The organism is Nocardiopsis nanhaiensis, assembly GCF_054778635.1.
In genome coordinates this window covers 1-54690 of record NZ_BAAGZJ010000053.1, presented here as the reverse complement: position 1 = coordinate 54690, position 54690 = coordinate 1, and the positions used below count along the sequence as shown (strand labels likewise).

The window sequence follows — 54690 nt, the reverse complement described above, 5'->3', positions numbered from 1 at the left end:
TAGCCGGGCCGTCTTCGCCCTGGAGGCCGAGGAAGGTGGGCAGGGGCACCATGATGTTGATCATCGCCACCGCAGCACGCTTGCGACCCGTGCGCCCCTTCCCCTGGCCGTCCCCGCCCCGGGCACCCTCAGCGCCCTCGCTGGAGTCGGTGGGGCCGGTGGGGTTGGTCGCGGACCGGACCAGGTTCATGAACGCGTCATACATCCGCTCCGAGGACGACACGTGCAGCCTCTCGGGGTCATACTCCGACTCGTGGGCCTTGAGCACACACCTAAGCTCCTCGGCGTGCTCACCCGGACCCCAGAGCTCGAACAGGTGAGTGCCATCAAAGGTGCGCACCACACGCGCACCACGGGCGTCGAAGGCGGCCTGGTACTGCTCCTCCACCACCGCCGGGTTGTACTGGGCCAGCAGCTCCCGGCCCAGCCGGGCGATGTCGGAGGTCGACATCGACGGCTCCCTGGCCTTGGAAGCCAGAATCCCGGCCTCCACCATCCGCCGGAAGAGGCCAGCATCCGGGTAGCGGCCAGTGTTGCGCACCCCCACCGCCTTATCAGCGGCCTTGCACACCGCCACCGCCTCACCAATCGACAACAACCCAGAGTCCAGGCCCTGGCGGGTGGCGGGCAACTCCTGAGCGAACAACCGCCGCGCCAGCTCGGCGCGCCCGTTGGCCTCAACAGGGGCCATACCCACCGAGTGGATCAGCCAGTTCTGCACCGACCTCTGCCCACCCGCCTCCAACAGAGTCCCGGCCGCCTCCAACTGCGCCAGCCGCAGCAGCATCGAAAGCTGGGCCCGATCGAAATCCTCGAACACCTGAGAAATCACATCCAGGACCTGGCCAGCTGCTCCGGTCGGGGGCACCTCCGCCATCTCCGAAGCGATCTTTCCCCGGGCAGCACCCATGGCGGCCACGGCGGGCGTATTGCCCGCCGCATTCCCGCACTGCCCGAAAGAAGAAGTCATACCACTAAGGATACCAAGAAAGACCCAAAAAGGACCTAACCCGGAGGTGATAACACCCTTACCAGGCCACCCCGACCCGCCTTTCCCATTCCCCGGAAAAAAGCCTTCCAGGAAAGTTGGCAAACCTCCCCTGGCCACATTCCTGGGCAAAGCGGGCATATGCGCACCCGAATGGGAATGATCTTGCTCCTGTCGCCATTCTCGACGGCCGAGGGTGGAGACAGGAGCAAGATCATCGGGGTTTTCGCCGCGCACAGTGACCAGCCGCGACACCCGCAAGCGGTGGGCTCCGGCGCAGTGGCCCACCCGGCCGAAGATCGCGCTGTTCGGCCCCCGCAGCCCACCATGACCGGCCGCGACACCCGACCCGTCGACGCTCCGGCGCAGGGTCAGGCATCGGCCGCCAGGCCGACAGAATCCGTCTTTCGGGCGGAGCCCGAATTCGCCACAGGCCTCGACCACGCGTCCCCCTTTCCCGATAGCCGCCAACCCGCCGTCGTAGCGGAGCGGGTCAAGGTGGAGCGCCGTTGACGCGCGAAGCGCCCGACGGCGACGACCTTGACGCGCGCAGCGGAGACGGCCACAATCGGGCGGCGGGAAAGGAGGGAACCCTACGCCAACAGAGAAAGCCCAGCCACAGAAATTGACCGGCTAGCCGAGAAGGGCCCAGCCAAGAAGACACCCCGCGCCCGACACCATTGTTTGAGGCTTAAGGGCCCTCGGCGTCGCCTCGGGACCGGCAGGAAGAGCACGCCTCCCGGTCCCGTCGTTCTCCCGGTCCCGTCGCGTCCGTGTTTCCGTCGCGTCCGTGTTTCAGTCGCGTCCGGGGGACGTGCTGAGGCGGGTGTCGATCCGCAGGACCTGCGGGTCGTGGTCACTCACCTGGTCGTGGAACTCGGAGTTGATCCGCACGACCTCGTAGTCGACCCGCCCGGCCAGGGCGCTGTTGACCAGGATGTGGTCGAGCGCCTGGGAGTTGCCGTCGAAGACGTAGTTGTAGCCCTCGGCCGGGTCCAGGAGGTCCACCATGGGGTTGGTGAGCGCACCGTCCCCGGTGAGGATGTCCAGGGTCGTGGAGAACTGGAAGTCGTTCAGGTCTCCCATGACCACGAGGTCGGCGTCGGGATCGGTCTCCAGGAGGTCGTCGGAGAACGCGCGGACCAGCTCGGCCTGCGCGTGGCGCTGGGTTTCGGTCACCCGCTCCGGCGGCTGGTTGACGCCGTGCAGGGCCTCGTCTCCGCCCTTGGCGTTGAAGTGGTTGGTGACCACGTACAGGTCGCGGTTGAGCGCCCGGAAGTGGCCGACCAGCGGCTTTCGGCTCTCGTCCCACGCCTCGTCCTCGGGCTGGATCCGCCCCGGGGAGACGGACAGCTCGGCGCCGCGCTCGCCTTCCGTGACCTCGACGGCGGTGGTGGCGTCGCCGCCCTCCACGTCCACGAACTGGGTGCGGTCGGGATTGAAGAGGAACGCGTTGCGGATGTTGCCGCCGGGGACGCCGCCGTCCTGGCCGTCCTCGGGGCTGATCTGGCGCCACTCGTAGTCGGGGCCGCCCGCGTCGGCGATGGCCTCGACGAGGCGGTCCAGGGTCACGTCGGCGTCGACCGCGCCGTCGTCGGTCTCGCTGCTGTTGTCCTGAATCTCCTCCAAGCCGACGATGTCGGGCGAGCCGAGGTAGGACACGAAGCCCTCGGCGAGGGCGTCGAAGTCGGCCTGGTCGTCCTCGCCTCCGAGGTTCTCGACGTTGTAGGTGGCGACGCCCACCTCGTGCCGCGCCGTCTCCTGGGCCGGAACGCGCTCCAGGTCCCCGGGCTCGTGCTCGCCGAGTGTGGTGGCCTGGACGACGTATCCGCCGAACTGGCTGTAGTAGACCGGGCCCTCGGTCACGCCGGCGACGGTGTCGCCGACGTTCGCCTCGGGGAAGGGGCGGACCTCGCGGTCCAGGAGCGACTCGATCTTCACCCGGCCGCTGTTGGGGTCGTCGTAGGCGTTGTAGTGGGTACCGCCGTTGGCCGTGGGGTTCTCGTCCGGACGGGTGGTCACCCACAGGGCCTCGAAACCGTCGGTGGGACCGACGACGGGGGCGTCCTCCACCCGGACGAGCATGTGCTCGTGGGCCGCCCAGAAGTCGAGGGCGTACTGCTCCGGCTGGAGATCCAGCTCGGTGATGTCGCCGCCGTGGTCGGGGGCGTAGGCCTCCGGAATGGTGTCTTCCTCCAGCACTACCGCCTCGGGCAGGTCGTTGCCGCTGCTGAGGGTGGTCCACTCGGCCTGGTCGAGCTGGGTGATGGTCTGCGTTCCCTCGTCGGGCCGGTATTCGCTGACCCGGCCGGCGGCCAGGATCTCGTCGCCCACCTCGACGTCGGGGGTGGTGGAACCGGTGAAGACGAAGAGCGCCTCGCTGGTACGAGGGTCGTCATCACCCTCGGAGTCCTGGAACCAGAACCCCTGAGCGCTCCCGAAGGCGTTGACAGCCGTGACCACGCCGGGCAGGCCGGTGACCTCCTCACCCACGTGCGGTGAGGTCCGGGCGGTCCCCTGGATGTCGTGGATCCGCAGTTCGCCGGGCTCGACCGAGCCCTGGCCGACACCGGGTTCCGCGGCCTGCTCACCGGCGCCGTCGGCGGGGGCGTGGTCCCCGGCCAGGGTGGGCACCGGCGCCACGAGGCTCGCGCTCAGTGCCGCCGCCGCGACCGCCGCGGCCGAGGCTGCCGAACGCCTGCGGGCCGGTCTTGGTTCCGCCGGAGTGGGGGATGTGGGTCTGGAGGGTGTAGGGGACACGCCTGCTCCGTCTTCTCCGGGTACGTCTGGGTATTCGTGCGGCCACATCATTGCGGCCGGGGGTGTCCGGTTGAAAGAGACGACGTGAAAAGTAGACGACCCGGTGCCCGATTGTTGTGATCGCACGACAAGTCAGCACCCGTCAATTGGTGTGATCCTCCAGGCCCGGGCGTCCTCTGCGCCCGCCCCAACGTCGGTTGCCGGGAAGTCTCGGACCGGGGAAGTGAGCTCGAAGACTCCGCGGGAAGGCCGTATGCCGTGGGCCCCTCCGCCGCAGGTACTGGCCCGGCAGAACATGGTGGGACGGTGCGGGGCGCGCAAGGGATTTCCCGCGCACCCCGCACCCTCACAGGCGGGGGTCGACCGGTTCGGTCTCCAGGGCCAGGACCGCGAAGACCGGTTCGTGGACGCGCCACAGCGGCTCGCCGGCCGCGTGGCGGGCCAGGGCGGCCAGTCCGAGCTTGTGCTCGCGCATGGCCAAGCCGGTCTTACGGCCGAGTTTGCGGTCCTTGAGCACCGCCATCCGCTCCGGGTCGGTGTAGTCCGCCCCGTAGATGATCCGCAGGTACTCCGGTCCGCGGACCTTCAGCCCCGGCTGGGCGAGGCCCTTGCGCCCCTTGGCCCGCGCCCCGAGGAGCGGCTTGACCACCATGCCCTCGCCGCCGTGGTCGACCATCTCCCGCCACCACGCGGCCGCGGAGGCGCAGGCGTCGGTGTCAGTGGTGTCCACGACCCGGTAGCGGGTGAGCTGCACCATGCCGCCCGCTTCGGCGAGCTGTTCGGCCACGCTCATGTGCCAGAGGTGGTCGGCCTCGCTGTACTCCTTGCCCTCAGAGGCCAGCAGCATGAACGGCGCGTAGCGGAGGCCGTTCGCACCCTCGGTGTCCCAGGAGTAGCGACGGTAGACCGCGCTGAACCGCTCCATCTGGTCGGTGCGGCGCGCCACGGTCTCAGACAGTGCCCCGACCTCGACGCCCCGCTCGGCCGCCGCGGCCAGCGCAGTGGCGGCGGCGGGCAGGGAGGCCCGTGCCGCGGCGCCCACGGAGGCGTACTGCTCACGGATGAGCGAGCGCGCCTTGGCCGACCAGGGGAGCATCTCGCCGTCCAGGGCCACCCAGTCCGTGCCCAGTTTGTCCCAGAGTCCGGCGTCGGTGACCGCCTGCCGGAGCTGGCCGACCACCGCTGCCTGGACCTCGGGGTCCTTGAAGAAGGGGCGCCCCGTGCGGGTGTAGACGGTGCCGAGCTCGCCGGGGACGAAGCGCCGTTCGGCCGCGGCCCCGTCACGGCAGAGCACGGCGACCGCTCGGGACCCCATGTGCTTCTCCTCGCAGATCACCTGGCCTATGCCGGAGGCCCGGAAGGACGCGAAGGCCTCGTCGGGGTGCTCCAGCAGTCCCGGGTCGGCGGCGGTCGGCGCGGGCGCCATGGTCGGCGGCAGGTACACCAGCCACCGCGGGTCCACGGAGAACCGGCTCATGACCTCGAGCGCGGCCATGGTGCTCTCGGAACCGGTGCGCACGGTGCCGTGGCCGGTGTCGACGAACAGTCCCGGGGAGAAGTCGCCCACGCCGACGTCGTTGACGTCGACGGCCTGGTGGTCGGACCGTTCGGCCCGCTCCGGCGGGTTCTCCACCAGCGGCCGGACCGGCTCGTACCACGTGTGCTCGGCTTCCACGTCCACGAGCTCCCGCTCGGGGTAGCGCAGCGCGGTGAGTCTGCCGCCGAATACGCAGCCGGTGTCCAGGCAGATGGTCCGGTTGAGCCATTCGGCCTTGTTGGTGGGCACGTGGCCGTAGACCACCATGGCCTTGCCCCGGTAGTCACGCGCCCAGGGGAGCCGGACGGGGAGCCCGAACTCGTCGGTCTCTCCGGTGGTCTCCCCGTACAGGGCGAAGGAGCGCACCCTCCCGGAGGCCCGGCCGTGGTATTCCTCCTTCAGTCCCGCGTGCGCGACGACGAGCTTGCCTCCGTCCAGCATCAGGTGGCTGACGAGGCCGTCGCAGAAGGCGAGCACCTCCTTGCGGAACTCCTCGGTCTCCTGGCCCAGCTGCTCCATGGTCTCGGCCAGGCCGTGGGTCAGGCGCGGCTTGGCCCCCTTCAGGACGCGGACGAGCTTGTTCTCGTGGTTGCCGGGCACGCAGAGGGCGTCGCCGTCGGCGACCATGCCCATGACCAGGCGCAGTACGCCGGGGCTGTCGGGCCCGCGGTCCACGAGGTCACCGACGAACACCGCCGTGCGCCCATCAGGGTGCCGTGCGCCGACCGGACGGCCCTGGTCGTCGCGCCGGAGGCCGTAGCCGAGTTCGCCGAGCAGGGACTCCAGCTCGGAACGGCAGCCGTGGACGTCGCCGACGATGTCGAAGGGGCCGGTGAGCTCGGTCCGGTCCGGCCAAGGGCGTTCCAGCCGGATGTCGGCCCGGTCGATCTCCTCCTGGCCGCGCAGGACGTGCACCTTGCGCACGCCTTCGCGGCCGAGGCGCTTGAGCCCGTCCTTGAGGTCGCGGCGCTGGCGGCGGATGACATGGTCGCCGAAGTTCCGGTCGGGGCGCGAACGGTTGCGCTCCCGGGCCACCGCCTCGGGAACGTCGAGCACGATCGCCGTGGTGAGGACGTTGTTGTCCTTGGCGATGCGGACCAGCTGTTCGCGGGATCTGCGCTGGACGTTGGTGGCGTCCACGACGGTGAGCAGTCCGCGCCGCAGCCGGATGTCCACGATGGTGCCCAGCAGGGCGAAGGCGTCCGAAGTGGCGCTCTGGTCGTTCTCGTCGTCGCTGACCATGCCTCGGCAGAAGTCGGAGCCGATCACCTGGGTCGGTGCGAAGTGCCGGGCGGCGAAGGTGGACTTGCCCGACCCCGACACCCCGACCAGCAGGACGAGCCCCATCCGGGGCACGCTGAGTACGCGGGGCTCACGGGCGGCCTCGATATTCGACTCGCTCACTTGGTGAACACTCCCATCTGGGTCGGTGCGCCGGTCTCGGGGTGCTCCGGGCCGACCGGCAGGTGGCGGACGCTGTAGCCGTGTTCGCCGGCCACCCGGTCGGCCCAGGCGGTGAACTCGGCCCGGGTCCACTCGAACCGGTGGTCGGCGTGTCGGAAGGCACCCGCCTCCAGCCCTTCGTAGTGGCGGTTGTACTCGATGTTGGGTGTGGTGACCACGACGACGCGGGGGGCCGCCTCACCGAAGACGACGTTCTCCATCGCGGGCAGCCGGGAGGGGTCGAGGTGCTCGACGACTTCCATGAGGACGGCCGCGTCGTGGCCGTGGAAACGCCGGTCCCGGTAGACGACGGAGCCGAGCAGCAGCTCGGAGCGGTCCCGGTGTGCCTTCGCCTCGCCGCCCCGGGTGTCGGCGAACAGGGGCCGGTGGCCTCTGCCCCCGCCCGGGTGACACCCCTTGCAGAGCTTGCGGTGCGCGGCCTCCAGGCTGCCCAGGTGTACGTCCACCCCGGTGATCCGGTCCAGCCCCCGGTCCTTGACCAGGCGTTCCAGGAGTTTGCCGTTGCCGCAGCCGAGGTCGATGACGCTGCCGACCCGCTCGGAGTTGAGCGCGGCCAGCACCGCGCCCGCGCGCTGCTCGGAGAGGCTGGGCTCGCGTTCCTCGACAGCCGGGTCGTGCGGCACCCCCGCCGTACCGTTACCGGTGTCCTCGCCGCTCCCCCGGTCCTCGGACTCGGCGAGCCGGGACAGGGCCGTGCGCACGTAGCGCTCGCGGCGGGCGAGGTAGCGGCGGGTGATCCAGCCGCGCTCCGGGTGCCCGGCCAGCCAGCCCGCGCCCCCGCCGTCCCCGTTCTCCACCCCGTCGACCGGGGCGCCGCCCGCGCGCAGGAGCTTGTCGATCTCCGTGGAGTCCACCCAGTAGTGCTTCTGGCCGCCCTCCAACGCGGGCAGCAGCACGTACAGGTGGCTGAGCGCCTCGGAGAGCCGCAGGGTGCCGGTGAGGGTGAGCGACAGGTAGTGCGAGTCGCCCCAGCCTGGCAGGCCGGGGTCGAGCGGGACCGGTTCGGCCCGGACCTCCCAGCCCAGCGGCTCGAAGAGGGCCCGGGCGCGCTCCGGGCCCGGGCGGCAGGGCACCGCGGGCAGGTGCAGGACCAGTGGGATGGGTGTGCGGGCGAGTTCGGGGCGGCTCTCGCACACACCCCGGACCGCGGTCCGCAGGACCCTGCCCAGCGCCACCGTGAACAGCGAAGAGGAGGCGTAGGGCCGGTCGTTGACGTACTGGGCCAGGGCGAAGTCGGGTGTGCTCACCGACGTGCGCGAGCGCAGCAGGGCCTGCGGGTCCACTTCCAGCAGGAGGGCCGCGGTGCAGCGTTCGTCGGTGGCCTCGGGGTAGAACACGTGGGCCGTGCCGAACGACTGCTCGAAGCTCTGTGCCTTGTCGGGATGCTTGTGCAGCAGGTATCCGAGGTCCGTCGCCGGCTTCGCTGTGGTGGTGATCGTCAGTAGCACCCGTGCATTGTGTCCGACCGGCTCACCGGTGGACCAGTGCTTTTCACCCCGGTAATGTTCCCCAGCCCGTTCTCAGGGGCGACCGGTTCCGGTCGGCCGCTCCCGTTGGCTGTACCTCAGAAGGGCAATAGGCACGAAGGCGGCCAGCCCGGGGACCAGCGGGCTGACAAGCATCAGCAGGGTCGGTGCTGAGGGCAGGCCGAGGAACGCGAGGACGAGCGCCAGCCAGGCCAGGAAGTACAGGGGCGCCCCGACCAGTGCGGTGGCCAGAGCCGACGGCAGCCCGAACCATCGGGCGAACAGGCCGAACAGGACAGGGATGAGCACCAACGGTAGGAGACCCGCCACGATGGCGTACCAGCCGAAGTCGTCCGGGCCGGTGAGGAGATCAGCGGTCGTCATGCCGACCACGTGACCCGTCACCGTCGCCGCGAGAGCCGCGCCGACGGCGCGCGGCAGGACCTGGAGGACGGCCTGGGGCGCTTGGTCGGGGGCGCGTTCGGCACGAAAGCGAGGGCTGTGGCTCACACCGTCCCCTTCGAGGACGAGACCCCGACCGCCAAAGCGATCGGCACGAAGGTGGCCAGGGAGACCAGCAGGTTGGGGAACAGCGGGCCGAGGGAGAACAGCACGTCACCGAACCTCGGCACGGCACCGAAGTTGGTCAGAGGGAGGAGGGCCGCGAAGATGGAGGAAAAGACCCCTAGCAGGAACGACACCACGACCAGGATGTAGAAGAGCACCCCGAGCCAGGTGGCGCCCCGCGCCGACGGCACCCTGAACAAGCGGGCGAACAGCCCGAACAGAATCGGGGTGAGCAGGAACGGTAGCAGGGAGAAGGCCGTCTCCTGGAGGAAACTGTCCGGGAAGGAGACGAGCATGAGGGTGGACAGCCATGAGAAGAACTGAGCGGCGCACACGGTGACGGCGGCGGCGCCGATGGCGCGCCGGATGATGTCGGAACGGTCCACGGAACCGTGAAGGGCTGGCACGGCGCTCGGCGAATCGGCCCGGACGCCGTGCTCCTCCGGCCGGGCGGCACGGACTCGCCGCCCCGTCCTCCCTCGGAGCAGCAGAGCGACCACCGGGTAGAAAAGAACGAAGGCCACGAGGCTGAACAGGGCTGGCATGAGGCCGTAGCCGTCCACCAGCACGCTGTACATGATGTCGGTGGGACTGGGCTGTGTCCCGACCTCGAACAGAGCCAGCAACGGCAGCACCAGGTAGAGGGGCGTTCCCCACGCGGCGGCGGCCGTCGGCGAGGGCACACCGAACCAGCGGCCGAACAGCCCGAACAGGACCGGGGTGAGCGCGAACGGCAGGAGAACCATCCCGACGGTGTACACGTACACGCTGTCCAGGACCGAGACGAGCCCGGTGGCGAACCAGCCCAGCATGTGCCCCGTCGCCGTCGCCGCGAGGGCCGCGCCGACGGCGCGGAAGACGGTCTGGGAACGGGTGGGGAGAGCTGCGGCAGGGCTCGGCGTAGCGCCCTGGCGCGGGGCCGTGTGGTACGGGGCTGCGGTGTTCGGACCGGGGCCGGGACGGGGAGACCCTGACGGCTGGAAGCCGTGCGCGGAGGGCTTGGGGGGCGGGTAGCTCATACACCAGATTCTGCTTGGCGCACTCCCCCGCCGCCATGAGTGTTACTACTCAGTCGCGGCCCGGCAGCGCTCAGCTGCCGTCGGTGACCCGGTCCCCTGCCCCGGGCGACTCCCGCGGGTCGACTCCCAGTTCGGCCATGGCCAGGGCCGCTTCGACGCGCGCAGACCCGAAGAAGGACCACGGGACATCGCACACGTAGCGCCCGACCAGCCCCAGGTGCCACCGGGCCAGGTCCTTCTCCCCGGACCGGTAGAAGGCCCAGCCGAGCAGGTGGTGCGCTTGGACGTCGCGCACGTGCGGCACGGCCGACGCGGCCCACCGCTGCGCGAGTTCGAAGAGCTCGCGGACCGCGTCACCGTGCAGGCGCCCCAAGCTAAGGGCCGCCATGTAGGGACTGTTGCCCTCCCGCACGAGCCTGCTCTGCTCTCCGCGCAGGTGCTCGGCGTGCGCCAGGGCGAGGACCGCGGGTAGCGGACTGCCCTCGGGCGCGGTGTCGGCCGCGGCCCCCGCAGCGGCGAACATCTCCTCGGCAGAACCTCCGCGGCTCGGGGCCAGCGAGCGCACCCGCGTCATGTGCGCGGGGAACAGGCGGGGTGCCCGCGCGGTCGCCTCGGACCAGGTGCGGTCGCGCTCCTCCCGGTCGCCGAGCCCCATCGCCACCGTCTGCAGGGCCGCCCAGGGAACGGCGTCCTCGGGGTTCAGCCGGGCTGCCTCCTCCAGCGGTACCCGGGTCTCGTGGAGGGCGGCCTCGAAGGCCTTCCGGTCGGCCTGTGCGCCCTCGGTTCCCCCGGACGGCAGGGATTTGGCGCGGGCGAGCAGGGCGTGGCCGAGCCACAGCAGTGTGTCGGCGCGGTCGGCCCCCTCCTCCACCAGGCCGGCGACGTCGTCGGGGCGTTCGGCGGCGGCACGGCCCAGGGCTTCCGCCAGGTAGGCGCGGACCTCCGGGTCCTCCCCGGCCTCGGCGAGCAGGTTCGCGCCAGCCCCGAGGTCGCCCTCGCGTACCGCCTCGCACCCGGCACGCGCCAGGGGGTCGGTCCCGAAGGAGGCCGAGAGCAGTTCCGCTTCCAGGTCGGTGCCGCGCAGCACGCGTCGCGGGTTCCATCCGAATCGCCACATGCCAGCGAGGTTAGGCCATCGGGGCGGGCCCCGGTTCCGGTACACGGCCGGCCCTCCGCGTCCACCGCCGAATGCGCAGGGCCCGCCGTCCCGCTGGGGAGTGCGGCGGGCCCTGAGCCCGGCGACCGGTGTCCGCTAGCCCTTGACCCGGTCCGGCTGCTCCTGGCCGATCGGGGCGACCAGGCCGCGGGCCTTGTCCCTGCGGTGGTTGACCACCTGGAGGGTGATGAAGACGAGGGCCGTGACGGTTCCGGTCAGGACGAACCACTGCGGATCGACCTGGACGGACAGCAGCGACTCGGTCCAGCCGCTCCATTCGGGGGCGATCAGGACCAGCGCGGCGGAGATCCCCAGGGCGATCCGTTCCCCGAGCATCGTGCGGCGCAGGAAGTAGCCCTCGATCGCCATCGCTCCGGCCGCGAGCGCGACACTACCCGTGACGATCGCCATGACCAGGTCCAGGACCGGCCCGTCCAACTCCATCAGCGCCGAATAGGCCATCAGGAGCGGGATGAGGTACAGGCCCTTGGCGAACTTCCACGCCGAGACACCGGAGCGCATCGGTTTGGAGTCGGCGATCCCGGACGCCGCGAAGGCCGCGAAGGCCACCGGCGGAGTCACGTTCGAGTCCTGGCTGAGCCAGTACACGATCATGTGCGCCACGATGAGTGCCAGTCCCAGCTGCTCCAGCGCCGGACCGGCCAGGATGACCAGGACCACGTAGGACGCTGTCACCGGTAGGCCGATGCCCATGATCAGGGAGGCCAGCGCGACCATCACCAGGGTCATGAACAGGTTGCCCGCGAAAGCGGTCACCAGGACGTCGGAGAAGACCAGCCCCAACCCGGTGAGGCCGACCATGCCGACGATGATGCCCGCGACGGCGCACGCGACGGACACCGGCAGGGTGCTGCGGGCCGCCATGACGAACACCTCGAGGAAGTCCCGGAGGCCGAGACGGCTGCTGGCGCGCAGCATGGCGACGACCAGCAGGGCGCCGCAGGCGGCCAGACCGGCCTGTGTGGGCGGCACGTAGTTCAGCAGCAGCGTGATGAGCAGGACCAGCGGGGCCAGGAAGTGCCAGCCCGCCCGCATCACGATGGCGAGGGTCGGGACGTCCTCCTTCCCCATCAGGCCGACGTTGTGCTTCCGGGCCAGGATGTCCACGAACAGCATCATGAGCGCGAAGTACATGAGCGCGGGGATGATCGCGACCTTGACGATGTCGGCGTAGGGGATGCCCAGGCGCTCAGCCATGAGGAACGCACCCGCACCCATGATGGGCGGCAGGATCTGCCCACCGGTGGAGGCGGCGGCCTCGACCCCGGCCGCGTCGTGCTTCTTGTAGCCGACCCTCTTCATCAGCGGGATGGTGAACGGTCCGGTGGTGGCCACGTTGGCGATGGCGCTGCCGGAGATGGAGCCCATGAGTGCGCTGCTGAGGACCGCGCCCTTCGCGGGGCCGCCGACCATGCGGCCGGTGAGGACGTAGGCCAGGCCGACGAAGAAGTTGCCACCGCCGGTCTTCGACAGCAGGGCGCCGAAGAGGATGAACACGAACACGAAGGTGACGACGACCCCGAGGGTGAGCCCGTAGATACCGTCGTTGCCCAGGTAGGTGTGGGTGGCGATGCGCTGGACGGTGGCGCCCGAGTGGCCGAACTGTCCGGGGATGAGCGGTCCGATCCAGGCGTAGAACAGGAAGGCCGTCACCAGGATGACCATGACCATGCCGACGGCCCGCCTGGTGGCCTCCAACAGGACGACGATCGCGACGATGCCCATGATCCAGTCGAGGTCGGTGTAGCCGCCCGCGCGTCGGGCCAGGTCGTCCTGGAACACGATCGGGTAGAAGCTGACCACCACGACAGCGGTCACCAAGGTCAGGTCCATGACCGCCGCGGGGATCGATTTCCCGGCCCGCCCCTTGACCGCGGGCATCACGAGGAACACCAGGACCATCACGAACATGAGGTGCATGAGTCGCTGCTGGCGGGCGTCGATACCGGCTCGGAGGGCGACGTACAGCTGGAAGGCGGTCAGGGCCACGCCAAGGGCGAGGACGACCCCGCCCATGATCAGGGCGGTACGGCCCTCGCCCCAGCGCTCCGCGGCGAGGCGCCGCCAGAACGGCTGGGCGTCCCCGCTGAGCCCGTCGACATCGGGTAGGGCGTCAGTGGCCATCGCGGGCCCGCGGACCGCGCCCTCGGTGTCGTGTTCGGTGCTCGGGGCGCCCTGGGCGGGTCCCTCTTGTTCCTCCGGCGGCGGGGACGAGTCGCCCCGCGCCTGTGGGCTCTCAGCCATGTTCTTCCTGTTCGGTCGGCGGGGCCGGACGGCGCGTGTGGCACGGGGACCGCTCGGCGGAGGGTGGTGCGGGCAGGGTCACTCGGCGCAGGGCTGCGGGGTGCGCTCCAACAGCAGGTGGAGAGTGGTGATCCGGACGGGTTCGACGACCACCCGGCGGGAGGCGAGGCACGGGGAGAGCCGTACCTCGGCGTCGGGTGTGCGTACGCGGTGGTCGACGGAGGGCGCACCCACGCGGAGCGCGACCTCCGGTCCGATGTCGCGGTTCATGTCCTCGATGACCCACCACTCACCGTCGGCACGGCCGGTCCCCTCGCCGGGGACGTGGCCCATGCCCGCGCCGAACTGGCGCAGCCGGGTGGAGTCGACGACCAGCCCGCCGTCGCGGACCTCGATGTTCTCCTCGATCGGCAGGTGGTCGATGGAGTGCACGTACGAGATGGTGAACTGTTCGTCCGAGGCGAGGGGCAGGTGGCCCAGGCGGTCGTCGTCCGCGGTCAGGCGCAGCGCCGGCCACAGAGGCAGCAGGGTCCCGACGGCCAAAGCGACGGCGAAAGCCCCGGCCCACCGGACCACGGCGATCCGCGGGCGCCTTTCCCCGGCGCCCGCGGTTGCACCCGCCGTGGTCGGGCCCATCAGTGTGCGCCCTACTCCTCGTCGGTCTCGGGCCGCAGGTCGTCCGGGATGTCGACGCCCTGCTCCTCGTAGTAGCGGACGGCGCCCGGGTGGACCGGGACCGGGCTGTGCTCGATGGTCTCCGGGACCAAGTGCTCCTCACCCGGGGCGTACACGCCGATGACCTCGTCGATGTTCTCGTACATGGCCTCGGTGATCTCGTAGGCCTGGTCCTCGTTGAAGTCGCCGGTGACGACCAGGGCGTTCCAGACGGCGATGGTCGAGACGTCCTCGTCGACACCGTCGTAGGTGCCGCCCTCGACGACGTGCTCGGTGTAGCCGCCGTAACCGCTGACCGCGGCGTCGATCTCGTCCTCGCACATCTCGATGAGGGCGATGTCCTCGGTGGCGCCGAGCTCGTTGATGCCGGAGTGGCCTTCACCGACGACCCAGGAACCGGCGTCGAGCTGGTTGTTGGACAGGGCGTTGGCGGTCTCCGCGTATCCGAGCTGCTGGAGCTCGACGTCGTCGGGGGTGATCTCCAGCGAGTCGAAGACCTGGACGGTGGTGGCCTCGTTGCCGCTGCCGATGTCGCCGACAGAGTAGCGGGTGCCCTCGACGTCGGAGAAGCACTCGAAGCCCTGGGATTCGGCGATCCCCTGCAGGGTGACTGCGTGGAAGACGTTGGGGTAGAGGACCGCGAGCGAGTAGGTGTCGATCTCGTCGCCCTCGAAGTCTCCGGTTCCGGTGGCGGCCTGGTCGGCGGCGTCGCCCTGGACGAGGGCCAGGTGGCTGTCGCCGGAGTCGAGCAGGCGGATGTTCTCCACCGAGGCGCCGGTGGCCTCGACCGAGGCATCCTGGCCATCGAGGTTGTCGCCGATGATGCCGCGCAGGGCACCGCCGATCGGGTAGTACACACCGGTGGTCCCGCCGGTGACGATGCTGAGGTTGGCCTCGACCTCACCGCCCCCGAGGCCGGTGTCGTCGGCCGCGTCATCGGCGGGTTGGGAGCACGCTGCCAGCATCACCATGCCGGCGGGGATGGCGGCCAGGGACAGCAGTGGGCGTCTCATGGTCGTTGTGTCCTCTCGGAACTCTTCGGGGTCAGGGGATGCGAGAAACAGGGGTGCGTGCTTCCGGGTCGTCCGCCCTCCGGACGCGAGTGTGGCGCGTACCACTGCCTTTACCTGAAATGTAACCGTCATCACGGTGAAACCTGTAGCCCCTTGGACGGGATTTGAGCCTCCCCTGAGGTTCCGGCCCTGTTGATAGTGTTCGACCATGGCGCGGTCTCCCACTCACCGCTGGTGGGCGATCACCCGAGCCCTGGTCGTCGGCCTCCTCGCCGCCTCACTGCTCTCCTGGTCGCACCCTCCACGCACGGACCCCCTCCGTCTCTCGATCGGCACGGGAGGTGCGGGCGGCGTCTACCACGTCTACGGAACGGGTCTGGCCCAGGTGGCCCGCGCGGACCGGGACACCCAGATCACCGCCCTGACCACCGCCGCCAGCGTAGAGAACAACAACCTGGTCGCCGCCGGGTCGCTGGACGCGGCCTTCACCCTCGCGGACGTCGCCGCCCTGGCCGTCGACGGCGAGAGTCCCTTCGCCGAGCCCCTCCCGATCTCGGCCATCGCGCGCCTCTACGACAACCACACCCACGTGGTGGTGCGCGCGGACTCCCCGTACGAGGAGATCTCGGATCTGGCTGGCGGCACGGTCTCGGTGGGGGCGGTCGATTCCGGTACCGAGATGATGGCCGAACGCCTTTTGGAGCTCGCCGATCTTCAGGACGTCTCGGAGGAAATGGGCGCCGGGGGCTCGGACGAGGGGGTGGCGCGACTGCGGCTGTCCATCGGCGCCTCGGTAACCGCCCTGGAGGAGAGGCGCATCGACGCGTTCTTCTGGTCCGGGGGTATCCCCACACAGGCAGTCGGCGACCTCGCCGAGCGGGTCCCGATCCGGCTGCTCGACCTCGCCGAACACGTCCCCGACCTGGTGGAGGAGCACGGGGAGTACTTCTCGGAGCTTCCAGTCCCGACGGGGACCTACGAGGACGTGCCGGCCGTGCGCACGATCGGTGTACCAAGCCTGCTGGTGGTCAACGACCGGATGCCCGCGGACACGGCGGAGGACTTCACGCGGCTCCTCTTCGAGTCGCAGGCCGACATGGCCGACGTCCACCCCGTCGCCCTGCACCTGCACCCGCGTTCGGCGATCGCGACCCTGCCGGTCCCCCTCCACCCGGGCGCAGCCGCCTACTACCAATCGGTCAAGTTCGCCCACGACGAGTCGACGACCGCCTAGGAGCCCGTGCCGCCGGCTGTGCCCGGCCGGACCGGACACAGCCGGGCCGGGCACAGCCGGCTGGCGCTCCGGTCAGTGCCGACCGGAGGCGGGGTGGGGATCCGGAACGGGCACCTGCGGCACGTCGCTACCGGGCTCTTCCTCGTGAGCGGTGGCCCCGACCCGGGCGCGCTCCAGCGCCGAGCCCTCGACGTCGATGTCGGGCAGGATCCGGTCCAGCCACTTGGGCAACCACCAGGCGGCGTCGCCCACCAAGTGCATCACCGCAGGGATGAGCAGCATGCGGACCACGAACGCGTCCAGGAGGACACCGAACGCGAGCCCGAAGCCGACCGAGCTGATCATCGTCATGTCGGAGAAGATGAACCCGCCGAACACCGAGATCATGATGATCGCGGCCGCGGTGACCACCGAACGGCCGGCCCGGAAGCCCTTGGCCACGGCGAGCCGGGCCGGGGCACCGTTCACGTAGGCCTCGCGCATGCCGGTTCCGATGAAGAGCATGTAGTCCATGGCCAGGCCGAAGAGGATGCCCACCATGATCGTGGGCAGGAAGCTCAGCACCGGCCCCGGGTTCCCCAACCCGAGGAGACCGCCGAACCAGCCCCACTGGTAGACGGCGACCACACCGCCCAGAGCGGCGAAGTAGGACAGGATGAACCCGAGCGTAGCCACCACCGGCACGAAGATCGACCGGAACACCAGCAGCAGGATCACCAGGGACAGGCCGACGACCACCGTCAGGTAGACCGGCAGGGCATCAGCGATCTTCTCGGAGATGTCGATATTGCCGCTGGCCATACCGGCGACGCCGAGCGGTGGCTCCCCCTGGATCGGCTCCATGTCACGCAGGGTGTGCACGAGTTCCTCGGTGGACTCGCTTGCGGGTCCGCCCTCCGGCTTGACCTGGAAGATGGCCAGGTCCTGGTCTTCGGAGACCCCGATGGGCGCCACCGCGTCGACTCCGTCGACGGCGTACACCGCGTCGGCCACCTCGTACTGGTACTGCTCGGCGTTGGCCTCGGCCTCCTCCTCGTCGGGGCCGCCGGGCAGGTCGGCGGTGACCAGGAGCGGGCCGTTCTGTCCGGTACCGAAGGAGTCCTCGATGGCGGCGTAGGCGCCGTACTGGGTGGATTCGACCGGTTGCGCGGAACCGTCCGGCAGGCCCTGGCGCAGGTCGAGGGCGGGCAGGGCGATAACACCGAGGACGATGACGGCGATGGCGGCCCTGCCGAGCGCCCGGACGTTGGTCATCGGCTTGGCCTCGACCCGGTGGGCGGGCGACTGACCGTTGGCGGAGGCCCCGTTCGATGAGGCACCGGACAGCCGTGCGCGTTCGCGCTTGGAGAGGATGCGCATGCCCACGAGCCCCAGCAGTGCCGGGATGAGGGTCACCGCGATGAGCACGGCGATGGCGATGGCGATCGCCCCGACGCTGCCCATGAGGCCGAGGAAACCGATCCCCGTCAGGTTCAGGCCGAGCAGGGCGATGAGCACGGTGGCACCCGCGAACACCACGGCGTTTCCGGCTGTCCCGTTGGCCAGGCCGGTGGACTCGGAGAGGTCGATCCCCTCCTTGAGCTGGCGGCGGTGGCGGTTGACGATGAACAGGGCGTAGTCGATACCCACGGCCAGACCGAGCATGAGGCCCAGGATCGGCGTGATGTCGGCGATCGCGAGGACACCGGACAGGGACATGGTGATCAGCGTGGCGATGCCCACCCCGATGAGGGCGGTGAGGATCGGCAGCCCCGCGCCGATGAGGGTGCCGAGCATGACCAGCAGGACGATGCCGGCGACGACCACGCCGATCACCTCGGCCTTGCTGACCAGGCTGGGCAGTTCCATGGCGATGTCGTCGGCGAAGTCGACCGTGGTGCCGGGCACCGGGTCGTCCTCGAAGACGGAGATGACGGCGTCGCGGGTCTCCTGGGGGATCTCCTCCTGGGCTTCAGTGAAGGACACCATCACCAGGGCCGTTGCCGAGTCCTCGGAGAGGGTGCCGATCCCGGAGGCCATCTCCATCATGGCCTCGCCCTGTTCGAGCTGTTCCTCCTCGGTTTCCAGGGTCTCCAGGCCATGGTCGATACCGGCCTGCTGGGCGTCGAGCTCCTCCTCGCGCTCCTCATCGAGCATCCCGGCGGCCTCTGCCTGCTCGCGGCCCTCGTCGAGCTCGTCCTGGCCGTCCTCGATCTCGGCCCGGGCCGCGTCCATCTCCGAGCGTCCGTCCTCGAGGACTTCGACCTCTTCGGCGCGCTCCTCCTCGGTGGCGAACGGGTCGACGGCGTCCTCGACCCCGTCGACCTCGGCGGCCCGTTCGACGAGTGCGCCGACGGCCTCCTGCTGTTCGTCGGAAAAGGCGGTGCCGTCCTCGCTCTGGAAGACGACGGTGCCCGTACCGCCGCCCATACCGTCGAACTCGGCGCCGAGGCGCTGGTTCACCTCGTCTGTGGGCGTACCGGGGATGGAGAAGCCGTCCTCCAGCTCTCCCGAGAAGAGGAAGAAGGCTCCGCCGGCCGCCGCCAGAAGGGCCAGCCAGATCGCGATGACGGTACGGGCGCGCCGTGCTGAGGCACGCCCGAGTCTGTAGAGAAGTTCAGCCATGGTTCTTCCGCAGGAGAGGTGAGGAGTGGGTGTGTGGGTGAGCGGAGGTGCTCAGGAGGAGCCGGAGTCGGCACCGCTGGCGGCGTCCGCGCCGGTTCCCGTGCCGGAGGGCAGGGCACCGAAGCCGTCTCGGTAGACGTCGATCATGCGGCCGAGCAGCGCATCCCAGACTCGGCGGGACTCGGCGGTGTCTGCCCCTCCGGTGGCCAGGGCCCAATGGCGGAACACGGCCAGGGCCCCGCCCACGAGCGCGGCACACATCAGCTCGACCTCGAGGGGATCGGCCGAGGGGTGGTGGCGCAGGGTGGTGGCGGCGATCCGGGTACCCAGATCGCTGACGGCGCGCTCGAAGAGCACGGCCTGGTGCGGGCTGAGCGTCCGGTCGCCGGCGTCGAGGATCCGGGCCGGCCCGCAGTCCTCGGTCTGGAAGATGCGGGTGAGCTCGAGGACCGGGGTGACCAGGTCGGTGGTGCGCAGGGCAGCGGCGACCCGCTCGAACATCGAGGTGTCGCCGCCGGTCGCTGCGAGGTTGGCGTCGACCTGGTCGAGGACGACGCCGAGCATCCCGCGGAACACCTCGAGGGTGATGTCGTCCACCGTCTTGAAGTGGTTGAAGACGGTGCGCCGGGAGACGTCGGCCCGCGCGGCGAGCTGGTCGACGGTGAAGTCGGTGCCGCCGATCTCGGTCATCAGCGCCGAGGCGGCATCGATGATGGCACGCCGGTGCCGGGCCTTGAGTGCCTCGCGCCGATCCTTCGCGGGTGGGTGCCGCTGGTCTGCCATGGACTCAGACTAGGGACCGTGGTGCACTCAGTGCAACGACGCACCGAGTGCACCTGGTCATACTGAGACCCGGAGCCGGATCCGGGCGTCGGTACCGCTCGGTTCCGCATGCTGCAAGGACAGGCTCGCCCCTTGGAGTTCCAGCAGGGTGACCACGATGGACAGCCCGAGGCCGGAGCCGTCACCGCCGCCGTCCCGCCAGAAGGGCCGGGTGGCCTGCTTCAGCTGGGCCCCCGAGAGCCCGGGGCCGTCGTCCACCACGTGCACGTCCACGTGGCCGGCACCGTCCTCTCCCAGGACCGGCTCACCCACCCGGACGACGACCCGGACGCCCTCCCCGCCGAACTTGAGCGCGTTGTCCACGAGGGCGTCCACGGCCTGGTCGAGGGTGCCCTCCACACAGCGCACCGGCGCCGTCTCGGCCCCTTCGCACTCCAGCACCGCGCGGGCGCGTTCGGCGATGGGCCCCCATGCCGCCACCCGCTCCTCCGCGATCTCTCTGGCGTCCTCCAGCACGGTCGAGTGCTCCGAATCCTCGGTCCGGGCCAAGGTGAGCAGGCTGTCGCAGATCCGGGTGAGCCGGTCCACCTCGTCCAGGGCCAAGCGGTGTTCCTGCTCCCCCTCAGGGCCCAGGTGCCGGGAGAGGCTGCCCACCCGCAGCCGAAGCGCGGCCAGGGGGTTGCGTACCTGGTGCCCCGCGTAGGCCACGAAGGTGCGCTGGCTCTCCATCATGGACGTGATCGTGTCGGCCATCTGGTTGAAGGACTCCCCCAGCCGACGCAGCTCCTCCGGACCGGCTGCAGTACGCACCCTGGTGTCCAGGCTCCCGCCGCTCACCGCGCGGGTGGCCTCGTCGAGGTCGTCGATGGGCCGCAGGATCCACCGGGTGAGCGGACGGGCCGCGGCGATACCCACCACCATCAGGGCGGTCACCACCAGCCAGGCCACACCCCACTGGACGAGGGTGGCCCGTCGCAGCGCCTCGGTGGGTGAGGCGGTGACGGCCGCACCGACCACCTCGCCCGAGCGGCCGATCGGTTCGGCGACGATGAGCGGGCCCTCCTCCCAGGGCCAGACCACGGTGTCCGCGCCCATCCGGTTGCCCGCCAGGGCCGTGCGCACCGGCCCCGGGACCGTTTCGTCGCCGTCCGGCCAGCCGGAGGGGTCCAGGTCGGCGAGTGTCAGTCCCGGGCGGGACGAGGCGACCACCTCGCCCTCGCGGTCCACGATGACGGCCGCGATCCCGTACACCTCGTCGTAGGCGGCGAGTTCACCGGAGAGGGTGCCTTCGGTGCCGGTCAGCACGCTGGGTTCGGCCAGCCCGGCGAAGCGGGCGGTGTCGTTGATCCGGTCGAGGAGCATGTCGGAGGTGCCCCGCGCCGCAATGCTCGAACACAGGGGGAGAGCGAGCGCCAGGCAGGCGACGACGAGGAGGGTGACATAGACCGTCACCACGCGTCTGTGCATCGCCGGACCCCCTCAGCCGCCGACGGCTCCGCGCCCCGGAGGCCGCGTGTACTCACGGCCGGGAGACCGGGGCGGAAGTGTACTCCGTGACCACCAGCCGGTAGCCGACTCCCCTCACGGTCTGGATGAGCCCCGGCGCGCCCAGCTTGGACCGCAGGGTACCGATGTGCACCTCCAGCGTGCGCAGGGTCCCGGGCCAGGCGGTCTGCCAGACGCGGAGCAGGAGGTGCTCCCGGGAGACCACGGCGCCCGCCTCACGGACCAGGGCCACGAGCAGGTCGAACTCCTTGCGGGTGAGCTCGACGGGCTGGCCGGAGCACAGAACGGAGCGGGTGGTGAGGTCGACGCGCAGCGGACCGGCCTCCAGAACGGTGTCGACCCGCTTGCGGGTGCGCCGCAGGACCGCCTCCATCCGGGCGCACAGCTCCTCGATGGCCAGGGGTTTCACGACGTAGTCGTCGGCGCCGGAGCGCAGGCCGAGGATCCTCTCCCGCTGTTGCCCCCGGGCGGTGACCATGATGACCGCGGTGTCCCCGAAGTCCTGGCGCTCCCGCAGCTGGCGGCACAGTTCTATGCCGTCCATGTCGGGGAGCCCGAGGTCGAGCAGGACCACGTCCGCGGGGGACGCGGCCAGCGCGCCCCCCGCGGTCCGTGCCTGTTCCACCTCGTAGCCGTGTGCCTCGAGCGCACCGGCGAGGGCGTCGGCGAGCCGGACGTCGTCCTCGACGAGCAGCACCTTGATCATGACCGCGGGTCCTTCGGAGGGGTGTTCGTGCCAGGGTGGTTGATAAGCACCCTAACCGGACAGTGTGCCCCGGGACACAATCGCCGGTTCAGGGCTCCGCCACCCTTCGGCGGCCGTGTCAGGGATGGCTGCCCGGTGTCCCGATGTGCAGGTCGGGAACGATCTCCGGCGCCCCGTGCTGGACGGCGTCGGCCTCCTGGTCGGTGTCCTGCTCCTGCGCGATCCGCTCGGCCTCGATGCCCTTGCGGTAATACTCCACCTCGCGCTCGACCTGCTCCCTCTTCCAGCCCAGCGGTTCGGCCATGAGGTCGGCTGCCTCCTCCGCGGCGGCGATCCCGCGGTCCCAGGTCTCGAAGGAGATGCGGGTACGGCGGGACAGGACGTCCTCCAGGTGGCGGGCGCCTTCGGCCTCCACCGCGTAGACGACCTCCGCCCGCAGGTAGTCCTCGGCCCCGGCCAGTGAGCGGCCGAGGTCTGGCCGCTGCTTGATGAGGTCGAGTACGCCGTGCACGGCCGAACCGAACCGGCGCAACAGGTGCGAGACTCGGGAGACGTGCAGGCCTGAGTCGCGGGCGAGCCGGTGCCGCTGGTTGAACAGCGCCGCGTAGCCGTCCGCGCCCACCAAGGGCAGCCTGTCGGTGACCGAGGACGGGATCGCCCCGCCCAGGCCGTGCGCCACCGCGTCCACCGCGTCCTTGGCCATCACCCGGTAGGTCGTGTACTTGCCGCCCGCGATGAGGACGAGGCCGGGCACCGGATGCGCGACCGTGTGCTCGCGGGAGAGCTTCGAGGTCTCCTCGGACTCACCGGACAGCAGGGGCCGCAGGCCCGCGTACACGCCCTCCACATCGTCCCGGCCCAGCGGTGTGCGCAGCACTTGGTTGACGTGGTCCAGGACGTAGTCGATGTCGGCGCGGCTCGCCGCCGGGTTCTCCTTGTCCAGGTCCCAAGGGGTGTCGGTGGTGCCGATGATCCAGTGGCGGCCCCATGGGATGACGAAGAGGACGCTCTTCTCCGTCTGCAGGATCATCCCGGACGAGGCCTGGATCCGGTCCCGCGGCACCACGAGGTGCACACCCTTGGAGGCGCTCACGTGGATCTGCCCGCGGCCTCCGACCATCTCCTGGATGTCGTCGGTCCACACCCCCGCGGCGTTCACCACCTGGCGGGCGCGGATCCGTTTCCGCTCCCCGGTCTCCAAGTCCGCCGCGGTCGCACCGACCACGTGCTCGCCCTCGCGCAGGAACTCGACCGCCTGCACCCTGGAGGCGATCCGCGCCCCGAGCCCGGCGGCCGTACGCAGCACCGTGGTGACGAACCGGGCGTCGTCGACCTGGCAGTCCCAGTACTGGACGGCTCCGGCCAGGGCGCTGCGCTTGAGCGCCGGGAAGACCCGCAGGGCACCGGACCTGGACAGGTGCCGGTGCGAGGGCAGCCCCCGATTGTTGCGCGAAGTCAGCGCGAGGGTGTCGTAGAGGGTGACGCCCGCGCCGATGTAGAAGCGTTCCCAGTGGTGCGCGAAGGGAAAGAGAAAGGGCACCGGACGGACGAGGTGCGGCGCGATCGTCGTGAGCAGGAGCCCGCGCTCGTGAAGTGCCTCGCGGACGAGTTCGATGTCGAACTGCTCCAGGTAGCGCAGCCCGCCGTGGATCAGTTTGCTGGATCTGCTCGAGGTGCCCGAGGCGAAGTCACGCGCCTCGATCAGCCCCGTCGAGAGCCCGCGTGAGACCGCGTCCAGGGCGATACCCGCCCCCACGATCCCGCCCCCGACCACGAGGACATCGAGTTCCTCGTCCGCCATGGACTCAAGCGCCTCGGTGCGCCCTTGCGGCCCCAACCAGGTGGTCGCCATCGTTGGTCCTCCCTTTCGCTAGGTGTCCCACCAAGGCGCCTACCCGATCGGTGGGGCCTCAGGCTAACCGGCCCCCACCGTAGGTGGATCCTGCCACACGCGAGACCCCCGATTTACCTCCGCGGCAAGGCCAGAGCGAGGAAGGCGACGGCGATCGCGGCCGCTCCGCCCGCCCAAGAGGTACCGGAAACAGAGCCGCCGGCCGCCAGCAGTGCCACCAACCCAACGGCCGCACCCACCTGCTGGGACGTGGACACCATCGCCGATCCCACGCCCTGCTCCGACTCGTCCACGTCGGATCCCGCCGCCGCGAAGATCGCCGGATAGAGCGTGCCCGCGCTGAGCCCGAGCAGGACCACCGCGGGCAGCACGGCCCAGTAGGAGCCCGCGGCGACGGCCAGGGCGAAGACCACCGAGGTGAGGCCTAGCGCGAGCGTCCCGACCAAGAGCGTCCAGCGTGCGCCCCAGCGGTTCAGCAGCAGCGGGAGCAGGAGCGCCGACCCGAGCATGGCCACCGCGCCCTGCGGCAGGAATCCCAGTCCGGCCGCCATCGGGCTGAGTCCGAGGCCGTCCTGGACATGCGTGGTGTAGACGAAGTGCAGTGCGTTGACGACCCCCATCACGACGAAGACCAGCACGACACTCACGATCAGGTTCCGCGTGGTGAGCAGCCGCAACGGCAACAGGGGATCGGCCGCACGGCGTTCAACCAGGAAGAGCAGCCCCAGGACCACGAAGCCCAGAGCGACCGTGCCCGTACTCCACCAGGAGAGCCAGCCCAGCTCCTGGATCCGGGAGATCCCGAGGACGACCAGCAGTGAACCACCGGTGACCAGGGTCGCCCCCGGCAGATCGAAACCGGCCACAGAAGGAGTGCGGGCATCAGCGGGCAGCACCTGAGGCGCCACGAGGACGATCACCGTAGTCAGTGGCACGAGGAGCCAGAACACCGAGGTCCACCCGAAAACGCTGGTCAGTAGACCACCCAGCGCTCCCCCGGCCAGGGCACCGAAGGCCCCGGCGGTCCCCCACACCGCCATGGCCCGGTTGCGTTCGGGCCCTTGTCGAAAACCGGTGTTGACCAAGGCGAGGGTCGCCGGGAAGAGGAAGGCCGCGCCGAGCCCTTGAACGGCGCGAGCGGCGATGAGCACCCAGGGCTGCACCGCGAGGGCCCCGAACACCGAGGCGGCGCCCATGAGCACGGCTCCGAGGAGCAGCATACGGCGGGCACCGATCCGATCGACGGCACGTCCGCCGAGGAGCAGGAAGCCGCCGAGCCCGAGCGAGAAGGCGGAGACGACCCACTGAAGCGAGACGGGAGCGATACCGAGCTCCCGACCGATCTCCGGTAACGCGATATAGACGACGTTGAAATCTACCGACACGGTGAAGTGAGCCGCGGCAAGGACCCCGAGCGCAAGAGCGGGACGGCGCAGGCGGCGCGGCCGTTGCGCGGCTTCCTCGGCGGCGGAGGGTGTCGTGGGATCCATGAGTGCTTCCCGATCATTTAATCCAGCACTGAATAATTCAGCACGAGACTAAGCCAAGATACTTCAGCACACAACATTCCAGCGTGGTAACATTTGGCCATGGCCGGATGCGACACCGAACCCGACGAGATCGCCACGTGGGATACGGCGACGCTCGCCTTCCGCCTCCTCGACGAACGCGTGGAGCGCGACCTCCAGGGCACGGTCGATCTACCGCTGACCTACTACGAACTCCTCGTCCTGCTCTCCCAGGCAGAGGAGCACACCCTGCGGATGAGCGACCTCGCCGCACAAACCCACACCAAGCCCAGCCGGATCACCCACGCGGTCCGCAAACTCACCGAGGCCGGTCTGGTGGAACGCGTCCACTGCGAACACGACCGGCGGAGCTGGTTCGCGCACCTCACCGACCGGGGCCGCGAACTCCTCGACGAAGCGGGCCCGGTCCACGTGAAGAGCATGCGCACGAACCTGCTCGACGTCCTCACCCCGGAGCAGCGTGAACAGCTTCACGACATCAGTCGGACGCTCATCAAGCACCTGCAACACCCCTGAGCCCCAGGATCGCCGAACTGGCGCGCAACGCCAGCTCCGGCGGGTCTCAGAGGAATAGACCCTCCGAGGGCCCACTGGGAGTGCGGGTTGGTCGTAGAGCGCGGGCGGTCGGGTCACCGAGAAGAACACCGTGCCGGTCCTCGCCTCTGATCCAGCTCGCCCGGGGACCACAGGGGGAGCACGCCGTATAGCCCGACCTCTTCTCCGGGCGTAGTGCCGCTCGGTGTGGGCGGGGGACCTCCCGCACCCGCGTGGAAAGGGCACACCCCAAGAGCAGGAGAACCCTCCCTCACCCCGCAGCCCTCCGCTTGGCCCCGGCCATAAGGCACCCAGTGGGAACCACCTGCGAAACCTCCTACGAAGCATCCGCATAAGCGTGCGCGTAGGCCAGGACGTCGTTGACGTAGCTGCCCGAGCGGTTGTACGACAGAACCGCCGTCTCCCAGTCCGTCGTAGAACTCAGGTCACGGTCCCTGGCACACATGTATCGGGCTGCGGACAGGGCGGCGTCGTCGATGTTGTGCGGGTCCGGGACACCGCCGTCGAGTGACTCTCCCCAGGTGGACCAGGTTCCCGGGATGAACTGCATCGGGCCGATCGCCCGGTCCCACTCCGTGTCGCCGTCCAGTTCGCCGCCGTCGGTGTCCGGGACGGCCTGAGTGTTGTTGGTGCCGTCGAGCGGGATGCCGATGATGTCCACGGTCGTGTTCCCGTCCGGTCCCAGCTCACCGCCCGCGTAGGTGCCGTGTTGGGACTCCACGTACCCGATACCCGCGAGCGTCGGCCACGACAGCTGGCACGCGGGCTGGTCCGCGTCCAACACGAGCTGGGCGCTCGCGTAGCCCTCCAGGGCCCGGCGGGGCACCCCGCTGCTCTCCGAGACCTCGTCGAGCCACTCCTCACCCGGGCGGAGCGTCCCGTCATCGGGGCGGGACTGTTCATCGGCGCCGTCCCCGGCACCGTCGTCCCCCGCGCCGTCTTCCGCGGCAGCCTCCGCGGGCTCGCCGCCCTCCTCAGCGGTCACGCCGCTCTGCGCGGGCGGGCCGGTGAGCTGGTCGTGCGGAGGGGTCTCGATGGCCCCGTCGGTGGGGTCCGCCGAGGACGCGCTCGGCGGCTGCCATTCGTTGAGCGCGGTGGACACCTTGCCCGCCAGAACCACGACCCCCGCCGTCACCAGCAGGCACACGGCCAAGGTCAGGCTGACCGCGATCGCCGGTCCTCGCCGACGGCGTCGGCGGGTACCGGGCACGCTGTCACCCATGCGGTCCTCCAAGCAGAAGTCACTGTCGCGTCATGGGACACCAAAGCACGCACCATAGTTGCACACCGTTGCCAGCCGACCGCACAGCCCGCTGGGAAACCGCCGCCACCGCCGCCAAGGCGAAAGGCGCCCCGGCCGCCACCAAGACGAAGGGCACCCCGGCCGTCCAGGGTGCCCTCTGCGCTGTCGTCAGCGCCGATTGTGGTCCGCTCCCCTACCGGTGGGGGTTCACCACGACCTCGACGCGCTGGAACTCCTTCAGGTCCGTGTAACCCGAGGTGGCCATGGTCCGGCGCAGAGCACCCATGAGGTTCATGGAGCCGTCGCTGGTGGAGGCCGGGCCGTGCAGGATCGACTTGAGGTCGCCGATGGTGCCGACCCCGACGCGCTCGCCGCGAGGCAGCTCGTTGTGGTGGGCCTCGCTGCCCCAGTGGTAGCCGCCGCCGGGCGCCTCGGTGGCGCGGGCCAGCGGGGAGCCGACCATGACACCGTCCGCACCGCAGGCCAGGGCCTTGGCGATGTCACCGCTGCCGGTCATGCCGCCGTCGGCGATGAGGTGTACGTAGCGGCCGCCGGACTCGTCGAGGTAGTCGCGGCGGGCCGCGGCGACGTCACCGATGGCGCTGGCCATCGGGACGGCCACACCCAGCACGGAGCGGGTGGTGTGGCCGGAGCCGCCGCCGAACCCGACCAGCACGCCGGCGGCACCCGTACGCATCAGGTGCAGGGCCGCGGAGTAGGTGGCGCAGCCGCCGACCACAACGGGGACGTCGAGGTCGTAGATGAACTGCTTGAGGTTGAGCGGCTCGGCCCGGCCGGAGACGTGCTCGGCGGAGACCGTGGTGCCGCGGATGACGAAGATGTCGACCCCGGCGTCCACGACGGCCTTGTGGTACTGGGCGGTGCGCTGCGGTGACAGACGGGCGGCCGTGACCAGGCCCGCGTCGCGGATCTCCTCGATGCGGCGGCCGATCAGCTCTTCCTGGATCGGCGCCGCGTAGATCTCCTGGAGCCGCTGGGTCGCCGCGACGTCGTCGAGTTCGCGAATCTCCTGGAGCAGCGGCTCCGGGTCCTCGTAGCGGGTCCACAGCCCTTCGAGGTCCAAGACGCCGAGGCCGCCCTGCTCACCGACCGCGACGACGGTCTTGGGCGAGGCGACACTGTCCATGGGGCTGACGACCAGGGGCGTCTCGAACCGGTAGGCGTCGATCTGCCAGGCGATCGACACCTCCTCCGGGTCGCGAGTCCGTCGCGCGGGCACGATCCCGATCTCGTCGAGTTCGTAGGCACGACGCCCGTTCTTGCCCAGCCCGATCTCCACCTGAGCCAACTCTTCGCTTCCCCTCTGACGTGCGGCACCGGTCGGTCGACCGGCGCATGACCGCGGAGGCGAGTCTATCTGCCCGCGGTCCGCTGCTTAGCGCGCCCAGCGCCCTTCCTAGCTGGCGATGGCTAGCGGGCGTTGTAGTTGGGCGCCTCGACGGTCATCTTGATGTCGTGGGGGTGGCTCTCACGCAGGCCCGCGCTGGTGATGCGCATCAGCTGCCCGCGCTCGGTGAGCTCGGGGATGGTACGTGTTCCCGCGTACCACATGGACTGGTGCAGACCGCCGATGAGCTGGTGGGCGACGGCGGAGAGCGGTCCGCGGAACGGCACCTGGCCTTCGATGCCCTCGGGGACGAGCTTGTCCTCGGAGGAGACCTCGGCCTGGGCGTATCGGTCCTTGGAGAAGGAGCGGCCGCGCATGGCTCCCAGGGATCCCATGCCGCGGTAGGCCTTGAACTGCTTGCCGTTGATGAAGATCAGCTCGCCGGGGCTCTCCTCGACACCGGCGAGGAGGCTGCCGAGCATGACGGTGCTGGCACCGGCGACGATGGCTTTGGCGATCTCACCGGAGTACTGCAGGCCGCCGTCGGCGATCAGGGGCACGTCGGCGGGGCCGCAGGCCTTGCCCGCCTCGAGGATGGCGGTGAGCTGCGGGGCGCCCACACCGGCGACGACGCGGGTGGTGCAGATGGAACCCGGGCCCACACCGACCTTGATCGCGTCGGCCCCGGCGTCGATGAGCAGTTGGGCGCCAGCGCGGGTGGCGACGTTGCCCGCGACGATGTCGGCACGGGAGTTGGCCTTGAGTTTGGCGATCATGTCGGCGAGGCCGGACGAGTGGCCGTGCGCGGTGTCGACGACGATGAAGTCCACGCCGGCGTCGAGGAGGTTCTTGGCGCGCTCCTCCGCCTCGGGGCCGACACCGACCGCGCCGCCGACCACGAGGCGGCCGTCGGCGTCCTTCGTGGCGTTGGGGAACTGCTCGCTCTTGATGAAGTCCTTGACGGTGATCAGGCCGCGCAGCCGGTTCTGGGCGTCGACCAGGGGCAGCTTCTCGACCTTGTGCTTGCGCAGCAGCTCGAAGGCCTGGGCACGGCTGACGCCGACGGGGGCGGTGACCAGGTTCTCGGTGGTCATGACGTCGCGCACCAGGCGGGAGCGGTCGTCCTCGAAGCGCATGTCGCGGTTGGTGACGATGCCGAGGAGCGTTCCCTTGGTGTCGGTGACCGGGACGCCGGAGATGCGGTAGTGGGCGCACAGCCGCTCAACCTCGGCGAGGTCGTCATCGGGCTGACAGGTGACCGGGTCGGTGACCATGCCCGCCTCGGAGCGCTTCACGAGGTCGATCTGACCGGCCTGGTCCTCGACGGAGAGGTTCCGGTGCAGGACGCCGGCCCCGCCCTGGCGGGCCATCGCCACGGCCATGCGGGCCTCGGTGACGGTGTCCATCGCGGCGGAGAGCAGCGGGATGCTGAGCGTGATGTTGCGGGAGAGTTTGGTGGCGGTGTCCACATCGCCGGGCTGGAGGTCGGAGTAGCCGGGTACCAGCAGGACGTCGTCGTAGGTCAATCCCGGCGGGAGCAGTTTGTCCCCGTAGTCGCTGTTGTCCTGGCTCATGACACAACCTCCGCTGTTCCCGGCAACACCTGCGCGGATCGCCCCCGCGTGTCGTCTCATCCTAGGTCGTCACCCCGCTGGGCCTAGGTGGAATGCGGTGTTCGCCCCGTCACCCCGGTCACGAAGTGATGAAGGCCACGCCGGGCCGGCCCGCGCAGTGCGGGGCACCGCACCGGCGAGCGGTCACCGAGGGGAGGCGCCACGGTAGTAACGGCAGTAGCCGCGGACCCGTGGGCGGGAGGCGCAGGCGCGCCGGCCCGGGTAGGGCGAGCGGCCGTGCTTATGGGAGGACGCGGTTCGCCAGGGCCACCTTCCGAAGCCGAGCAATAGCTCGGTGCTGGGCAACCCGTACCGCGCCTGCCGACATGCCAAGGAGATGTCCCGTCTCGTCTGCTGTAAGTCCTGTGATCACTCGCATGACCAGCAACCTGCGCTGCTGGTCGGGCAACTCGTCGAGGAGGTCTCTGGCCCGCTGCGCCTCGATCACGCGGACCGTGGCCTCCTCCGGCCCCGGCCCGTCGTCCGGCTGCTCGGGAACGGTGTCGGTGGGCACCGTCTCCACCCTGCCCGCGACGCGCAGGGTGTCAGCGACCTTGTGCGCGGCGATCCCGTACACGAAGGAGGCGAAGGGCCGACCTCGGTCCTGGTAGCGGGGGATCGCCGAGAGCAGGGCTATGCACACCTCCTGCGCGACGTCGTCGGAGTAGTGCGCCAGCCCGGCCACCCGCGCCAAGCGGGTACGGCAGTAGCGAACCACCATGGGTCGGACCTCGCGCAGCAGCGAGTCCATGGCCCCGTCGTCCCCCTGGACGGCGAGTGACCCCAGATGGTTCAACCCCGTGTCGCGCGCCGCGGTATCCGCCTCGTGGTGTTGCCCGGGCGTATGAGTCCGCTGCGCGGTAACGCCCCCCCGGGCGCCTGTATCCGTCACGTAACGAATGATGCCCGCACTCAGGGACCCAACCACTCCAATCACCAACTACGGAATGGTTACATTTTGGGAAAATAGCCTGAAAACGGCACACAGGAACGGGTGTCGAACGCCACTCGCGTGGTAGTGCGCCGGGGGTGGGACGCCACCGCGTTCCACCCCCGGCCCGGGTTCGCACCCGGTACTGCGTCGCTACCAGCAGGCTCCGCTACCAACGGGACCCGCTCGTGCGCGCGGCCCTTCTCGGCCGGCCCTGCCCGTTAGTGGGCGTGGCCGTCGCCCTCGTCCTCCTCGGGCTTGTCCGCGACCAGCACCTCGGTGGTCAGCAGCATGCCCGCGATGGACGCGGCGTTCTGGACGGCCGAGCGGGTGACCTTGACCGGGTCGATGATGCCCTCGGCGGCCAGATCGCCGTAAACGCCGGTGTTGGCGTTGTAGCCGTGGCCGACCGGCAGCTCGGAGACGCGGTGCGTGACAACGTAGCCCTCAGCGCCAGCGTTCTCCGCGATCCACCGGGCCGGCTCGACCAGGGCGCGGCGGACGATCGCCGCACCGGTGGCCTCGTCGCCGGTCAGGCCCAGGTCGTCCAGGGCGGTTGAAGCGTGCACCAGGGAGGCGCCGCCGCCGGAGACGATGCCCTCCTCGATGGCCGCGCGAGTCGCCGAGATGGCGTCCTCGAGGCGGTGCTTCTTCTCCTTGAGCTCGACCTCGGTGGCCGCGCCGACGCTCAGGACCGAGACGCCGCCCGCGAGCTTGGCCAGGCGCTCCTGGAGCTTCTCGCGGTCCCAGTCGGAGTCGCTAGCCTCGATCTCGTTGCGGATCTGGCGGACCCGGTCGTCCACCTCGGACTGCTCGCCACCGCCGTCGACGATGGTCGTGGTGTCCTTGGTGATGGTGATGCGGCGGGCGCTGCCCAGCACGTCCAGGTCGGCGTTCTCCAGGGACAGGCCGACCTCCTCGGAGATGACCTGGCCGCCGGTCAGCACGGCGATGTCCTGGAGCATGGCCTTGCGGCGCTCACCGAAGCCGGGCGCCTTGACGGCGGCGACGTTGATGGTGCCGCGCATCTTGTTGAGCACGAGGGCGCCCAGGGCGTCCCCCTCGACGTCTTCGGCGATGATCAGCAGCGGCTTCTTGCTCTGCAGGACCTGCTCGAGCAGCGGCAGCAGCTCGTTCAGGTTGCCGATCTTGCCCTGGCTGATGAGGATCAGGCTGTCGTCGAGGACGGCTTCCTGGCGGTCGGCGTCGGTGACGAAGTACGGGGACACGTAGCCCTTGTCGAACTGCATGCCCTCGGTGAAGTCGAGGTCCAGACCGAAGGTCGGGGACTCCTCCACCGTGATGACGCCGTCCTTGCCGACCTTGTCGAAGGCCTCGGCGATCAGGTCGCCGATCTGGGCGTCCTGCGCGGAGTTGGTCGCCACGTAGGCGATGTCCTCGCGCTCCTTGATCGGCACGGCACGGCTGAGCAGGGTGTCCGACACCTGGGTCGCGGCCGCGTCGATGCCCTTCTTCATGGCCATCGGGGACGCGCCCGCGGCCACGCTGCGGATGCCCTCGCGAACCAGCGCCTGCGCCAGCACGGTGGCGGTGGTGGTGCCGTCACCGGCGGCGTCGTTGGTCTTGGTGGCGACCTCCTTGACCAGCTGGGCGCCCAGGTCTTCGTAGGGCAGGTCCAGCTCGATCTCACGGGCGACGGTCACACCGTCGTTCGTGATGGTGGGGGCGCCGAACTTCTTGTCGATGACGACGTTGCGGCCGCGCGGGCCGAGCGTCACCTTGACGGCGTCTGCGAGGCGGTCGACGCCCCGCTCGAGGGCGCGGCGGGCGTTGTCCTCGAACTCCAGGATCTTCGGCATGTGTGAGTGCTTCCTCTAACCGTTCGGGTCAAAAACGAACATCCCGCCCGCCCGGCTTCGAGGGCCGACCGGTGCGGGATGTCGATGGCTTTTCGCCTGTGGCTCTGGGCCGAGAACTACTTCTCGACGACCGCGAGGATGTCGCGGGCGGAGAGCACCAGGTACTCCTGGCCGTCGTACTTGACCTCGGTGCCGCCGTACTTGCTGTAGAGGACGACATCGCCGATGTTCACGTCGAGGGCGACGCGCTTGCCGCTGTCGTCGAGGCGACCGGGACCCACGGCCAGGACCTCACCCTCCTGGGGCTTCTCCTTGGCGGTGTCCGGGATGACCAGGCCGGACGCGGTGGTCTGCTCGGCCTCCAGGGTCTTGACCACGACGCGGTCCTCGAGCGGCTTCAGCACGGTCTTGGTGGCGGTCGACACTGTGTGACCTCCCCCTTCAAAGTCTCGGAGTACTGACGTCAGCCCGTGCGAAGGCACGGACCGACTGCGTAAAAGGGGCGACCGCGGCGGCCTGTCGTCGCGGGTGCCAGACCGGCCTCGTCGCATTTAGCACTCTACCCCTGAGAGTGCCAGAATGGAAATGTGGAGGGAGCCCTGGCCACGGGGGGCGGCTCCACCACACAGTCGTGCCCACAGCAGGAGGATCCATGCGCGTGCCCGCCTTCTCGGCACTGCTCACCGAAACGGGGCGGGAGGTCCTGGCGGGGGTGGATCCGACGGCCGCCACCAAGGACGCTCTGGCCACCGCCTCACGCCTGCGCGAGGACCCGCGCGTGGCCGCCCTCGACCCGGAGATCCCGGCGTCGGAACTGGTCAACGCGGTCATGACCCAGATCATCCTGCGCGAACGAGGACGGGCCAAATTCGGGGAGAACGCCGAGCGAATGTTCTTCACCCCGAACGGCCTGGAACAGTCCACGCGCCGCTCAGTGGCCGAGTATCGCGCGCAGCGAACAGCCCGGCTCCTACCCGCCGGGGTCCGCAGCGGGACACCGGCGGGCGACCTGTGCTGCGGGGTCGGGGCCGACCTGCTGGCTCTGGCCGGACAGGGCGTGGCGGTGGAGGGCGTGGACGCCGATCCGCTGACCGTCGCGGTGGCCCGCGCCAATATCGAAGCACTCGGGCTGGCGGAACGGGCCCGGGTCCGCGAGGGCGAGGTCGACGCTGATACGGGGGGCGACTACCCCCTGGTGTTCTGCGACCCGGCCCGGCGGGGCGGTCGCGGCCGGGTGTTCGACCCCTCCGCCTACTCTCCCCCGTGGGATGTGGCCACGCGGCTGGCCGAAAGCGCGGAGGCGGCCTGTCTGAAGGCGGCCCCCGGCATCCCGCACGAGGCGCTCTCCCCCGCGGCTTCGACCGAGTGGATCTCGGTGGACGGCGAGCTGAAGGAGACCGCGCTGTGGTTCGGCGCCCTGGCCGAGGGACCGGGCCCGCGCCGACGGGCGACCGTGCTGCACGAGCGCGCGGGCCTGCTCGCGCGCGAAGGTTCGGTGGCACACCTGGACGCCGACCCCGACCTGGGCCCCGCTCCGGTTGCCGACGCACGGCGCTACCTCTACGACCCGGACCCCGCCGTCGTGCGGTCCCACCTGGTGGCGGAGGCGGCTGCCCGGGTCGACGGCGCACTGCTGGACGAGCGCATCGCCTATTTCACCTCGGACCAGGCGGTGCGCTCACCCCTGTGGCGCGCACTGGAGGTCCTGGAGTTCGCGCCCTTCTCCCTCAAGCGCCTGCGCGCCTCCGTACGCTCCCATCGGGCCGGAACAGTAACAATCAAGAAACGCGGCTCGGCGGTGGATACCGAGAAACTCCGCCGGGACCTACGGGCGTCCGGACCGGAATCGGTGACGATCGTTCTCACCCGCATAGGAGAAAAGCCCTTCTACCTGCTATGCCGCGAGCTGGAGGCCTCAGCGGCCTCCTGATCCGGCCCGGTGGCGTCGACGCGAGGCCCTCGATCGCATTCACGCACACGGCGCGCAGACCATATCGTTACCTCCCACACCCACATCTTTGGCCATCCCCTGGGGATGGCAGGGGTGATGTCGTTAAACTGGCGCCGCTGAATTCTTTCCCTTCTCATGGGTTCCCCGGAAGGCCGTGTTTGTTGGATCCGCCGCGCGGTTCAGCCAACGTACGCACCGCGCCCGCCGTGCATACGCACAGTCACGCTTTGATCACAGTGGGACACAAGTGGCGCGGGCCGACGCCCAGCCGGGGACCATCGGGAACCCGCCCTCCCTGCGGAATCCCCGTGCAATGATCCGGGCACGGACGGGAGCGCCAGAACCATAAGGAGCACTCGGTGGAACAGACCAATCACAACTTCCTCACCGGGGGAGGTCAGGCCGGTGTCTCCGACCGGATGCGTGACCTGCTCTCCCAGGCGGCCCAGGAGCACGTCTCCGAACAGAAGTCCCAGGGTGCGGTCAGCGAGGAGATGCGCCAACGGCTCGAAGGTATGGAGTGGCTGCTCCGGGAACTGCGCGAACGGGAACTCGCCTCCCTCGCCGAGTCGATCACCGCGGTCGACGGCCGGATCGACGACTTCCTCGCCCGGCCGCCGCAGTGGGCGGAGACCCTCGCCGAGCACATAGAGGTCGTCGGTCAGCAGATCAAGCCCCTGTCAGAGATGCCGTCGCTGAGGGCGGACACGCACCGCATCGCCGGGCACCTGGACACCGCTCTCACCCGTCTCCAGCGCATGGCCGAGACCGGCAACCGCACCGCCGAACAGGTCGCCGACCTGGGCGAGCGCGTCAACGCGCTGGGCGAGACCTTCGGCACCCGCCTGGACGCCCTGGACACGGCCCTGGAGACTCTGAGCAGCCGGACAGAGGCGATCGAGGCTTCGCTGACCTCGCTGGACACCACGCTCGGCGAGCGCCACGAGGAGCTCGGCAGCACGATCCGCACGGGCCTGTCCGAAAGCAAGGACGAGCTCGCCGAGGCGATCGGGCAGAGCCGTGAAACCCTGTCCGCCGCCGTCAAGGAGAGCAGGGAGGCACTCGACTCCGCGAGCACCGCGCTCGGTGAGAACGTCACCTCCTCCCTCACCGCGTCCCTCGAAGAGCGCACGTCCGAGCTGCGCGGCTTCGTCGAGGAGCGCACGGCGGAGCAGTACGAGGCCCTGCTGGCCAAGCTCCAGGAGAACACCGGCGAGCTGGGCGAGCGCACCACTGCCCTGACCGAGCAACTGAGCACGCTCGCCACCTCCTCCGGTGAGCGGCACGAGACCCTGGCCCAGGAGCTGCGCGACCTCGCCGCCACCGCCAAGGAGCGCCACGAGACCCTGACCGGCAAGGTCACCGAGAGCGTCGACCAGCTCAACACCCAGGCCGAGGAGAACCACGCGGAGGCCGCGGCCGCCGTCGCCGACGTCACCGGTTCGCTCGCCAAGCTGCGCGAGAACCACGACAAGTCCCTGAACGAGCTCCGATCGCACCTGCGCCAGCGCCTCGCCGAGCTGGACGAGCAGTTCGAGCTGGGCCGCACCGAGGCCCGCGAGCACGCCGAAGCCACGGCCGAGGAGCTGCGTGCCTCGGTGGCCGAGCGCATCGACGCCCTCACCGCCCGGAACGCCGAGGACGCGGAGAAGGTCGCGACCGACCTCACCGAACTGCGCAGCTTCGTGGGTGCGGAGCACTCCAAGCTGGCCGACTCCGTCGAGGAGCGGCACCAGTCACTGACCGAGGCGCTCACCGAGCAGGCCGAGTCCCACCGGACCGCGCTCGACGAGCGGCTGGAGCGGCACCGCGAGGGCCTCAACAGCAAGGTGGACAACCACCTCTCGCAGATCACCGGCAAGGTCGACCACGAGCTCGGCCGCCTCACCGACCGGTTCGACACCTTCGAAGGGCACTTCGAAGGCAGCTTCGAGGGCATCGAAGGAAAGATCGACGGGGTCGACGGCCGGATCGACGGCCTCAACGGCCGCTTGGACGGGCTCGACGGCCGGGTCAACGGGGTCGAGGGCCAGTTCGAGGGTGTCAGCGGACACTTCGAGGGTGTCGACGGCCGCATGGAGGCCATCGACGACCGCTTGGAGGCGCTCAACCAGCGCCTCAACCAGCTGCCCCAGTCCCTGGAGGTCAGCGAGCTGCACCGCCGCCTCACCGAGCTGACCGAGCGCCCGTTGTTGGACCACTCCGGCAAGCTCGACGAGATCGACGCGCACGTCACCTCCGCGGTCGAGCCGGTCATCCGCGAGCTCAAGCAGCACCCGGACCGCCAGGAGTTCGAGGAGACCGTCACCGAGGCGGTCGAGAACTCGCACGACGACATCACCAAGCGGTTCTCCTCCTTGGAGGAGACGGTGCTCGCCCTGGCCGAGGCGCTCCTGCGCCCGGGCCGGGACGGAAAGAAGAAGCGCCGCCGCGACGACGATGACGACGATGACGAGTAGGCAGCCGAGCAACCCCGAGGGCCCCGGTCCCCTCGGGGTAGGGGGCCCGGGGGTCAGTCCAGGTCGTTGAGGAAGGCAGCCATGTCTGCGGCGATCCGGTCGGGCTGCTCCCCGTTGACGGCGTGGGAGGCGCCCGGGTAGAGCACGGCTGTGCCGTCGGGCAGGACCCTTTCGGCGGTCTCGAAGGCCTCCCGGCCGTCGTGCATGACGGAGTCCTCCGCGATGATCGCCAGCACGGGCATGTCGAGCCCGGCCAGCTGCTCCTCGGTGATCCTGGTGGGCTGCGGCAGGCGCAGGGTGTAGTGCCGCATGCCCGTCTCGATCATCTCGGCGACCGGGACGTCCTCCACCGGGGCGCCGCCCGCCGTCCAGGAGTTGAACCCGTCGCGCCAGGAGCGCGGCAGCCACGACAGCGACGCCGGGATGGCACGCACCATCGTGCCCACGGGCATGTCCGCGAAGACGTACACGGGGTCGATGACGGTCACCGTGCTGATCAGGTCCGGCTGCCGGATCGCGAGGTTCACGGCGGTCCAGCCGCCGATGGAGAGCCCGACCAGGTGGAAACCGTCCCCGGGGAGGCCCCGCAGGGTCTGGTGCAGCCACAGCGCCTGGTCCCCGTCGTCCTCGATCGGCCGATCCTGCACGCTCATGCCCGGCTCGCCGAGCAGGTCGACCGTGTAGACGTCGCCGGTCGCCAGCATCGCCGGCAGGTTGTCCGCCCACACAGGGCTGGCCGACGCGCGGCCGGGCAGGAGCACCAACGGGATGTCCCGGTCGGCTGACCCGGCGAACCGGTAGACCCGCACGACACCGAAGTCGGTGCGCACGTCGAGCGTCTCGTCGGGTTCGGGCAGACCGGCGAAGGCCTCGACGTACGCCTGCTCGAACTCGTCGCGGCCGGAACCGCTCGTCCAGGTCCCCACCTGTGCGGCCCGGGGCAGGACCACAGCCACCAGCGCCACGGCGAGGGCACCGGCCCCCAGGGACATCAGCACACGGCGGCGCCGACCAGGTCGATGGACTGGTAATCCGGCACCCATACCCGACTCCTAACCGATCGGTTAATAATTCAACCGTACGGTAGAATCCCGACCATGGCAAAAGTGCGATCCGGTGCCCGGGACCGGGGCCGAAGAGAACTCACCCTGACCGAGAAGGCACGCAGGGAACAGCTCATCGAGGTCACCGTCGAACAGATCGCCGCACACGGCTACGGCGGGACCTCCCTCTCCCGCATCGCCGACGGCGCGGGCATCACCAAGGCAGCGGTGCTCTACCACTTCCCCTCCAAGTCGGCCGTCGTCCGCGCGGCCTACGAGCACGTCCTGGAGTCACTGGTCGGGCGCGTGGGCACAGCCGTCGAGGAGGCCGGACCCGAGCGGGCTCCGGCCGCCTACATCCGCGCGATGATCGGCTACCTGCGGGACAACCCCGGACACACCCGCGTGATCGTCGAGGCGAGGACACACGATGAGGGAGGACACGAGCCCAGCGAGCGCTGGGGGCCCCTAGCGGGGCTCCTCGCGTCGGCGCGCGGCGACCGGTCCGGCGACGCCGTGCCGGACCCGCGCACTCTCGCAATCATCGTTGGCGGCGCCATCGACGCGATCGTGGCCGAGCAGCTCGCCGACCCCGACTACGACACCGCGGCCGCCGCCGAGCAGCTCGTCGACATGCTCTCCACCGCGCTGCTCCCCTAGGGCCCCTGCGGATAGGTGTCCGCCGGGGCCGACTCCGCTCAGCTGGTTGAGGCCCGGGTCAGGGAGTGAAGACGACCTTGCCGAACAGCTCCCCGTCGGCCATCGCCCGGAAGCCGTCGCGCGCGTCCTTCAACGGCAGCACCCGGTCGATCTCCGGGCGCACGCCGGTGCGCACGCACATCTCCGCCAGGGCCGCCAGCTCCTCTCTGGTGCCCATGGTGGAGCCCAACACCCGGAGCTGGAGGAAGAACACCCTGGAGAGCTCGGCGGAGGGGGCGTCCCCGCTGGTCGCGCCGCAGGTGATGATGGCGCCGCCCGGCCTGAGCGCACGGAGCGAGTGCTTCCAGGTGGCCTGGCCGACCGAGTCGAAGACCGCGTCCACCTTCTCCGGCAGGCGCTCGCCGGACGGCACCGCCGCGTATGCGCCCAGTTCCAGGGCCCTGTCCCGCTTCTCCTCGCTCCGGCTGGTGACGTACACCCGGTGCCCGACCTGGCTGGCCAGCTTGACCAGCGCCACCGAGACCCCTCCCCCTGCGCCCTGCACGAGCACAGTGGAGCCGGGCCGCAGGTCGGACTTGCCGAACAGCATGCTGTAGGCGGTCAGCCACGCGGTCGGCAGGCACGCGGCCTCCTCGAAGGAGAGTTCGGGGGGTTTCGGCACCAGGTTCTCCCTGGGAACCAGCACCTTCTCCGCGAGGGTTCCGTCGTAGACCTCGGAGAGAAGCGAGTACCGGGGGGTCTTGCCGGGCTTGGCGGGCTCGGTGACCACCCCGTGCACGATGACCTCGTTGCCGTCCTCGTCGACACCGGCGGCGTCCCCGCCCAGGATCATCGGCAGCCGGTCCTCGCCCAGCGCGACCCCGCGCAGGCTCCAGATGTCGTGGTGGTTGAGCGAGGCGGCCCTGACCCGGACCGTCGTCCACCCCTCACGGGGTTCGGGGTCCGGGCGCTCGCCCGCCTCCAGACCGGAGAGCGGTTCGTCGAACGAGATGTGTGCTGCGGTGATGGCGAACATACCCGTACCCAACCATGCCGCCCGAGCCGGGTTCTAGTCCCGGTCAAATGTCGAAGAACATGGTGAACCGGCTGAAGAATCCGAGCACGAGGAAGGCCAGCAAGCAGATGAGCGCGGTTTCCAGGTCCCCTTGGGTGAGGGCGTAGATGCCCACGACCACCGCGGCCAGCGTGAGGATGCTCAGCACACAGCCCACACCCATCAGCAGTTCCTCACCGAAGACCAACAGGGCGATGACCCCGCCTACCCCGAGCAATCCCAGAACGATGAACACGACACCCTCCCTTCCGTCCGCGCACGCCGCCCCGTCACCGGCGACCGCGCGGACCTCAATGGTGCGGAGAAGCGCTCCCGGCCGCTATCGGCAACCTTTCAGGGTGCGCACCACCGGTCCCCCACGCACCGAGAAGCCCCGCCGGTCCGGTACGGATCGGCGGGGCCCAAGGGAAACGGTTCGACTACACGGCCAGCGGGGAGCCCACCGGGAGGGAGGTGTCTGTGGCCAGTTCCAGGGACGACGGCGGCATCCCGGCGGAGAGCACCTCGGCGCCGAGGGCGGCGATCATCGCGCCGTTGTCCGTGCACAGGCGGGGACGGGGGACGCGGAGTTCGATCCCGGCCTCCTGGCAGCGCTGTTCGGCCAGGGCGCGCAGCGCGGAGTTGGCCGCCACCCCGCCGCTGATCACCAGGGTGCTCACCCCGTGTTCGACGCAGGCGTCGACCGCCTTGCGGGTGAGCACGTCCACCACCGACTCCTGGAAGGCGGCGGCGATGTCGGCGACCACGAGCGGGTAACCCTTGCGGTCGGAGTCCTCCACGTGGCGGGCGACCGCGGTCTTGAGCCCGGAGAAGGAGAAGTCGTAGGTCCCGTCGCCCCACTTTCCGCGCGGGAAACGGATCGCCTTCGGATTGCCCCGCTGGGCGTGCTTGTCGATGGGCGGCCCTCCCGGATAGGGCAGCTCCAGCAGCCGGGCGACCTTGTCGTAGGCCTCACCTGCCGCGTCGTCGACCGTGTCACCGAGCGACACCACGTCGGTGGCGAGGTCGTTCACCAGCAGCAGGGAGGTGTGGCCGCCAGACACGAGGAGGGCGATCGAGGGCTTGGGGAGGGGCCCGTGCTCCAGCTGGTCGACGGCGACGTGTCCAACCAGGTGATTGACCCCGTACAGCGGCTTTCCGAGCGCCATGGCGTAGGCCTTGGCGGCGGAGACCCCCACGAGGAGCGCACCGGCCAGACCGGGACCCGCGGTGACGGCGACGGCGTCGACGTCGGACAGCTTCACCCCCGCGTTGTCCAAGGCCCGGTGCACGGTGGGCGTCATCGCTTCTAGGTGGGCGCGGCTGGCCACCTCGGGCACGACACCACCGAAGCGCACGTGCTGGTCGACGCTGGAGGCCACCGAGTCGCCGAGCAGCTCACAGCCGCGGACCAGGGCCACACCGGTTTCGTCGCAGGACGTCTCGATCCCCAGGATCAACGGCTCACTCATGGCTCCCCTTCTCCGCGACGCGCCGCATGACGATCGCGTCCGCCCCCTTGTAGTAGCCCCGGCGCACACCGATCGCCTCGAAACCGAAGCGCTTGTACAGGTCCTGGGCGCGCGGGTTGTCCGAGCGCACCTCGAGGAACATGTGGGCGACACCGCGCGCCTCGGCCTGGTTCAGGAGTTCGGTGAGCAGGGCACGGCCGACCCCCTGCCCCCAGACGCTCTCGGTGACGGCCATGGTCTGCACATCGCCCTCGGGCGGGACGAACCGCAGCCCGGCGTAGCCGACGACGGCACCGTCGGACTCGGCCACCACGTAGTGGCGGCTGGCGGTCTCGCCGAACTCGTCGCGGAGCATGCCCTCGCTCCAGGCGTCCTCCGGGAACAGGGCGCGTTCCAGGACCATGACGGCCGGCACGTCTTCGGTCGTCATCGGGCGCAGCCGCACCCGCGCGTTTACTTCACCCACTGTCGGACCTTCTTCGGAGCGCCGGGCGCGATCGCGTCGGGACGGCGCAGGTAGAGGGGGTTGGGTTCGGGCAGGCTCTCCCCGCTGTGCAACCGGAGGAGAGCCAGTTCGGCCATGGCGGCCGCGTCCGGGAGCAGCGGCTCCTGAGCCTCCTGGCCGAGCGCCTCGGCGTGCATCCGGGCGCCTTCCCCGACCAGCGGCAGGCCCTCGGTGTCGATCTCAGCGGGCCGGTCGACGCGCACCTCGCCCACGCGGGTGAGGTGGTCGTCATAGCGCGCCCAGAACACCTCCTTGCGGCGGGCGTCGGTCAGGCCCAGGAACGGATCCGTCCGCTTGGTCGCGAAGGCCAGCGCGTCCAGGGTCGCGACCCCGTGGCAGGGGACGCCCAGGGCGTCGGCCAGGGCGTGGCCGGTGGCCAGGCCGACCCGCAAGCCCGTGTAGGGACCCGGTCCGGTGCCGACCGCGACGTGGTCGAGGTCGCTCAGGACCAGCCCCGACTCGTCCAGGAGGCCCTGGATGGCGGGTGTGAGGAGTTCGCCGTGGCGGCGCGCGTCCACCGAACTCGCACTGGCGCGCAGCGTGAAGGCACCGTCGGGGTCGGTCTCGCCGATGGCGGCGGTCACCGCGGGGGTGGCGGTGTCGAAGGCCAAGAGCAGCACGGGTGTCCGCCTATCCGTTGCCGGCTGCGCTGCCGGGCAGGTCTGTGTCGGCCCACCGGGCGCCGACCGGGCGCAGATGGACGATGCGTGTGTCGTCGGGATGGCGCTCGATCCGGATCTCCAGCCGGTCGTCGGCCAGTCCTTCGGCCACGTCCTCTCCCCACTCGACGACGGTGACGGAATCGGGGAGGGTCATGTCCAGGTCGATGTCGTCGATCTCGTCGGGTCCGCCGAGCCGATAGGCGTCGACGTGCACGAGGGCGGGTCCGCCGACCAGTGAGGGGTGGATCCGGGAGATGACGAAGGTGGGCGAGGTGACCGGCCCTCGAACGCTCAGGCCCTGTCCCAGGCCTTGGGTGAAGGTGGTCTTACCCGCGCCCAACGGCCCGGAGAGGATGATCAGGTCTCCGGGGCGGGAGAGGGCGGCGAGGTCACGGCCGAGAACGCGCATGTCCTCGTCCGTCGCGGCCGTGACCGCTCGGACGGCGGGCGCGCCTGTGGCGGTGGCTGTGGTGTCTGTCATCGTTCTCGTCAGTGTCGGTGGTGGTCGGGCGGCGACCGAGCGCGCCTATAGGTCCCTCTTCACCCAGGTTAGGCGGGTTGGAGGCGGTTCGTGACCGTTATCGGGAAGAGCGTTGGCCCCCGCTGACGTACTCGCGGGGCACCCGGACACCGACCCGCGTGACGATCTCGTACGGGATGGTGTCCAGGGCCTCGGCCCAGTCCTCGGCGGTCGGGACGGCCGGATACTCGTTCGGATCGCCGAACAGTACCGCGTACTCGCCTGCCTCCACCGGGTCGTCTCCCACATCGACAACAAACTGGTCCATACAGACTGTTCCCGCGATGGCGCGAGGACGGCCGCCGAGGAGGACGGGGCCCTTGTTGGTGGCGGCCCGGGGAACGCCGTCTGCGTAGCCCAGCGGCACGAGGGCCAGCGTGGTCGCGTTCTCGGTGAAGTAGCGGTGACCGTAGGAGACACCGCTGCCCTCGGGCACCCGCTTAGTGAGGGCGACCTTGGACTCGAGGGTCATCGCGGGCCGCAATCCGGGCACGTCGTAATCGGGAATCGGGCAGAGTCCGTAACTAGCAATTCCACCGCGGACCAGATCGAAACGCGCCTCCGGAAGGGTCAGCAGCGCGGCCGAGTTGGCGATGTGGCGGACCTCGGGGGCCAGCCCCGCCTTGTCCGCGACCTCCAGCGCCTCGTGGAACACCTCGAGTTGCGCCCGGATGGACGGGTGCCCGGGTTCGTCGGCACAGGCGAAGTGCGACCACACCCCGCTCACCTTCAGAACGCCTTCCTCCTCCGCCCGCGCGGCGGCACCGACCACCGGCTCCCAGTCCGCCTGGTCGACACCGCCCCGGTGCAGACCGGTGTCGGCCTTCAGCTGTACTCGGGCGACCCGGCCCAGGCGGCGGGCCTCCGCGATCACCTCGTCCAAGACGGCGCGGCCGCTCACTCCGAGGTCGATGCCGGCCTCGATCGCCTCGCCCACCGGTTCGCCGGGCGGGATGATCCACGACAGCACCGGAACGGTGATCCCGGCCCGGCGCAGCTCCAGCCCCTCCTTGATGAACGCCGTGCCCAACCAAGTCGCGCCGCCCGCGATCAGCGCGTGCGCGGCGGGCAGCATCCCATGGCCGTATCCGTCGGCCTTGACCACACCCATGAGTGGTGTTCCCCCGGCCAGCTCACGGAGCAGCCGAGCGTTGGAGGTGATCGCGTCGAGATCGACGCGGGCGTGCGCGAAAGGAGCCATACCCACAGTGTTCCACGCGTGGGTTACCGCTGCGGAGCTGCGGGTATGTGGGCTACGACCGAGTTCGAGCCCTATTTGGGGATATCGGTATGAACGAAACCGGAAGTGAACGAGCCGTCAATGTGACCCGGCTCTGGTCAGGTGGCCTGGCCACCGCGATCGTCGCCGCGCTGGTCATCTTCGCGGGCACCCTGGTCGTCCGAGGGGTTTTCGGAATCCCCGTACTGGCACCGGAGGAAGCGGGTCACCTCGGTGACGCCGGAACGGTCGGATACGCGCTTCTGGCAGGTGTGATCGCCCTTTTGGCGACCGCCCTGCTGCACATGCTGTTGATGTCCGCACCCCGAGCGCTCTCGTTCTTCGGCTGGATCGTAGGGCTGGCCACGGCCATCGCGGCCGTCACGCCCTTCACCCAGGGCGCCGAGCCCGCCAGCCAGGTCGCCACCGGTCTGATCAACCTGGTGTGCGGTATCGCGATCGCCTCGCTGCTGCGCGGGGTCGGCCGGAGCTCGATCGTCAGCAGTGTTCCGGAGACACCGGATGCGCGTCCGGGCCGCGCACTGCGGCACGAGGGTGTTCTTCCCGACGTGAACCAGCGGGAGTACGACCCCGCGCGCTACCGCGCGATGGAGGAGGATGCCGAGTACGACGCCGCCCGCGCCCGCGCGAAGGCACAGAAGGCAGAGGAGGACCGTGCCCGTTACGGCACTCGCGAGGACTGATCGAACAGCCCAAAGCACCACAGGGGGCGGGGACCCGGAAGGGACCCGCCCCCTTCGCGTGCCCGCCGCGGCTGACCGGCCGGTCAGCCGCCCATCACGAGGGTCTCGACGTGCTCCGCGCTCAGGCAGTGCTCGATGACCATGACGGCGGCACCGATCACGCCCGCGCCCTCCCCCGCCTTGGACGAGACGATGCTCAGGTGCTCGGTGGCCAAGGGCAGGGACCGCTGGTAGATGATCTCCCTGACCCCGGCGAGCAGGTGGTCCCCGGCCTGGGCGAGTGCGCCCCCGATGACGATCACCGAGGGGTTGAACATGTTGACCGAGGCGGCCAGGACCTCACCGACGTCGCGTCCGGCTTGGCGTAGCGCGCGCAGGGCAGGGACGGATCCGCTGCGGGACAGCTCGACCACGTCGCGGGCGCCCGAGGCCGGGACGCCCTCCTCGGTGAGCGCCTCCGCGAGCGCGTGTCCGCTGGCCACGGCCTCGAGGCAGCCCGTGTTGCCGCAACGGCAGGGCTTGTCCGCGCCGCTGGGGACGTGGATGTGCCCCATGTCCCCGGCCGCGCCCTGAGCACCTCGGTAGACGTTGCCTTCGCTGACGATCCCGCAGCCGATACCGGTGGCGACCTTGACGAACAGCAGATGGCTCGCGGTGGGCCAGGCGACATGGTGCTCACCGATCGCCATGATGTTGACGTCGTTGTCCACCAGCACGGGCCGGGCGATGCTCTCGTTCACGTAGCCGGCGACGTCGAAGTGGTCCCAGCCCGGCATGATCGGCGGGTTGACCGCGCGCCCCGTCGAGTGCTGGACCGGGCCGGGCAGGCCCACACCGAAACCGAGAAGCTGGTCGGTGGTGCGTCCCGCCCCCTCCAGTAGGGCCCGGCCGTGCTGTACCACCCAGTCGAGGACGGTCTCGGGGCCCAGCGCGATGTCGATGTCCGCGCGGTCCTCGGCGAGCACGGTCCCCGACATGTCGGTGAGGGCCAGCCGCGCGTGCGTGGCACCGAGGTCGGCGGCGAGGACGACCCGTGCGCTGGGCTGGAAGGAGAAGGTCGTCGGCGGTCGGCCACCGGTCGATACGGCCTCACCGGCCGGACCGATCAGGCCGCTGGCCAAGAGCGCGTCGACGCGCTGGGTGACCGTGGATCGGGCCAGGCCGGTAACGGAGGCCAGTTCGGAACGGGTTCGTGGTCTGCCGTCGCGGAGCAACCGGAGCAGGGTTCCGGCACCTGGCGCGGCTGTCGTGGTGGCCGGGTTCCGCAGGGGTGTCGCCCCCGGTCCCTCCATGGCCGTCAGCGCGTCTTCCGTCATGCGACCAGTGAAGCACAGGATCTATTGAACAACCGACCTCCATCTAATTTGTCCATGTCAGGCAACTTATGCTTGACCTTCGACATAAGTCAGACGTAACGTCTCGAACATGTCAGTGAAGAAGGTCACAAATTCGGATGGGCCCTCAACATCCGGAACGGCCACCCCCGAGACCTACCGAGCCGCGGTAATCGGAACCGGCTTCATGGGCCGGGTCCACTCCCACGCCGTGCGCGCCTCGGGGGGCGAGGTCGTCGGGGTCGCCGGATCCTCCTCCGCCAAGGCCGAGCGGTTCCGCGCCGCCAACGGCATCGCCAGGGCGCACGCCGACGCTCTCGAACTCATCCACAGCCCCGACGTGGACGTGGTGCACGTGTGCACCCCCAACCACCTGCACGCCTCACTGAGCCTCGCCGCCCTCGCCGCCGGAAAGCACGTCGTCTGCGAGAAGCCGCTGGCCACCGACGCCGCGACCGCTCGGAGCCTCACCCTGGCCGCCGACGAGGCCGGCAGGGTCGCCGTCGTCCCCTTCGTCTACCGCTTCCACCCCATGGCCCGCGAAGCCCGCGCCCAGGTCGCCGCCGGAGCCGTGGGCCGGGTCAGCCTCGCGCACGGCGGTTACCTCCAGGACTGGCTCCTCTACCCGGAGGAGGACAACTGGCGCGTCGACCCGGACGTCGGCGGCCCCTCCCGGGCCTTCGGCGACATCGGCTCGCACTGGTGCGACATGCTCGAGTTCGTCACCGGCGACCGGATCACCTCGGTCAGCGCCCAGACCTCCCGCATCGCCGAGAACCGCGGCGCCGACGGCGGGCGGGCGGTCACCACCGAGGACCTGGTGACCTTCCAGTTCGCCACCGGGCGCGGTGCGGTCGGCAACGCCGTGATCAGCCAGGTCTCCCCCGGCCGCAAGAACCAGCTCGTGCTGGAGGTGTCGGGCACCGAGGGTTCACTGCGCTTCGACCAGGAACACCCCGAGACCCTGTGGGCGGGCGGACGGGGGCGCACCGAAATCATCTCCCGCGACGGCCCCGCGCTCAGCCCCGACGCAGCTCGCCTCATCACACTCCCGGTCGGCCACCCGCAGGGGTACCAGGACTGCTTCAACGCCTTGATCGCGGACACCGGGGCCGCCATCTCCGGGAAGGAGCCCGAGGGCCTGCCCGTCTTCGCCGACGGACTGCGGGCAGCCGTCATCGCCGAATCCGTCCTTGCCTCGGCGCAGGAGCGCCGCTGGGTCGACGTCCCCTCCCCCAGCTCCCCAGAGGCAGACGGATCATGACCACCGACCCCCTCCCCAGGACGACCGGACAAGCCGCGCCGGAGGCGTCCGTCGAGGGCGGAGACCGACCCCGGGCGGGCCGGGTGCACCATGTCCGAGTTTCCGCGAACGACCGAGGGGCGCCAGGGGCCGATCACCTGGAACGGTTACGGACCGTAACCGCATTGGGCAAATCAGGTTACTCAGGCCCCCTGGTCATCGCGTCGTTCACAGCGGACAATGCCATCATCGACCGCGTCCGTATGGCGTCCCCCGCCGCCACCCAGGACGCGATCGCGGTCGACGGCCTGTCCTTCCTCCGTTCCTTGCCCCCGACGAAAGGAGCCACTGTGGACTGAGCCACCGATGAGGCGGCCACCCCCGCTTCCGAACGCGATAGCAGGTACTCCCCAACGGTTCGCGCCCGCACCCGACCGGCCCCGGTCGCCCCGCGAACGCGTAACCGTCCCTGCCGTCGGCGCCGGCACGCCGCACGGACTCATCGACCCCCCACCCCCAGGTGAGGTTTCCCGTGATCAAGAGACCCCTACGAGCGCTGGGCGCCATGACGGCGAGCATCGCGTTGGCCATCGGGCTGACGTCGGTCCCGGCACAAGCCGACGAGACCGAGCAGGACTCGTTCAACGCCCTGATCTTCTCCAAGACCAGCGGATTCCGACACGACTCCATCCCCTACGGCGTGGCCCTGTACGAGGCCCTCGCCGAAGAGCACGGCTTCGAGACCGAGCACACCGAAGACGCCGACATCTTCAACGAGCAGGACCTGGCCGACTTCGACGCGGTCATCTGGCTCTCCACCACCGGCGACGTGCTGGACGAGGACCAGCAGGCCGCCTTCGAGGACTACATCCAGGACGGCGGCGGCTACGTCGGCGTCCACGCGGCCTCCGACACCCACTACGACTGGGAGTGGTACGGCGACCTGGTCGGGGCCTACTTCGCCAGCCACCCGCCCGGCACCCAAGACGCCGAGGTGATGGTCAACGACCGCGTCCACCCCTCCACCGACATGCTCCCGGCCAGCTGGGAGCGGCACGACGAGTGGTACGACTTCGACGCCAGCCCCCGCGGTGACGTACACGTCCTGGCGGGTCTCAACGAGGAGTCCTACGAGGACGAGGTCGACCCGGGCGGGCAGATGGGCTACGACCACCCGATCGCCTGGTGTCAGGAGTTCGACGGCGGCAAGTCCTGGTACACCGGTGGCGGCCACACCATCGAGTCCTTCTCCGAGGAGGATTTCGCCGACCACCTGCTGGGCGGCCTGGAATGGGCCGCCGGACAGGCCGAAGGCGACTGCGGCGCCACCGAGTGGGACAACTTCGAGAAAGTGACCCTGGCCCAAGGCGAGGAGAGCGTCGGAGAGCCCATGGGCATGGCGGTCCTGCCGGACGGCCGGGTCCTGCACACCTCCCGGGACGGCGAGGTGTCCCTGTGGTCCCCGGAGTCCTACAGCAGCGAGACCGTCGCCGAACTCCCCGTATACGACCACGACGAGGACGGGCTCCAGGGAGTGGCGCTGGACCCGGACTTCGAGGACAACGGGTGGGTGTACCTCTACTACGCGCCCGTCATCGACAGCGTCCCGTCAGGCGAGGCGCCCGAGGAGGGCACCTGGGAGGACTTCGAACCCTACGAAGCGCACAACAACCTCTCCCGCTTCCAGTTGACCGACGGGGACTCCCCGGAGCTCGACCTGGACAGTGAAGAAGTGATCCTCGAGGTCGAGGCAACCCGCGGCATCTGCTGCCACGTGGGCGGCGACATCGACTTCGACGGTGACGGGAACCTCCTCCTGTCCACCGGCGACGACACCAGCGCCTTCGGATCCGACGGGTTCACGCCGATCGACGAGCGCGAGAACCGCAACCCGGCCTTCGACGCCCAGCGCAGTTCGGCCAATACGAACGATTTGCGCGGCAAGCTGCTGCGCGTCTCGCCCAACGAGGACGGCAGCTACGACATCCCCGAGGGCAACCTCTTCCCGACCGACGAGTACGGCGACGAGGACACCCGTCCGGAGATCCTGGCGATGGGTCTGCGCAACCCGTTCCGGTTCGCGGTCGACCAGACCGACAACAGCATCTACCTGGGCGACTACGGACCGGACGCGCCCGAGGCAGACCCGGACCGCGGTCCGGAGAACACGGTGACGTGGCACCACATCACCGAGGCGGCCAACATCGGCTGGCCGTACTGCATCGGCGACAACTCCGCCTACATCGACTACGACTACGAGACCGAGACCTCGGGCGAGCCGTTCGACTGCGACGCGCCGGTCAACACCTCACCGCTCAACACCGGCCTCGAGGAGTTGCCCCCGGTCACGCCCGCCCCGATCTGGTACGGCTACGAGGAATCCGAGGAGTTCCCGCACCTGGGCGAGGGCGGCGGCGGCCCCATGGGCGGTCCCGCCTACCACTTCGACCCCGACCTGGAGTCGGACAACAAGTGGCCCGAGTACTACGACGGCATTCCGCTGCTCTACGAGTGGACCCGCCAGTGGATCAAGCAGGTCCACCTGGACGACGACGGCGGGGTCCTCGACATCACCGACACCGTGCCGGACATCGACCTGGCCAACCCCATGGACATGGAGTTCGGCCCGGACGGCGCGCTGTACGTGCTCGAGTACGGTTCGGGCTGGTTCGGCGGGTCCGAGGACTCGGCGATCTCCCGCATCGACTACACCGGCGCCGGGGACAGCCCCGTGGCCAGCATCGACACCGACACCACCTCCGGCCCCGCACCGCTGACCGTGGAGTTCTCCGGTGAGGACTCGCACCACCCGGGCGGCCAGGCCATCGAGTACGAGTGGTCGTTCGATGACGGCGAGACCTCGACCGAGGTCAACCCGACCCACACCTTCGAGGAGGAGGGCCGTTACACGGTCAACCTCACGGTCACGGACGAGGAGGAGCGCACAGGCCAGGCCACCGTGGCCATCACGGCGGGCAACACCGAGCCCGAGGTCGCCTTCGACACCCCGCACGACGGTTCGTTCTTCCACTGGGGCGACGAGATCCCGTTCGAGGTGTCTGTTGAGGACGCCGAGGACGGATCCATCGGCGACGGGATCGACTGCGACGAGGTGGAGGTCACCTCCTCGCTCGGACACGACACCCACGCCCACCCCTGGACCCAGTACGACAGCTGCGAGGACGTGAGCGCCACCGGCACCGACAGCGCCCACGGCCACGACATGAACATCTTCTGGGTCCTCCAGGCCGAATACACCGACCAGGGCGGGGACGACGCGCCCGCGCTGACCGGAAGCGACGGGGTCACGCTGAACCCGGCGCGTATGCAGGCCCAGTACTTCGTGGACAGCCAAGGCGTCCAGACCGAGGAGACGGAGGACTCCGAGGGCGGTCTGCGCAACCTGGGCGGCATCGGTGACGGTGACTGGGTCTCCTTCGACCCGGTCAGCCTGCACGGGGTCGAGGAAATCGACTTCCGTGTGGCCTCGGACGGGGAAGGCGGCGCCATCGAGGCCCGCGCTGACGCGCCCGACGGCGAGGTGCTCGGCAGCGTCGACGTCGAGCCCACCGGCGGCTGGCAGGACTGGACCGACGTCACCATGGAGGTGAGCGACCCGGGCGGGACGTTCGAGCTGTTCTTCGTGTTCGCCAACGAGGACACGGACGAAGACCTGTTCAACCTCAACTACTTCGAGGTGGACGCCGACCACGACGGCGGACACGGCGACGGGCCCGAGACCGAGCTGACCAGCCCGGAGGACGGCGCGACCTACGGGGCGGGCGAAGTCGTCCCGCTCGCTGCGGAGGTCACCGACCACGGTGACGCCGGCATCGAGGAAGTCGAGTTCCTCGTCGACGGCGAGGCGGTCGCCACGGTGACCGACAGCCCGTACGAGGCCTCTTGGGAAGAAGCGGACGAGGGCGAGTACTCGGTCAGCGCGGTCGCCACCGACGGCGACGGTGAGACCGGCTCCTCGTCCACTCACTCGGTCACGGTCGGCGACGATTCCGATCCCACCGAGTGCGAGCCGCCCAACGTGGACGACGGCTACCGCGCCCTGTGGGACGGGGAGTCCCTGGACGGCTGGAACATGGCCGGTCCGGGCGGCTTCGACATCGTCGACGAGGACGACGGCTGCGTCATGCAGACCGACGGCGGGATGGGCCTGCTCTGGCACGAGGAGGAACTCGACTCCTTCCGGCTGGAGCTGGACTACCTCACCCACGAGGAGACCGACAACTCCGGTGTCTTCGTCGGGTTCCCCGACCCGGACGACGACCCCTGGGTCGCGGTCGACGAGGGCTACGAGGTCCAGATCGACCCGTACGGGGCGCCCGACGGCGACCCGATCGCCCAGACCGGCGCCATCTACAGCTTCCAGGCCGCGGACTCCCACCCGGAGGACGTCGGAGAGTGGAACACGATGGAGATCGAGGTCGAGGACCCGATGATCCGGGTCTGGATCAACGGCGAACTGGTCAACGAGTTTGAGAGCACCGAACCCGACCGGGACCTGTCGTCCGGGCACATCGGGCTGCAGAACCACGGTGACGACGACCTCGTCTGGTTCCGCGACGTCCAGGTCACCGACCTCGAGGACGACACGGAGCCGACCACCTTCGGCGAGGTCCAGGAGCGGGTCGACGCGCTCACCGAGGAGGGCGGCCTGACCGGCTCCGAGGAGCGGCGGCTCACCCCGCAGCTTGAGCTCGGCGAGCACCACACCGACGTCGGCCGACCGGCCCAGGCCGACCGGTCCGTCGACCGCTTCGTCGCGGTCGTCGAGACCGTTGCCGACGACAACGCACGAGAGGAGTTGTTGGACCTGGCCGACGGGCTCAGGACCCTGAGTACCGCCTGACCCGGATCTAGTCCCTACTAGCACGGCGAACCGTGGCGGGGCCGGGAGCACCGGCCCCGCCGCACCCCCGCGGCGTCGTTCGCACGGCACACGCCGCCCGCAACCCGGCAAGTGTCAACCTGACAGGAGGTGCCCGTGAGCACCGAGCAGGAGCAGAGGAAGCGAGCCTCCGCTAAGAGCGAGAAGGCGTCCCCGGACACGACCGAGAAGGTCCACTCCGTGGATTCCACCCACACCACCTGGTGGCTGACCGGCGGATCCGTTCTGCTGGTCGGCGCCGTTGTCGCCGCGGTGGTGTTCGTCTTCATGGGAGGGGACGACCAGGTCACCCCGGACCCGGAGCGCGTGGCCGAACTGGAGGCCTCCGCCGAGGCGCGCCACGTCGACCAGGTCGCGGACCTGACCGAACACACCAGGGCGGCGCACGACGAGGTGCTGCCCGTCCTGGAGTCCCTGAACGAGGTGCTGCCCGCGGACGGGTCCGCGCCCTCCGAGGACTTCCCCGACACCGACGAGGTCGACGACTGGCACAGCACCGTCAGGAACGCCGGTGCGCACTTCGACCACGCCGACTCCGGCGAGACCGGCTTCAACATCACCCACACCGGCCTGAGCGGCTCCGTCGAGCTGCTCGGGTCCGCGCTGACCGCCTATAACTCAGCGATCCAGGCCGACGGTACCGAGCAGCTGGAGCTGCTCGAGCTCGCCGCGGACCTGCGCGACCAAGCGGTCACCGCCTGGTCGGTGTCGGCCACCCAGCTCGACGTGGTCAGCATCGAGGCCGGGCACGGCCACATCCACCTCTACCTGCCAGCCGAGCCCGGCAGCGGCGCCCTCGAACCCGACGACGCGGAGGACGGCGACGAGGCCGTGGACGACGGCGACGGCGACGGCGACGGCGGGGCACCCGGACACGACGACCACTGACATGAGGCCGCCGACGGCCGGTTGGCACCACCGCCAGCTGGCCGAAGGCCACCTGACACGACGACCAGCTGACAGAGGAGCTGCATGACACGCATCGGAGTGTGGTTGGTCGGAGCGCGCGGTTCGGTCGCCACCACGGCCGTCCTGGGCGCCCTGGCGGTACGGGCGGGCGCCGCCGAGCGGACGGGGTGCGTCACCGAACGCCCCGAGTTCGCCGGAGCGGACCTGCCCGAACTCGGTGACCTGGTCTTCGGGGGCCACGACGTCTCCAGCACCCATCTGGCGAAGAGCGCGGAGCCACTGGCCAGGTCCGGTGTGATCCCACCCCATCTGCCCGAGGCCTTCGAGGAGGAACTCGACGCGGTGGACCGTCGGATACGCAAAGGCCTGGAGCCCCGCCCCGAAGGGCTGGGCCGGTGCCACGTCGACCGGCTGGAGCACGACCTGCGCGCGTTCGCGGAGCGCGAGGCTGTGGAACGCGTCGTGGTCATCGACCTGTCCAGTACCGAACCGCCTCCGGCACAGGCCGCCGAGCTCGCCGAGGCCGATCTCCTAGAGGCGGCCCTGGACGCGGGGACCGCCCGGGTTCCGGCGAGCTCGGCCTACGCCTACGCGGCCCTGCGGGCGGGGTGCTCCTTCGTGGAGTTCACCCCCAACGCGGGGCCGCGCCCGGCCGCCCTGGCGGCCCTTGCCGAGCGCCTGGGCCTGCCGTGGGCCGGTTCGGACGGCAAGACCGGGGAGACCCTGGTCAAGAGCGCTCTCGCGCCGATGTTCGCGTCGCGGGCACTGCGCGTGCGTTCGTGGTCGTCCACCAACCTCCTGGGCGGCGGCGACGGCGCGACCCTCGCCGACCCGGACAGCAACGACAGCAAGACCTCTTCCAAGGCCCGAGGCCTGGAGCACATGCTGGGGCACCCGGTGGACGGGCCCCTGCACATCGACTACGTGCCCGACCTGGGCGACGCCAAGACCGCCTGGGACCACGTGTCCTTCGAGGGGTTCCTCGGCACCCGGATGACCCTCCAGTTCACCTGGTCGGGCTATGACTCCGCGCTGGCCGCGCCACTGGTCCTGGACCTGGCGCGGCTGGCCGCCCACGCACACCGGACCGGCCGGGTCGGTCCCGTGCCGGAGCTGGGCTTCTTCTTCAAGGATCCGGCCGGGAGTGGCGTGCACGGCCTGGCCGAGCAGTGGCGGGCACTGACCGAGTGGTGCGCCGCACCGGACGGAGGGGAGCGCCGATGACCGGCCGAACGCCAGCGAAACCCGGACTCCGTGACCTGGCCGGGCTCGTGCGCCTGCCCGCGGCCCTGACCGTCCTCGGGGACCCGCTCACCGGGGCCGCGGCAGCCGGACGGCTGCGCGAACCACGCACCTGGGCACTGCCGGTGTCCTCGGTGTGCATGTACTGGGCGGGGATGGCCCTCAACGACTACGCCGACCGCGACTTGGACGCGGTC

The 54690-nt window shown here is 70.0% G+C and carries 40 protein-coding genes and 3 pseudogenes; 12 read left to right on the top strand and 31 right to left on the bottom strand.

Annotation, left to right across the window (positions count from 1 at the left end; translation table 11 throughout):
* The 10 genes and pseudogenes from ACYVD1_RS22845 to ACYVD1_RS22800 form a co-directional block, all read right to left on the bottom strand.
* Nucleotides 1-970, bottom strand: a pseudogene (locus ACYVD1_RS22845) (hypothetical protein); the annotation flags it as partial.
* 813 nt (nt 971-1783) lie between these two features.
* Complete coding sequence (locus ACYVD1_RS22840) at nt 1784-3748, bottom strand: endonuclease/exonuclease/phosphatase family protein (protein ID WP_460776427.1); 1965 nt, start codon at nt 3746-3748, stop codon at nt 1784-1786.
* A 346-nt stretch (nt 3749-4094) separates the two neighbouring features.
* Entirely contained in the window at nt 4095-6632 is a 2538-nt protein-coding gene (locus tag ACYVD1_RS22835) for a polynucleotide kinase-phosphatase (RefSeq protein ID WP_460776435.1), read from the bottom strand.
* A gap of 53 nt (nt 6633-6685) precedes the next feature.
* On the bottom strand, nt 6686-8197 hold the full coding sequence (locus ACYVD1_RS22830; RefSeq protein ID WP_460776425.1) for a 3' terminal RNA ribose 2'-O-methyltransferase Hen1: 1512 nt from the start codon (nt 8195-8197) through the stop codon (nt 6686-6688).
* A 72-nt stretch (nt 8198-8269) separates the two neighbouring features.
* Nucleotides 8270-8725 carry a hypothetical protein gene (locus ACYVD1_RS22825; RefSeq protein WP_460776422.1) on the bottom strand — a complete coding sequence of 152 codons (456 nt, stop codon included), beginning with the start codon at nt 8723-8725 and terminating at the stop codon, nt 8270-8272.
* Nucleotides 8722-9801, bottom strand: coding sequence for a hypothetical protein (locus ACYVD1_RS22820; protein WP_460776418.1), 1080 nt, complete (start codon nt 9799-9801; stop codon nt 8722-8724). Before ACYVD1_RS22820 ends, ACYVD1_RS22825 begins: the two co-directional genes overlap by 4 nt.
* A gap of 70 nt (nt 9802-9871) precedes the next feature.
* Nucleotides 9872-10918: a PLC family EF-hand domain-containing protein gene (locus tag ACYVD1_RS22815; RefSeq protein ID WP_460776416.1), complete on the bottom strand. Its 1047-nt coding sequence runs from the start codon at nt 10916-10918 to the stop codon at nt 9872-9874.
* 135 nt (nt 10919-11053) lie between these two features.
* Entirely contained in the window at nt 11054-13102 is a 2049-nt protein-coding gene (locus tag ACYVD1_RS22810; protein WP_460776431.1) for a TRAP transporter permease, read from the bottom strand.
* Nucleotides 13103-13300: 198 nt separating this feature from the next.
* Complete coding sequence (locus tag ACYVD1_RS22805; RefSeq protein ID WP_460776413.1) at nt 13301-13858, bottom strand: DUF1850 domain-containing protein; 558 nt, start codon at nt 13856-13858, stop codon at nt 13301-13303.
* A gap of 11 nt (nt 13859-13869) precedes the next feature.
* Nucleotides 13870-14910, bottom strand: a complete 1041-nt coding sequence (locus tag ACYVD1_RS22800) for a TAXI family TRAP transporter solute-binding subunit (RefSeq protein ID WP_460776409.1) — start codon at nt 14908-14910, stop codon at nt 13870-13872.
* A 208-nt stretch (nt 14911-15118) separates the two neighbouring features.
* Between ACYVD1_RS22800 and ACYVD1_RS22795 the strand changes: the two genes are divergently transcribed.
* A complete protein-coding gene (locus ACYVD1_RS22795; protein WP_460776406.1) occupies nt 15119-16144 on the top strand; it encodes a TAXI family TRAP transporter solute-binding subunit in 1026 nt (341 codons plus the stop codon).
* 72 nt (nt 16145-16216) lie between these two features.
* On the opposite strand, the gene ACYVD1_RS22790 is transcribed toward ACYVD1_RS22795, so the two are convergent.
* From ACYVD1_RS22790 to ACYVD1_RS22765, 6 genes are all read right to left on the bottom strand, one after another.
* The gene (locus tag ACYVD1_RS22790) at nt 16217-18748 is read right to left on the bottom strand and encodes an MMPL family transporter (protein ID WP_460776403.1); all 2532 of its coding nucleotides are present in this window, start codon (nt 18746-18748) and stop codon (nt 16217-16219) included.
* A gap of 51 nt (nt 18749-18799) precedes the next feature.
* Complete coding sequence (locus ACYVD1_RS22785; RefSeq protein ID WP_460776400.1) at nt 18800-19531, bottom strand: TetR family transcriptional regulator; 732 nt, start codon at nt 19529-19531, stop codon at nt 18800-18802.
* 57 nt (nt 19532-19588) lie between these two features.
* Nucleotides 19589-20998, bottom strand: a complete 1410-nt coding sequence (locus ACYVD1_RS22780; protein ID WP_460776397.1) for a sensor histidine kinase — start codon at nt 20996-20998, stop codon at nt 19589-19591.
* Between the two features lie 52 nt (nt 20999-21050).
* Nucleotides 21051-21743 carry a response regulator transcription factor gene (locus ACYVD1_RS22775; protein ID WP_460776394.1) on the bottom strand — a complete coding sequence of 231 codons (693 nt, stop codon included), beginning with the start codon at nt 21741-21743 and terminating at the stop codon, nt 21051-21053.
* 118 nt (nt 21744-21861) lie between these two features.
* A complete protein-coding gene (locus tag ACYVD1_RS22770; RefSeq protein ID WP_460776392.1) occupies nt 21862-23595 on the bottom strand; it encodes a glycerol-3-phosphate dehydrogenase/oxidase in 1734 nt (577 codons plus the stop codon).
* Nucleotides 23596-23708: 113 nt separating this feature from the next.
* The gene (locus tag ACYVD1_RS22765) at nt 23709-25085 is read right to left on the bottom strand and encodes an MFS transporter (RefSeq protein WP_460776389.1); all 1377 of its coding nucleotides are present in this window, start codon (nt 25083-25085) and stop codon (nt 23709-23711) included.
* 99 nt (nt 25086-25184) lie between these two features.
* Here ACYVD1_RS22765 and ACYVD1_RS22760 point away from each other — a divergent pair, with 99 nt between their 5' ends.
* The gene (locus tag ACYVD1_RS22760) at nt 25185-25640 is read left to right on the top strand and encodes a MarR family winged helix-turn-helix transcriptional regulator (protein WP_460776385.1); all 456 of its coding nucleotides are present in this window, start codon (nt 25185-25187) and stop codon (nt 25638-25640) included.
* A 355-nt stretch (nt 25641-25995) separates the two neighbouring features.
* Here ACYVD1_RS22760 and ACYVD1_RS22755 read toward each other — a convergent pair whose 3' ends face one another.
* The 6 genes from ACYVD1_RS22755 to groES all read right to left on the bottom strand — a co-directional run bounded on the left by ACYVD1_RS22755 (nt 25996) and on the right by groES (nt 33059).
* Nucleotides 25996-26901 (bottom strand): lytic transglycosylase domain-containing protein, encoded by a 906-nt coding sequence (locus ACYVD1_RS22755; protein WP_460776382.1) that lies wholly within the window; start codon nt 26899-26901, stop codon nt 25996-25998.
* A gap of 214 nt (nt 26902-27115) precedes the next feature.
* Entirely contained in the window at nt 27116-28222 is a 1107-nt protein-coding gene (locus ACYVD1_RS22750) for a GuaB3 family IMP dehydrogenase-related protein (RefSeq protein WP_460776429.1), read from the bottom strand.
* Between the two features lie 131 nt (nt 28223-28353).
* On the bottom strand, nt 28354-29844 hold the full coding sequence (guaB, locus tag ACYVD1_RS22745; RefSeq protein ID WP_460776380.1) for an IMP dehydrogenase: 1491 nt from the start codon (nt 29842-29844) through the stop codon (nt 28354-28356).
* Nucleotides 29845-30124: 280 nt separating this feature from the next.
* Nucleotides 30125-30775 carry a sigma-70 family RNA polymerase sigma factor gene (locus ACYVD1_RS22740; protein WP_460776378.1) on the bottom strand — a complete coding sequence of 217 codons (651 nt, stop codon included), beginning with the start codon at nt 30773-30775 and terminating at the stop codon, nt 30125-30127.
* A 260-nt stretch (nt 30776-31035) separates the two neighbouring features.
* Entirely contained in the window at nt 31036-32634 is a 1599-nt protein-coding gene (gene groL, locus ACYVD1_RS22735) for a chaperonin GroEL (RefSeq protein ID WP_460776375.1), read from the bottom strand.
* Between the two features lie 116 nt (nt 32635-32750).
* The gene (gene groES, locus ACYVD1_RS22730; RefSeq protein ID WP_460751408.1) at nt 32751-33059 is read right to left on the bottom strand and encodes a co-chaperone GroES; all 309 of its coding nucleotides are present in this window, start codon (nt 33057-33059) and stop codon (nt 32751-32753) included.
* 227 nt (nt 33060-33286) lie between these two features.
* Between groES and ACYVD1_RS22725 the strand changes: the two genes are divergently transcribed.
* Together ACYVD1_RS22725 and ACYVD1_RS22720 are read left to right on the top strand one after the other, a co-directional pair.
* Nucleotides 33287-34564, top strand: a complete 1278-nt coding sequence (locus tag ACYVD1_RS22725) for a THUMP-like domain-containing protein (RefSeq protein WP_460776372.1) — start codon at nt 33287-33289, stop codon at nt 34562-34564.
* 380 nt (nt 34565-34944) lie between these two features.
* Nucleotides 34945-37044 carry a coiled-coil domain-containing protein gene (locus ACYVD1_RS22720; protein WP_460776368.1) on the top strand — a complete coding sequence of 700 codons (2100 nt, stop codon included), beginning with the start codon at nt 34945-34947 and terminating at the stop codon, nt 37042-37044.
* Between the two features lie 53 nt (nt 37045-37097).
* On the opposite strand, the gene ACYVD1_RS22715 is transcribed toward ACYVD1_RS22720, so the two are convergent.
* A complete protein-coding gene (locus ACYVD1_RS22715) occupies nt 37098-38036 on the bottom strand; it encodes an alpha/beta fold hydrolase (RefSeq protein ID WP_460776366.1) in 939 nt (312 codons plus the stop codon).
* Nucleotides 38037-38141: 105 nt separating this feature from the next.
* Here ACYVD1_RS22715 and ACYVD1_RS22710 point away from each other — a divergent pair, with 105 nt between their 5' ends.
* Entirely contained in the window at nt 38142-38747 is a 606-nt protein-coding gene (locus ACYVD1_RS22710; RefSeq protein ID WP_460776364.1) for a TetR/AcrR family transcriptional regulator, read from the top strand.
* Between the two features lie 58 nt (nt 38748-38805).
* Here the strand turns inward: ACYVD1_RS22710 and ACYVD1_RS22705 are convergent, their stop codons facing one another.
* From ACYVD1_RS22705 to alr, 7 genes are all read right to left on the bottom strand, one after another.
* A complete protein-coding gene (locus ACYVD1_RS22705) occupies nt 38806-39762 on the bottom strand; it encodes a zinc-binding dehydrogenase (protein ID WP_460776362.1) in 957 nt (318 codons plus the stop codon).
* A gap of 43 nt (nt 39763-39805) precedes the next feature.
* Nucleotides 39806-40036, bottom strand: a complete 231-nt coding sequence (locus ACYVD1_RS22700) for a hypothetical protein (RefSeq protein ID WP_460776359.1) — start codon at nt 40034-40036, stop codon at nt 39806-39808.
* A gap of 184 nt (nt 40037-40220) precedes the next feature.
* The gene (gene tsaD, locus ACYVD1_RS22695) at nt 40221-41252 is read right to left on the bottom strand and encodes a tRNA (adenosine(37)-N6)-threonylcarbamoyltransferase complex transferase subunit TsaD (RefSeq protein ID WP_460776357.1); all 1032 of its coding nucleotides are present in this window, start codon (nt 41250-41252) and stop codon (nt 40221-40223) included.
* On the bottom strand, nt 41245-41718 hold the full coding sequence (rimI, locus tag ACYVD1_RS22690) for a ribosomal protein S18-alanine N-acetyltransferase (protein ID WP_460776354.1): 474 nt from the start codon (nt 41716-41718) through the stop codon (nt 41245-41247). The genes tsaD and rimI overlap by 8 nt, the downstream gene beginning before the upstream one ends.
* Nucleotides 41706-42377, bottom strand: a complete 672-nt coding sequence (tsaB, locus tag ACYVD1_RS22685) for a tRNA (adenosine(37)-N6)-threonylcarbamoyltransferase complex dimerization subunit type 1 TsaB (protein ID WP_460776350.1) — start codon at nt 42375-42377, stop codon at nt 41706-41708. Before tsaB ends, rimI begins: the two co-directional genes overlap by 13 nt.
* A gap of 10 nt (nt 42378-42387) precedes the next feature.
* Nucleotides 42388-42900, bottom strand: coding sequence for a tRNA (adenosine(37)-N6)-threonylcarbamoyltransferase complex ATPase subunit type 1 TsaE (gene tsaE, locus ACYVD1_RS22680; RefSeq protein ID WP_460776347.1), 513 nt, complete (start codon nt 42898-42900; stop codon nt 42388-42390).
* 97 nt (nt 42901-42997) lie between these two features.
* The gene (gene alr, locus ACYVD1_RS22675; RefSeq protein ID WP_460776343.1) at nt 42998-44140 is read right to left on the bottom strand and encodes an alanine racemase; all 1143 of its coding nucleotides are present in this window, start codon (nt 44138-44140) and stop codon (nt 42998-43000) included.
* A gap of 89 nt (nt 44141-44229) precedes the next feature.
* On the opposite strand from alr, the gene ACYVD1_RS22670 reads away from it, so the two are divergent.
* The gene (locus ACYVD1_RS22670) at nt 44230-44862 is read left to right on the top strand and encodes a DUF6069 family protein (RefSeq protein WP_460776339.1); all 633 of its coding nucleotides are present in this window, start codon (nt 44230-44232) and stop codon (nt 44860-44862) included.
* 83 nt (nt 44863-44945) lie between these two features.
* Here ACYVD1_RS22670 and ACYVD1_RS22665 read toward each other — a convergent pair whose 3' ends face one another.
* Nucleotides 44946-46178: an ROK family transcriptional regulator gene (locus ACYVD1_RS22665; RefSeq protein WP_460776336.1), complete on the bottom strand. Its 1233-nt coding sequence runs from the start codon at nt 46176-46178 to the stop codon at nt 44946-44948.
* A gap of 115 nt (nt 46179-46293) precedes the next feature.
* On the opposite strand from ACYVD1_RS22665, the gene ACYVD1_RS22660 reads away from it, so the two are divergent.
* The 6 genes and pseudogenes from ACYVD1_RS22660 to ACYVD1_RS22635 form a co-directional block, all read left to right on the top strand.
* On the top strand, nt 46294-47460 hold the full coding sequence (locus ACYVD1_RS22660) for a Gfo/Idh/MocA family protein (protein ID WP_460776333.1): 1167 nt from the start codon (nt 46294-46296) through the stop codon (nt 47458-47460).
* 71 nt (nt 47461-47531) lie between these two features.
* Nucleotides 47532-47798 (top strand): annotated as a pseudogene (locus ACYVD1_RS22655) (sugar phosphate isomerase/epimerase); the annotation flags it as partial.
* Between the two features lie 173 nt (nt 47799-47971).
* The gene (locus ACYVD1_RS22650) at nt 47972-52303 is read left to right on the top strand and encodes a ThuA domain-containing protein (protein WP_460776330.1); all 4332 of its coding nucleotides are present in this window, start codon (nt 47972-47974) and stop codon (nt 52301-52303) included.
* A gap of 135 nt (nt 52304-52438) precedes the next feature.
* Nucleotides 52439-53230 carry a hypothetical protein gene (locus ACYVD1_RS22645; RefSeq protein ID WP_460776328.1) on the top strand — a complete coding sequence of 264 codons (792 nt, stop codon included), beginning with the start codon at nt 52439-52441 and terminating at the stop codon, nt 53228-53230.
* 84 nt (nt 53231-53314) lie between these two features.
* On the top strand, nt 53315-54475 hold the full coding sequence (locus ACYVD1_RS22640; protein ID WP_460776326.1) for an inositol-3-phosphate synthase: 1161 nt from the start codon (nt 53315-53317) through the stop codon (nt 54473-54475).
* A pseudogene (locus tag ACYVD1_RS22635) lies at nt 54472-54690 on the top strand (hypothetical protein); the annotation flags it as partial. The gene ACYVD1_RS22640 and the pseudogene ACYVD1_RS22635, both read left to right, overlap by 4 nt.

Excerpts from the sequence above, each read along its gene's own strand:
- ACYVD1_RS22785 (WP_460776400.1), bottom strand. The coding sequence starts at position 19,531 with ATGGCAGACCAGCGGCACCCACCCGCGAAGGATCGGCGCGAGGCACTC.
- ACYVD1_RS22805 (WP_460776413.1), bottom strand. The coding sequence starts at position 13,858 with ATGGGCCCGACCACGGCGGGTGCAACCGCGGGCGCCGGGGAAAGGCGC.
- ACYVD1_RS22710 (WP_460776364.1), top strand. The coding sequence starts at position 38,142 with ATGGCAAAAGTGCGATCCGGTGCCCGGGACCGGGGCCGAAGAGAACTC.
- ACYVD1_RS22670 (WP_460776339.1), top strand. The coding sequence starts at position 44,230 with ATGAACGAAACCGGAAGTGAACGAGCCGTCAATGTGACCCGGCTCTGG.
- ACYVD1_RS22665 (WP_460776336.1), bottom strand. The coding sequence starts at position 46,178 with ATGACGGAAGACGCGCTGACGGCCATGGAGGGACCGGGGGCGACACCC.
- guaB (WP_460776380.1), bottom strand. The coding sequence starts at position 29,844 with ATGAGCCAGGACAACAGCGACTACGGGGACAAACTGCTCCCGCCGGGA.
- ACYVD1_RS22715 (WP_460776366.1), bottom strand. The coding sequence starts at position 38,036 with ATGTCCCTGGGGGCCGGTGCCCTCGCCGTGGCGCTGGTGGCTGTGGTC.
- ACYVD1_RS22810 (WP_460776431.1), bottom strand. The coding sequence starts at position 13,102 with ATGGCCACTGACGCCCTACCCGATGTCGACGGGCTCAGCGGGGACGCC.
- alr (WP_460776343.1), bottom strand. The coding sequence starts at position 44,140 with ATGGCTCCTTTCGCGCACGCCCGCGTCGATCTCGACGCGATCACCTCC.
- ACYVD1_RS22760 (WP_460776385.1), top strand. The coding sequence starts at position 25,185 with ATGGCCGGATGCGACACCGAACCCGACGAGATCGCCACGTGGGATACG.
- ACYVD1_RS22755 (WP_460776382.1), bottom strand. The coding sequence starts at position 26,901 with ATGGGTGACAGCGTGCCCGGTACCCGCCGACGCCGTCGGCGAGGACCG.
- ACYVD1_RS22790 (WP_460776403.1), bottom strand. The coding sequence starts at position 18,748 with ATGGCTGAACTTCTCTACAGACTCGGGCGTGCCTCAGCACGGCGCGCC.
- ACYVD1_RS22780 (WP_460776397.1), bottom strand. The coding sequence starts at position 20,998 with ATGCACAGACGCGTGGTGACGGTCTATGTCACCCTCCTCGTCGTCGCC.
- groL (WP_460776375.1), bottom strand. The coding sequence starts at position 32,634 with ATGCCGAAGATCCTGGAGTTCGAGGACAACGCCCGCCGCGCCCTCGAG.
- ACYVD1_RS22835 (WP_460776435.1), bottom strand. The coding sequence starts at position 6,632 with ATGGGGCTCGTCCTGCTGGTCGGGGTGTCGGGGTCGGGCAAGTCCACC.
- ACYVD1_RS22640 (WP_460776326.1), top strand. The coding sequence starts at position 53,315 with ATGACACGCATCGGAGTGTGGTTGGTCGGAGCGCGCGGTTCGGTCGCC.
- tsaD (WP_460776357.1), bottom strand. The coding sequence starts at position 41,252 with ATGAGTGAGCCGTTGATCCTGGGGATCGAGACGTCCTGCGACGAAACC.
- ACYVD1_RS22815 (WP_460776416.1), bottom strand. The coding sequence starts at position 10,918 with ATGTGGCGATTCGGATGGAACCCGCGACGCGTGCTGCGCGGCACCGAC.
- ACYVD1_RS22770 (WP_460776392.1), bottom strand. The coding sequence starts at position 23,595 with ATGGCGACCACCTGGTTGGGGCCGCAAGGGCGCACCGAGGCGCTTGAG.
- ACYVD1_RS22705 (WP_460776362.1), bottom strand. The coding sequence starts at position 39,762 with ATGTTCGCCATCACCGCAGCACACATCTCGTTCGACGAACCGCTCTCC.
- ACYVD1_RS22725 (WP_460776372.1), top strand. The coding sequence starts at position 33,287 with ATGCGCGTGCCCGCCTTCTCGGCACTGCTCACCGAAACGGGGCGGGAG.
- ACYVD1_RS22765 (WP_460776389.1), bottom strand. The coding sequence starts at position 25,085 with ATGGATCCCACGACACCCTCCGCCGCCGAGGAAGCCGCGCAACGGCCG.
- ACYVD1_RS22820 (WP_460776418.1), bottom strand. The coding sequence starts at position 9,801 with ATGAGCTACCCGCCCCCCAAGCCCTCCGCGCACGGCTTCCAGCCGTCA.
- ACYVD1_RS22775 (WP_460776394.1), bottom strand. The coding sequence starts at position 21,743 with ATGATCAAGGTGCTGCTCGTCGAGGACGACGTCCGGCTCGCCGACGCC.
- tsaE (WP_460776347.1), bottom strand. The coding sequence starts at position 42,900 with ATGACAGACACCACAGCCACCGCCACAGGCGCGCCCGCCGTCCGAGCG.
- ACYVD1_RS22800 (WP_460776409.1), bottom strand. The coding sequence starts at position 14,910 with ATGAGACGCCCACTGCTGTCCCTGGCCGCCATCCCCGCCGGCATGGTG.
- ACYVD1_RS22795 (WP_460776406.1), top strand. The coding sequence starts at position 15,119 with ATGGCGCGGTCTCCCACTCACCGCTGGTGGGCGATCACCCGAGCCCTG.